At 38.7% G+C, this 57,671-nt stretch carries 57 protein-coding genes and 1 tRNA gene (2 of these 58 cut by a window edge); 17 read left to right on the top strand and 41 right to left on the bottom strand.

All coding sequences use genetic code 11. The features are described from left to right. On the top strand, positions 1–70 hold the 3' end of the coding sequence (locus BM143_RS21690) for a serine hydrolase (protein ID WP_090027250.1). It extends 1,472 nt beyond the left edge of the window; the window shows 70 of its 1,542 coding nt (coding positions 1,473–1,542); the start codon falls outside the window, past its left edge; it ends in the stop codon at positions 68–70. Positions 71–340: 270 nt separating this feature from the next. Here the strand turns inward: BM143_RS21690 and BM143_RS21685 are convergent, their stop codons facing one another. From BM143_RS21685 to BM143_RS21675, 3 genes are all read right to left on the bottom strand, one after another. Beyond that, the gene (locus BM143_RS21685) at positions 341–1,393 is read right to left on the bottom strand and encodes a T9SS type A sorting domain-containing protein (RefSeq protein WP_167375332.1); all 1,053 of its coding nucleotides are present in this window, start codon (positions 1,391–1,393) and stop codon (positions 341–343) included. Between the two features lie 295 nt (positions 1,394–1,688). After that, positions 1,689–2,573, bottom strand: a complete 885-nt coding sequence (locus tag BM143_RS21680; RefSeq protein ID WP_090027247.1) for an archaemetzincin — start codon at positions 2,571–2,573, stop codon at positions 1,689–1,691. After that, the gene (locus BM143_RS21675; RefSeq protein WP_090027328.1) at positions 2,554–3,030 is read right to left on the bottom strand and encodes a SixA phosphatase family protein; all 477 of its coding nucleotides are present in this window, start codon (positions 3,028–3,030) and stop codon (positions 2,554–2,556) included. The genes BM143_RS21680 and BM143_RS21675 overlap by 20 nt, the downstream gene beginning before the upstream one ends. A gap of 115 nt (positions 3,031–3,145) precedes the next feature. Here BM143_RS21675 and ruvX point away from each other — a divergent pair, with 115 nt between their 5' ends. The 6 genes from ruvX (at position 3,146) to BM143_RS21645 (ending at position 7,629) form a co-directional block, all read left to right on the top strand. Next, entirely contained in the window at positions 3,146–3,562 is a 417-nt protein-coding gene (gene ruvX, locus BM143_RS21670) for a Holliday junction resolvase RuvX (protein WP_090027245.1), read from the top strand. Continuing rightward, positions 3,559–4,131, top strand: a complete 573-nt coding sequence (def, locus tag BM143_RS21665; protein WP_034730760.1) for a peptide deformylase — start codon at positions 3,559–3,561, stop codon at positions 4,129–4,131. Before ruvX ends, def begins: the two co-directional genes overlap by 4 nt. 77 nt (positions 4,132–4,208) lie before the next feature. Continuing rightward, positions 4,209–4,766: a DUF5606 family protein gene (locus BM143_RS21660; protein ID WP_090027243.1), complete on the top strand. Its 558-nt coding sequence runs from the start codon at positions 4,209–4,211 to the stop codon at positions 4,764–4,766. Positions 4,767–4,890: 124 nt separating this feature from the next. Then, positions 4,891–5,658 (top strand): nucleoside triphosphate pyrophosphohydrolase, encoded by a 768-nt coding sequence (mazG, locus tag BM143_RS21655; protein ID WP_090027241.1) that lies wholly within the window; start codon positions 4,891–4,893, stop codon positions 5,656–5,658. A 1-nt stretch (position 5,659) separates the two neighbouring features. After that, positions 5,660–6,742 (top strand): FUSC family protein, encoded by a 1,083-nt coding sequence (locus BM143_RS21650; protein ID WP_090027239.1) that lies wholly within the window; start codon positions 5,660–5,662, stop codon positions 6,740–6,742. A gap of 2 nt (positions 6,743–6,744) precedes the next feature. Next, complete coding sequence (locus BM143_RS21645; protein WP_090027237.1) at positions 6,745–7,629, top strand: hypothetical protein; 885 nt, start codon at positions 6,745–6,747, stop codon at positions 7,627–7,629. Positions 7,630–7,657: 28 nt separating this feature from the next. Here BM143_RS21645 and BM143_RS21640 read toward each other — a convergent pair whose 3' ends face one another. Together BM143_RS21640 and BM143_RS21635 are read right to left on the bottom strand one after the other, a co-directional pair. Then, positions 7,658–8,377: a hypothetical protein gene (locus tag BM143_RS21640; RefSeq protein ID WP_090027235.1), complete on the bottom strand. Its 720-nt coding sequence runs from the start codon at positions 8,375–8,377 to the stop codon at positions 7,658–7,660. A 283-nt stretch (positions 8,378–8,660) separates the two neighbouring features. Continuing rightward, positions 8,661–12,374, bottom strand: coding sequence for a metallophosphoesterase (locus tag BM143_RS21635; RefSeq protein ID WP_090027233.1), 3,714 nt, complete (start codon positions 12,372–12,374; stop codon positions 8,661–8,663). 26 nt (positions 12,375–12,400) lie between these two features. Between BM143_RS21635 and BM143_RS21630 the strand changes: the two genes are divergently transcribed. Together BM143_RS21630 and BM143_RS21625 are read left to right on the top strand one after the other, a co-directional pair. Next, positions 12,401–13,588 (top strand): Pycsar system effector family protein, encoded by a 1,188-nt coding sequence (locus tag BM143_RS21630; protein ID WP_090027231.1) that lies wholly within the window; start codon positions 12,401–12,403, stop codon positions 13,586–13,588. Positions 13,589–13,605: 17 nt separating this feature from the next. Next, complete coding sequence (locus BM143_RS21625) at positions 13,606–14,529, top strand: bestrophin family protein (RefSeq protein ID WP_090027229.1); 924 nt, start codon at positions 13,606–13,608, stop codon at positions 14,527–14,529. 72 nt (positions 14,530–14,601) lie between these two features. Here the strand turns inward: BM143_RS21625 and BM143_RS21620 are convergent, their stop codons facing one another. The 19 genes from BM143_RS21620 to BM143_RS21535 form a co-directional block, all read right to left on the bottom strand. Next, positions 14,602–16,857 (bottom strand): GAF domain-containing protein, encoded by a 2,256-nt coding sequence (locus tag BM143_RS21620; protein ID WP_228430925.1) that lies wholly within the window; start codon positions 16,855–16,857, stop codon positions 14,602–14,604. Positions 16,858–17,050: 193 nt separating this feature from the next. Next, complete coding sequence (locus BM143_RS21615; protein ID WP_090027225.1) at positions 17,051–17,302, bottom strand: hypothetical protein; 252 nt, start codon at positions 17,300–17,302, stop codon at positions 17,051–17,053. Positions 17,303–17,474: 172 nt separating this feature from the next. Then, positions 17,475–18,860, bottom strand: a complete 1,386-nt coding sequence (locus BM143_RS21610) for an NADH-quinone oxidoreductase subunit N (protein ID WP_090027223.1) — start codon at positions 18,858–18,860, stop codon at positions 17,475–17,477. A 99-nt stretch (positions 18,861–18,959) separates the two neighbouring features. Continuing rightward, positions 18,960–20,453 carry a complex I subunit 4 family protein gene (locus BM143_RS21605; RefSeq protein ID WP_090027218.1) on the bottom strand — a complete coding sequence of 498 codons (1,494 nt, stop codon included), beginning with the start codon at positions 20,451–20,453 and terminating at the stop codon, positions 18,960–18,962. Further along, a complete protein-coding gene (nuoL, locus tag BM143_RS21600) occupies positions 20,453–22,366 on the bottom strand; it encodes an NADH-quinone oxidoreductase subunit L (RefSeq protein WP_072925163.1) in 1,914 nt (637 codons plus the stop codon). The genes BM143_RS21605 and nuoL overlap by 1 nt, the downstream gene beginning before the upstream one ends. 3 nt (positions 22,367–22,369) lie before the next feature. Further along, the gene (gene nuoK, locus BM143_RS21595; RefSeq protein WP_034730724.1) at positions 22,370–22,699 is read right to left on the bottom strand and encodes an NADH-quinone oxidoreductase subunit NuoK; all 330 of its coding nucleotides are present in this window, start codon (positions 22,697–22,699) and stop codon (positions 22,370–22,372) included. 4 nt (positions 22,700–22,703) lie between these two features. Next, positions 22,704–23,201 carry an NADH-quinone oxidoreductase subunit J family protein gene (locus tag BM143_RS21590; protein WP_034703568.1) on the bottom strand — a complete coding sequence of 166 codons (498 nt, stop codon included), beginning with the start codon at positions 23,199–23,201 and terminating at the stop codon, positions 22,704–22,706. Continuing rightward, positions 23,201–23,758 (bottom strand): NuoI/complex I 23 kDa subunit family protein, encoded by a 558-nt coding sequence (locus BM143_RS21585; protein WP_034703566.1) that lies wholly within the window; start codon positions 23,756–23,758, stop codon positions 23,201–23,203. Before BM143_RS21585 ends, BM143_RS21590 begins: the two co-directional genes overlap by 1 nt. Positions 23,759–23,870: 112 nt before the next feature. Next, positions 23,871–24,935 (bottom strand): NADH-quinone oxidoreductase subunit NuoH, encoded by a 1,065-nt coding sequence (nuoH, locus tag BM143_RS21580; protein WP_034730721.1) that lies wholly within the window; start codon positions 24,933–24,935, stop codon positions 23,871–23,873. 95 nt (positions 24,936–25,030) lie between these two features. Beyond that, positions 25,031–26,029 carry an NADH-quinone oxidoreductase subunit G gene (locus BM143_RS21575; RefSeq protein WP_034730719.1) on the bottom strand — a complete coding sequence of 333 codons (999 nt, stop codon included), beginning with the start codon at positions 26,027–26,029 and terminating at the stop codon, positions 25,031–25,033. A gap of 43 nt (positions 26,030–26,072) precedes the next feature. After that, on the bottom strand, positions 26,073–26,954 hold the full coding sequence (locus BM143_RS21570) for a hypothetical protein (RefSeq protein ID WP_090027216.1): 882 nt from the start codon (positions 26,952–26,954) through the stop codon (positions 26,073–26,075). Positions 26,955–26,959: 5 nt separating this feature from the next. After that, positions 26,960–28,318 carry an NADH-quinone oxidoreductase subunit NuoF gene (gene nuoF / locus BM143_RS21565; protein WP_034730706.1) on the bottom strand — a complete coding sequence of 453 codons (1,359 nt, stop codon included), beginning with the start codon at positions 28,316–28,318 and terminating at the stop codon, positions 26,960–26,962. 73 nt (positions 28,319–28,391) lie between these two features. Next, positions 28,392–28,901: an NADH-quinone oxidoreductase subunit NuoE family protein gene (locus BM143_RS21560; protein ID WP_034703555.1), complete on the bottom strand. Its 510-nt coding sequence runs from the start codon at positions 28,899–28,901 to the stop codon at positions 28,392–28,394. Between the two features lie 104 nt (positions 28,902–29,005). Next, positions 29,006–30,229: an NADH dehydrogenase (quinone) subunit D gene (nuoD, locus tag BM143_RS21555; RefSeq protein ID WP_090027215.1), complete on the bottom strand. Its 1,224-nt coding sequence runs from the start codon at positions 30,227–30,229 to the stop codon at positions 29,006–29,008. A 75-nt stretch (positions 30,230–30,304) separates the two neighbouring features. Then, on the bottom strand, positions 30,305–30,799 hold the full coding sequence (locus tag BM143_RS21550; RefSeq protein WP_034730701.1) for an NADH-quinone oxidoreductase subunit C: 495 nt from the start codon (positions 30,797–30,799) through the stop codon (positions 30,305–30,307). Between the two features lie 5 nt (positions 30,800–30,804). Next, on the bottom strand, positions 30,805–31,365 hold the full coding sequence (locus BM143_RS21545) for an NADH-quinone oxidoreductase subunit B (RefSeq protein WP_034730699.1): 561 nt from the start codon (positions 31,363–31,365) through the stop codon (positions 30,805–30,807). Between the two features lie 95 nt (positions 31,366–31,460). Further along, positions 31,461–31,832 carry an NADH-quinone oxidoreductase subunit A gene (locus BM143_RS21540; RefSeq protein WP_034730696.1) on the bottom strand — a complete coding sequence of 124 codons (372 nt, stop codon included), beginning with the start codon at positions 31,830–31,832 and terminating at the stop codon, positions 31,461–31,463. Between the two features lie 121 nt (positions 31,833–31,953). After that, positions 31,954–32,130: a hypothetical protein gene (locus BM143_RS24080; protein ID WP_165571917.1), complete on the bottom strand. Its 177-nt coding sequence runs from the start codon at positions 32,128–32,130 to the stop codon at positions 31,954–31,956. A 118-nt stretch (positions 32,131–32,248) separates the two neighbouring features. Next, positions 32,249–33,382 (bottom strand): GNAT family protein, encoded by a 1,134-nt coding sequence (locus BM143_RS21535; RefSeq protein ID WP_090027213.1) that lies wholly within the window; start codon positions 33,380–33,382, stop codon positions 32,249–32,251. A gap of 104 nt (positions 33,383–33,486) precedes the next feature. On the opposite strand from BM143_RS21535, the gene BM143_RS21530 reads away from it, so the two are divergent. Further along, complete coding sequence (locus BM143_RS21530) at positions 33,487–34,197, top strand: zinc metallopeptidase (protein WP_090027211.1); 711 nt, start codon at positions 33,487–33,489, stop codon at positions 34,195–34,197. On the opposite strand, the gene BM143_RS21525 is transcribed toward BM143_RS21530, so the two are convergent. From BM143_RS21525 to rbfA, 9 genes are all read right to left on the bottom strand, one after another. Further along, positions 34,194–34,799 (bottom strand): IMPACT family protein, encoded by a 606-nt coding sequence (locus tag BM143_RS21525; RefSeq protein WP_090027209.1) that lies wholly within the window; start codon positions 34,797–34,799, stop codon positions 34,194–34,196. The two genes, BM143_RS21530 and BM143_RS21525, sit on opposite strands and share 4 nt — an antisense overlap. A gap of 126 nt (positions 34,800–34,925) precedes the next feature. Further along, positions 34,926–35,108, bottom strand: coding sequence for a bacteriocin-like protein (locus BM143_RS24370; protein WP_449384781.1), 183 nt, complete (start codon positions 35,106–35,108; stop codon positions 34,926–34,928). 26 nt (positions 35,109–35,134) lie between these two features. Beyond that, positions 35,135–35,293 carry a bacteriocin-like protein gene (locus BM143_RS24075; protein ID WP_167375331.1) on the bottom strand — a complete coding sequence of 53 codons (159 nt, stop codon included), beginning with the start codon at positions 35,291–35,293 and terminating at the stop codon, positions 35,135–35,137. Positions 35,294–35,460: 167 nt separating this feature from the next. Then, entirely contained in the window at positions 35,461–36,495 is a 1,035-nt protein-coding gene (ribD, locus tag BM143_RS21520) for a bifunctional diaminohydroxyphosphoribosylaminopyrimidine deaminase/5-amino-6-(5-phosphoribosylamino)uracil reductase RibD (protein WP_090027207.1), read from the bottom strand. Between the two features lie 63 nt (positions 36,496–36,558). Then, positions 36,559–38,364 carry a DUF349 domain-containing protein gene (locus BM143_RS21515; RefSeq protein ID WP_090027205.1) on the bottom strand — a complete coding sequence of 602 codons (1,806 nt, stop codon included), beginning with the start codon at positions 38,362–38,364 and terminating at the stop codon, positions 36,559–36,561. A gap of 76 nt (positions 38,365–38,440) precedes the next feature. Then, the gene (locus tag BM143_RS21510; protein WP_090027203.1) at positions 38,441–39,178 is read right to left on the bottom strand and encodes a shikimate dehydrogenase family protein; all 738 of its coding nucleotides are present in this window, start codon (positions 39,176–39,178) and stop codon (positions 38,441–38,443) included. Positions 39,179–39,238: 60 nt separating this feature from the next. Further along, complete coding sequence (locus tag BM143_RS21505) at positions 39,239–41,041, bottom strand: endonuclease (RefSeq protein WP_090027199.1); 1,803 nt, start codon at positions 41,039–41,041, stop codon at positions 39,239–39,241. Positions 41,042–41,111: 70 nt separating this feature from the next. Continuing rightward, positions 41,112–42,317 (bottom strand): ABC transporter permease, encoded by a 1,206-nt coding sequence (locus BM143_RS21500; RefSeq protein ID WP_090027197.1) that lies wholly within the window; start codon positions 42,315–42,317, stop codon positions 41,112–41,114. 4 nt (positions 42,318–42,321) lie between these two features. Beyond that, positions 42,322–42,681 carry a 30S ribosome-binding factor RbfA gene (rbfA, locus tag BM143_RS21495; protein WP_034730673.1) on the bottom strand — a complete coding sequence of 120 codons (360 nt, stop codon included), beginning with the start codon at positions 42,679–42,681 and terminating at the stop codon, positions 42,322–42,324. Positions 42,682–42,776: 95 nt separating this feature from the next. Here rbfA and mce point away from each other — a divergent pair, with 95 nt between their 5' ends. Both mce and BM143_RS21485 read left to right on the top strand, forming a co-directional pair. After that, positions 42,777–43,175, top strand: coding sequence for a methylmalonyl-CoA epimerase (gene mce / locus BM143_RS21490; protein WP_090027195.1), 399 nt, complete (start codon positions 42,777–42,779; stop codon positions 43,173–43,175). Positions 43,176–43,237: 62 nt separating this feature from the next. Beyond that, positions 43,238–43,311: transfer RNA gene (locus BM143_RS21485), tRNA-Ile, on the top strand. A gap of 125 nt (positions 43,312–43,436) precedes the next feature. Here the strand turns inward: BM143_RS21485 and BM143_RS21480 are convergent. Then, positions 43,437–43,835 (bottom strand): hypothetical protein, encoded by a 399-nt coding sequence (locus BM143_RS21480; protein ID WP_090027193.1) that lies wholly within the window; start codon positions 43,833–43,835, stop codon positions 43,437–43,439. Between the two features lie 164 nt (positions 43,836–43,999). Here BM143_RS21480 and BM143_RS21475 point away from each other — a divergent pair, with 164 nt between their 5' ends. Further along, positions 44,000–44,587 (top strand): hypothetical protein, encoded by a 588-nt coding sequence (locus BM143_RS21475; RefSeq protein WP_090027191.1) that lies wholly within the window; start codon positions 44,000–44,002, stop codon positions 44,585–44,587. A gap of 113 nt (positions 44,588–44,700) precedes the next feature. Here the strand turns inward: BM143_RS21475 and BM143_RS21470 are convergent, their stop codons facing one another. The 6 genes from BM143_RS21470 to BM143_RS21450 all read right to left on the bottom strand — a co-directional run bounded on the left by BM143_RS21470 (position 44,701) and on the right by BM143_RS21450 (position 53,107). After that, on the bottom strand, positions 44,701–44,895 hold the full coding sequence (locus BM143_RS21470; protein ID WP_090027190.1) for a hypothetical protein: 195 nt from the start codon (positions 44,893–44,895) through the stop codon (positions 44,701–44,703). A 162-nt stretch (positions 44,896–45,057) separates the two neighbouring features. Continuing rightward, complete coding sequence (locus BM143_RS21465; RefSeq protein ID WP_090027188.1) at positions 45,058–46,524, bottom strand: T9SS type A sorting domain-containing protein; 1,467 nt, start codon at positions 46,522–46,524, stop codon at positions 45,058–45,060. Between the two features lie 128 nt (positions 46,525–46,652). Beyond that, entirely contained in the window at positions 46,653–46,799 is a 147-nt protein-coding gene (locus BM143_RS24365) for a bacteriocin-like protein (RefSeq protein ID WP_449384780.1), read from the bottom strand. Positions 46,800–46,880: 81 nt separating this feature from the next. Further along, on the bottom strand, positions 46,881–49,148 hold the full coding sequence (gene ccoN, locus BM143_RS21460; protein WP_090027186.1) for a cytochrome-c oxidase, cbb3-type subunit I: 2,268 nt from the start codon (positions 49,146–49,148) through the stop codon (positions 46,881–46,883). A gap of 76 nt (positions 49,149–49,224) precedes the next feature. Then, the gene (locus BM143_RS21455) at positions 49,225–50,718 is read right to left on the bottom strand and encodes a catalase (RefSeq protein ID WP_090027184.1); all 1,494 of its coding nucleotides are present in this window, start codon (positions 50,716–50,718) and stop codon (positions 49,225–49,227) included. A gap of 247 nt (positions 50,719–50,965) precedes the next feature. After that, a complete protein-coding gene (locus BM143_RS21450) occupies positions 50,966–53,107 on the bottom strand; it encodes a TonB-dependent receptor domain-containing protein (protein WP_090027182.1) in 2,142 nt (713 codons plus the stop codon). Between the two features lie 310 nt (positions 53,108–53,417). On the opposite strand from BM143_RS21450, the gene BM143_RS21445 reads away from it, so the two are divergent. Next, positions 53,418–54,464, top strand: a complete 1,047-nt coding sequence (locus BM143_RS21445) for an MBL fold metallo-hydrolase (RefSeq protein WP_090027326.1) — start codon at positions 53,418–53,420, stop codon at positions 54,462–54,464. 124 nt (positions 54,465–54,588) lie between these two features. Here the strand turns inward: BM143_RS21445 and BM143_RS24200 are convergent, their stop codons facing one another. After that, the gene (locus tag BM143_RS24200; RefSeq protein WP_228430923.1) at positions 54,589–55,440 is read right to left on the bottom strand and encodes a DUF4822 domain-containing protein; all 852 of its coding nucleotides are present in this window, start codon (positions 55,438–55,440) and stop codon (positions 54,589–54,591) included. A 178-nt stretch (positions 55,441–55,618) separates the two neighbouring features. Between BM143_RS24200 and BM143_RS21435 the strand changes: the two genes are divergently transcribed. The 3 genes from BM143_RS21435 to BM143_RS21425 all read left to right on the top strand — a co-directional run. Continuing rightward, complete coding sequence (locus BM143_RS21435; RefSeq protein ID WP_090027180.1) at positions 55,619–56,332, top strand: DUF434 domain-containing protein; 714 nt, start codon at positions 55,619–55,621, stop codon at positions 56,330–56,332. A gap of 3 nt (positions 56,333–56,335) precedes the next feature. Beyond that, the gene (locus BM143_RS21430; RefSeq protein WP_090027178.1) at positions 56,336–56,986 is read left to right on the top strand and encodes a hypothetical protein; all 651 of its coding nucleotides are present in this window, start codon (positions 56,336–56,338) and stop codon (positions 56,984–56,986) included. A gap of 69 nt (positions 56,987–57,055) precedes the next feature. Next, a protein-coding gene (locus BM143_RS21425; protein WP_090027176.1) for an SDR family NAD(P)-dependent oxidoreductase crosses the window boundary here: on the top strand, positions 57,056–57,671 show its 5' end (the start). The gene runs 749 nt beyond the window's last position; 616 of the gene's 1,365 nt are visible here — the first part of the coding sequence; it begins with the start codon at positions 57,056–57,058; the stop codon falls past the right edge of the window.

Raw genomic sequence — 57,671 nt, 5'->3', positions numbered from 1 at the left:
CAAATTAAAACCGATTTCAGATGTCACCGACTTCAGCTTCGATTTTGATGATCTGGATTTGAGAAGATAAATAAAATATACAGTTATTATAGTAATTATAAAACTTAAAATATTCAATAGAAACGGGCTTTAGCCCGTTTTTTTATTTATCATAGGCAAATGGGCTTTAACCAAATCCTAAAAAAAGAGCTCCAATATTCGTTAGAGCTCTTCTGGTGTAATAGATGATATGTGAGTAAAAAGTGGGAGAAAGAAGTCATTTCGATTCTAGAAAGAATGACTGTATGAACTATTAAGTCTAATAGTAACTTCAAACCTCCCTCTTCCAGCTTCCAGCCTTTTAATTCTTAATAAACTTCTTAATAACATCCCCGATCTGAATAATATAAGCACCTTTTGTCAACGGGCTTACATCAATAGAATCACGTTCCAGTTTTCCTGAAAGTACAAGGTTTCCAATCATCCCGAAAATCTTATAATCCTGTGACGGAGCATTCATAACTTTCAATGTTTCCTTAGCCGGATTGGGATAAATTGATGTTTTTCGGTCACGGTTTTTTTGATCTGAAACGGATAAAGCAGCCAAATCTGCTTTTAACACAGAACCTGCAAAAAAGTCAGTGACATAGATGATATTCTCTTTCACAGCTAATCCGGAAGGATAATCAAATCCGGTGGAAACAAGACCAATGGAAACAGTTGAATTGGGTTGAGTGATATTAATTTTAGATACCTTAGAAGCACCCGCTTCACAGATAAACAGATCTTTTCCATGGAAAGCAAGACCTGACGGATAGCTTAATCCTTGTGCTATTGTGGTAGGACCGGTTGATGTAGTCATATCAAATTTTGAAAGTCTACCTTCAAAACGTTCTGTAAAATAAATGACATTATTAATAATCTCGATTTCAAACGGAGATTGTGCCGAAACCACATCAATCAGTTGGGGATTAGGCTGGCTCACATCTATTTTGGAAATTTTGTTATCTCCTTCAAGAGCCATATACAGCTCATTTCCTACGAATTCCAGACCAAGCGGACTGCTTATTCCACCCAGTATAACTTGCGGACTTGGATGAGCAGCAGCAAGATCAACTTTAGAAAGTCTGCCCGCTCCAAATTCTGAAACGTATAGAATATTATCCTTTAAGGCAAGACCATAAGGACGGTTGACTCCTGTCACGACATCAACAGGTGCAGCACCCGGATCATCAATATTTACTTTAACGACCTTGTCCAGATAATAAATACCGATATACATCGTATTACCGTCAATAACCATCGGATTGGGAGTGCCCAGATTGTCGATAAGTACATTGGCTGAAGCTTGTGAATACAATTTGTGTCCCGCTAAAAGCAAAACTAAAACTAATAAATAAAGTTGTTTTTTCATTTTATTTTTATTTAGAATAATTAAATTTAAACAAAAGTACTTTATTAAAAATAAAATCCCCAAGGGTCTGACAAATATCATGAATAAAGGAAAACAGTGCTTACTGTAAGACCATGTAGAATGATAACTGGAATTCATTCCAATGATCCGGTATATAAAATATGTAATTCGTAAATGATTTTTTACTGAAATACCGTGTTATTCAATAGAAACGGGCTTTAGCCCGTTTACAAATATAGATTGGTAGAATCCGGCTTTAGCCAAAACCTATAGACGATATTGTATAAAGAAAAGATTATTTCAAAAGTTGAAGATCCAGCTCAGCCCGGGAAAGCTCAGAATTTAAATGCTGTTTTTCAAAGAAATGTTTCAGATCCAAAAGCCGTTTCTTAGGATCATACTGAATGCTTGAATTTAATTTTTGCTGACAGAGAGAACATGCTCTTGCAAAGTGGAAATCAGTTTCGGGAAGTGTATTGGTTCCGTTCATCACACAGTTCGCATTCAGACAATGGTTGAGCCCGAACATATGTCCGATCTCGTGCGAACTTACTTTGATTAATCTCTCGAGACTTTCATTAAAATTAGAATCCGACAGGCCTCCGTTGGCAAACCTGTACATAGAAGTTACGCCCACACCGTCCTGATACGATGCAATGCCGAAAACATAATTCCATTCAGGTCTTGGGTAAAGATCTTTTTCCGTGATTCCCATGAAGACTACGGCGTCTTTAGGTTTGCGTTTGACGAGGATACTGTCCAGAACATAGCCTGCCAAAATCTGTTCCTGACCGTCTTTGAAAATTCTTCTCGCAGTCTTTGGAAAGATGGTATTGGATAAAACGGGGAGAACCTTGGTTTGTAGTTGAAAATATTTGCTTAAATACTCACGGGTAAGTTCTATTTCCTTTTTCTGCAATTCATTGAATTCTCCAATCGGTTGAAGATAAATTGTATTTTTCCCCGGCTCCGGTTTTATTTTCTTCAGCTTCTGAAAATCGTCGAAAGTCTGAAACTTTTCGTCCCGCGAATATCTCCAGTCGCCGGGTTTGGCTTTAGGGAGCTGAACATCGTTTAAAGCAATGGTTTCAATATAAGTCTTCTCCTTTTTATGACAAGAAAAAAAGAGTAGGAGTGTTATCAGATAAAAAAAGATAAAATTATATTTTCCCAGGCTCATAAAAGAAAAGGAGTTTCTTTTTGGCACCGTCAAATTCAGACCACGAATTGCAGTCTATTTCAAAACCGGCTACTCCGCAGGTCGGGAAATGAAAAATATCTTCAGAGATGGAATTCGCAAAATTGGATATTCCGTTGTTGTGGGAAAAAAGAGCCACAGAGCCTACGCTGTCATCCAGGTCGTAGATTACAGATTCAAAATTTCTTTCCGATGGATTATAAAGTTTATCTTCCGTAGCCACTTTAAGCTGGTAGGTTTGATTAAAAATCTTACACGTATTCAGTGCGCGTACCGCCGGGCTTGAAACAAAATGATCAATAGAAATATTATTGCTTTTCATGAATCTGGACATGTTCATCGCATCTTTCAATCCTTTGTCTGCCAAAGGTCTGTCGAAGTCCTCCGTTTCTTCCGGCCAGTCGCTTTTCGCATGTCTTACGAGGATGAGTTTCTTCATATTTTCGTTTTTTGGAAGATTAAAATTATAAAAAAAATAATGGAATAAAACATGATTTTCATAAAAAAACTGCGTTATGAATAAAATCATTAAATTTTACTAAATTTGCACACTTATGGGACAGATCCTTGCGATAGACTACGGAAAGGCACGCTGCGGCATCGCTGCAACAGATGATATGCAGATTATTGCCAGCGGCCTGGATACCGTTGAGACACGGTTTTTGATGGAATTTTTGAAAAAGTATTTCACGGAAAACAAAGTGGATGAGGTGGTAGTAGGCCTTCCTACAGACTTGAAAGGAAATGTTTCCGAAGTGGAGACGGATATTTTAAAATTCATTGAAGCATTTCAGAAAGAATTTCCAGATATCACCGTCCACCGTTTAGATGAAAGATTTACCTCTAAAATGGCTTCTTTTTTTATTTCCCAAAGTGGAAAAAGCAAGAAAAAGAGACAGGAAAAGGGGTTAATAGATAAAGTAAGTGCAACTATCATACTGCAGAATTTTTTAGAACAAAGAATAAGATGATTTTACCGATAAGAGCTTTTGGGGATCCTGTTTTGAGAAAAGTAGGGAAAGATATAGACAAAGATTATCCCGGTTTACAGGAACTTATAGATAATATGTTTGAAACGATGTACAGTGCCAACGGCATAGGCCTTGCCGCACCGCAGATCGGGCTGGACTTACGCCTGTTCGTGATCGACGTGACGCCTCTTGCGGATGACGAAGATTATGAGGATATCAAAGACGAACTGGCTGATTTTAAGAAGGTTTTCATTAATGCTACGATTCTTGAAGAATCCGGCGAAGAATGGAAATTCAACGAAGGATGTCTTTCTATTCCGGATGTAAGAGAAGATGTGAAGAGAAAAGGAACAATCGTTATTGAATATTATGACGAAAATTTTGTGAAACATACAGAAACTTTTTCCGATATTAGAGCCCGCGTAATTCAGCATGAATATGATCATATTGAAGGCGTACTGTTTACCGATCATTTGAGCGTATTGAAGAAGAAACTCGTAAAAGGTAAACTGACGAAAATCTCACAGGGTGAAGTAAGCATCAGCTACAAAATGAGATTTCCAAAGTAATTTAGACAAGGATTAAAAACAAAATAATAAAAGCAAAAAGCCTCGTGCCTATTGCAAAATTTACAAAAAATAATAATATGCTGTTAGAAAAAATAATTTCAATTTCTGGAAAGCCAGGACTTTTCAAATTAGTTTCTCAATTAAGAAACGGTTTTATCATTGAAGATGTTACTACCAAGAAAAAAGTAAGCATTGGAAACTCAAGCCAAGTGAGTTTATTGGATAATATTGCCATGTTTACATTTGATAAAGAAGTTCCTTTGTTCGAAGTTTTTGAAAATATTGCTAAAAATTACGAGTATAAAGAAACTATTTCTCACAAATCTTCTGACGAAGAACTTAAAGACTTTATGACGGCTTCTCTTCCTAACTATGATACAGAAAGAGTATATGCTTCAGATATCAAGAAACTGGCTCAGTGGTACAACCTTCTTCAGAAAGCAGGATACATTACTCCTGAAAGCTTCGTAAAAGCAGAACCTGAAACATTAGACGGTGTACAGGAAGAAGTAACTCTTGACAAAGATGCTCCTAAAAAAGCAGCGCCAAAAACTGAAAAGCCTGCCGCTCCAAAAGTAAAAGCTACTTCTGCCGCTAAAGCAGCTCCAAAAAGTACGCACACTAAAAAAGGATAATCTATCCTGGATTTAAAATATAAATCTCTGTCAGAAATTTCTGACAGAGATTTTTTTATCCCCAATTTAAAACAGCTTAATTAAAGATTTACCCTAAATTTGCATCACTTTGAATTCTCGATTTATGAATACCAGACAAGAAAAACTAGAAGCTTTCGGAAGATTGTTAGACATCATGGATGATTTGCGTGAAAAATGTCCGTGGGATCAGAAGCAGACATTGCAGTCTCTTCGTCATTTGACGCTGGAAGAAACCTATGAACTTTCGGATGCTATTTTGCAGGAAGATTTACAGGAAATCAAAAAAGAGTTGGGCGATGTTTTGCTGCATCTTGTTTTTTATTCTAAAATAGGATCGGAGAAAGAAAGTTTCGATATTGCAGATGTCATCAATTCTTTAAATGAAAAACTGATCTTCCGCCATCCCCATATTTACGGTGATACAGAAGTGAAAGACGAAGAAGAAGTGAAGCAGAACTGGGAAAAACTGAAACTTAAGGAAGGAAATAAATCTATTTTAGGCGGTGTTCCCAAGAGCCTTCCAAGTTTGGTAAAAGCCTACAGAATTCAGGATAAAGTAAAAGGAATCGGGTTTGAATTTCACGATGCGGAAGATGCCTGGAAAAAAGTAGATGAAGAGATTCAGGAATTCCACGAAGAAACAGATTTGGATAAAAAAGAACTGGAATTAGGAGATGTATTCTTCTCTCTCATCAATTATGCCAGAATGTCTGGACTGAACCCGGATTCCGCACTGGAAAGAACCAATTTAAAATTCATCTCAAGATTCCAGAAAATGGAAGTGCTCGCAGAAGAATCTGATCTGAAGCTTGCAGACCTCTCTCTGGAGGAAATGGATGTGCTGTGGGAGAAAGCGAAACTGATGCCATAATATGAAGGTACAACGTCCCGTACACCATAGGTTTCAGTATTTGCTGGAATTCAAAAAAACAGAAAGAAAATGGCATTTTCCGTTCCTTGCAGCGCTTTGTATTGGAAGTTGCCTGTTCATTGGATATTTTTTAGGAAAACCCAATTATGGAAGTTTGTCCAGTTTGGGAGCTCTGACGATTTTATATTTCACTTCGGCGCCTATCACTCAGCGAATGGTGCATCTGGCGGTCTGTGCATTCGGGATGGTTTTCTCCTTTACCATCAGTCTGTTTTTTAGCTTTAATGCTTATGCGGCAGGTCTGTCATTAGGAATTGTATCTTTTCTTGCCCATTTTATTACGTCATATTTTAAAGTTCCTCCACCCGGAAATTTTTTCTTTATTATGCTGGCGGCCATGGCAAGCACCTACCAGTTTGATCTTGAAATGATTCCTACACGGGTTGGGCTTGTAGCTATGGGAGCGATTTTATCCTGTACGTTGGCATTCCTGTACTCTGTTTTTATCGAAAAAGGAGATATCTTATCGATACCGAGAAGACGAAAATTTAATAAAAGAAGATATACTAAATTTGTAGAAAGCAGCATTATCGGCTTCTTTATGATGGTAACGCTGATTGTGGGACATCTTCTGAAATTTGAAAACACGTATTGGATCTCTATCGCTGCAGTAGCCATTATTCAGGGCAGGAATTTTGAACATGTCCGTCAAAGGAATATGCACAGGATCCTGGGAACCTTTATTGGAATAGGTTTTGCATGGCTCATTCTGCTGTTTGATCCTGCAAAAATAGAAATGATTATCATTATTACGATCCTGCAGTTTATTATCGAATTGCTTATTGTAAGAAACTACGGTTTTGCCGTGATATTTATAACCCCATTAACGATCCTTCTGACGGAAACAGGTAGCCTTGTTCATCATCATGTAGAAAATCTGATGCATGCGAGACTTCTGGATACCATTATCGGAAGTTTAATCGGGCTGGCTGCTGGTTTTTTTCTTCACCATCAGCAGATTATTAATAACTTAGAGAAAAATATACGGTACTCGTATTTTCAGTTTAAAAAATTAAAAAAATAGCTATGTTGCGTATTCTTACCCTATCCGCTTTTTTACTGTGGAGCTGTAATCCAAAAGCTCAGGATACCCCTAAAACTGATGAATTAACAGTGGAATTTACTTTGCCTAAAAAACTGAAAGAAGTGTCTGGGATGGTTCTGTCCCAGGATAAAAATACCATTTGGGCTATAGAAGACCAAGGAAATAAAAATGTAGTCTATGGTTTGGACAAACAGGGCAAACTGGTAACAGATGTTCTGGTAGAAAATGCTGAAAACAACGACTGGGAAGATATTACAAAAGACGCTCAGGGAAATATCTACCTCGGCGATTTTGGAAATAATGAGAACGACAGACAGAATCTGGCTATTTTAAAACTGGATCTAAAAGATTCGACCCAAAAAGTATCGAATACCGTTCAGACCACAAAATTTCATTACGAAGGACAGACTGAATTTCCTCCCAAGAAATCAAACCTGATGTATGACTGCGAGGCTTTCGTGGAAATGAACGGAAACTTCTATCTTTTTACCAAGAACAGAAGCAAAGGTTTTGACGGGACTTTCCTGGTCTTCCAGGTTCCTAATAAAGAAGGGGATTTTGAAGCTAAATTAATAGGAAAATTAAAGCTTGACGGGAAGTACAGTGATGCTGCCATTACTTCAGCGGCTTTGAACAGTACGCAGGATAAAATCATTCTGCTTACCCATAAAAATATCCATGTCCTTTCAGGATTTACAGCAGACAATTTCAATACTTCCAAGATTGAAAAAATATCTTTAAATCACAATTCACAGAAAGAAGCAGTTCTTTTCCTTGATGATAAAACTCTTCTGATTGCGGATGAAAAGGATAAAGATACCGGTGGAAATGTGTATAGATTTGAATTTAACCCTCAAGCCAAATAACGGCAAAAGGGTTAAGCCCAAAAATATCTTATGGAGTAAGATAAGAAATGTGAATATTCCCGGCAGATAATCTGAAACTTTGGGTATATACACAACGTACTCTGAAGGTATCATCCTTATTAAAATACGTAATAGACGACAGGTTGTGATTCACAGCCAGGGTGCGCTCGCCGTGTCCTGTAGAGATGGACGCCAGCGTTTCCGTTGCCGGAGAAACTTTCTGGATAGAAGATTTTGCGGTTCCTGCGGTGTATCCGTTGCCGTTTAAACTCAGGTCGTATGTAATATACGGAACGATGTTGTAAAATCCAGGCTTTACCACTGTAAATACCCCTGTTGTAGAGTTGTACTTCAGGTAGGTGTTATCTACTTTATTGCTCACATTATAAACATAGCTTTTGGCATAGCTGTCATGTGTGCTGATAGGGTTACTGCCCGTTCCCGTATAACTTCCGGTACTTGGATTGGTATCAGTCTTATTCCCGACGAATACTACTTTTAAAAAGTTTTGAGATTCAATAGTGCTCCAGGTGGGTGCAGTTCCGGCTCCGTTTGACATTAAAACTTCACCGCGGTTTCCCGAGTTTCCTCTCGTTTTTGCATTTCCTCCTACATTAAAGTCTTTGACCACCTGAAGGCTTCCGTTGACGTGTAAGGTACTTTGTGGTGTTGGGGTTTCTATACCCACTTGTGCATGTGCGTTTAAGGACATGACAAGTAATGCCATGTATAATAGCGTTTTTTTCATCCAATAGTTTGTTTTTGTTGAAATAATTTAAAACAAATATAGATTCTTTTTAAAACATTGAATTTTTAAAAGATGTACAAACATATTGGGCTATGGATGTGGTTGTTTAAAGCCGTAGAATATATGAATTGGCTTTCATGATCGTATTTGCTTTATTTGTAATGATTTACAAATGAAAATGGGGGAATTTTAAATTTAAATTAAATTAGAGTTAATGCATAAAATAAACCGTTCTGGGTTCTGAAACGCAGAATTTGGAATAAAAAATGGAAAGCAGATCAGTTTAAAAGGTCATCCCTACACCTGCAGAAATTCTGCCTCCATCCGAACCGTGAAAATAATTCAGTCTCGCGGAAAACATGTCTACAACGCTCATCCAGAAACCGGCTCCTACAGACTGATGCCACTTCGTAGAATCTTCATTGTCATTCCATACACGGCCGATATCATATCCGATAAGAACGCCCATATTGGCAGGAATAATATTGTTTCTTACCCTTCCGAAATCCCAACGGATCTCAGAGTTGTTGGTGAAATAGGATTTTCCTGAGAATCTGTCATTTCTGAAAGCTCTCATTCCATTGTTTCCACCGATGCTTGCGGCCTGATAGAATTCAAAATTGTTATTGCTGATCCACATTGCATTACTGGAGTTGGCAAAAACAAAATTTCCTCTTTTGTCAAGTCTGTGATCAAGCGTCAATGTTCCGTTCAGAGTGAAGAAATTCTTTTCCGTATGGGCAAGATTTGTTCTCCAGTCTGCATTTATTAAGAATTCCAATCCTAAAGTAGGGAAGGCCGTATTATCTAAATTTTTGAAACTGAATGTATAATTGGCTCCTGCAAACTGCTGGCTTTTGAAAACCTCAGGTCTTACGTCCGGAGACTGGTCTACAAAACGGTTTCCTTTCTGCTGAACCTTATTATCCTCAAACGTTAGTTGGAACTGATGCTGAAGGTTCATCCAGCTCTTTTTTGAGATAGACGGAGCAAAATTGAACTTGGAAATTCTCGCTCTATTATACTCTCTTTCTGTATTTTCTTTGTCGTATTTACTTTCGTTAGACAGCCCGAAGAAGTTTTCGGAAAATCTAGGTGTCGTATAAGCTGCATCCAGATTGAAATCCCAGCCCGATATGGCTTTTTTGAAGATTCCTTTATAGGCAACGTTGAATCCTCCGGTTGCCGTATAAAAATTAGCTCTCAGACTATGTTTTTGAGTATAAGGAGCGCGGATGAAATTATTCACGGTATAATTAGCCAGAACCCCTATGATTACTCCATCATCCGGGTTGTAATCTAAATTCGGGTAACCGGCAAAGAAATTATATTTCGGATGCTTGTAGTTGTAGGTATTGATATCGTAATCGTCAGAAATATTTTTCGTCCCGGAACCGTTGTACGTATTTTTCTGGGATTTAAAATCATAAATTTTTACACTTTTTCCGTCAGCGATATTGTATACATCATGGTTATAGCCACCAACAAGTCTGATATTCATCTTGGGTCTTCCATCTCCTGAAACATCATAAATGTCATCATCTTCAAGACCGTAGATCCAAAGTTCCTTCGTTTTAGAATCATCGTAAGTTTTCTCAAAAACCAATTCAGGATTTTCTTTGTTCTTGTCTAATTTATATTGCTTTACCGTAACGGAATGACCGTTTTTTGTAATAACAAACTGATCAGGATTTACTGTTCCTGCCAGAGAAACTTTTTTCTGCAACACGTCATAATACTGAGCTGCATAATCCTGAAGCTTTGTTTTTCTTACTTTTAATTTTCTTTGAATATCAGCAATGGTTTCATCCTTTACTTCTTTCGGAAGATTGGTGAAGGCATCGTCGATATCAGCATCCGTAAGATGTTCCTGAATATATTTCGCCTGTGCGGTCCATTCCTCCTGGGTGGCTCCTTTTAAGAAGAGAATATCCATGGGATACGGTTCCATATTCATCCACTTCACATTTTTGATTTCTTCTTTAAAAGTCTTCATGTGGCGGATCGCCGGAACATTCATAATAATTTTAAAAGCAGCACCATCATATTTACTGAAAGCCTGATCTCTGTCTTTAGGAATAGGTTTGTAAATCACTTTGTCTCCGTCCTGGTATTCCGCCCATTTCCACTGGTCTGAATGTCTGTCCCAGTCACCGATCAGCATATCAAAAATCCTTGCTCTGATATACGATTCACGGTCTACAGAATATTTATAATTTTTAGTGAAATTTTTCAGAACATCATCTGTAGAAACAATGTCCTTGGCATTATCCAGTGAAGCGAGTGTTTTAGGATCAGAAGAAAAACGTTCTTCGATCATATACATTTCATCCCCGTAATTTTCATTGTATTCTCCTAAAGCATATTGCTTCGGAATATAATATAATTTGGGATTGCTGTGGAAAATATTCAGTTTATCCGCCATATTTCCCACTGAAAAAGGCGTAAACGGATGATTGGTCGTATAAAAATCAAGCAGGAACTTTTCAGGAAATGTATTATTCAGTTCATTTCCGAACGTACTCTTTTTGAAAGCCATATTGTTCAGGAAACGGACAGCGCTCTTTTTTACGCCGCGCATTACAAATTCCTGTCCGTCTGCAGCTTTTAGTCTTAAGCTGTTCGACTGGTTTCCGCCACCTTCTCTGAAAGGGGTAAATCCTCCGTTCAATGAAGCGAGATCTCCGGTAGGAGCATCCACAGGGATTCCGTAATATTTTCTGTAATGTTCTCCCCAGAGCCAACGGTAAATGCCTCCTTTTTGGGTAAGTTTTACAGGATAAACGCTGGATTTAACTGTTCCCGGAAATGATTTCGGATAATTGTTGACAAATGCATCCGGTTTTGAGATCACCGAAATATGCGTAAGCTTTTTCAGATGGTTGTCTTTTGTAGAGAAATATTCTACATCTGTGCTTTGGTCTTTTCTGATATTAAGAACGGCAAAACCGCTGCCTCCGTAAGAAAAATCAGTTTTTTCAGCGATCGTGGAAGGATCTGTTTTAGAACCGGCGCCACTTACGATCTGTCTGATGTTTCTTTCTTCATGATACTGCAGGTTGTGATCATGCCCGGAAACGAAAATAATGTTTTCTTTATCCTGAACGATACTTTTCAACCGGTTGGCCAGATCTGCATAATGCTGATTGTTGATATCCTCAAGACTTGCTCCTGAAGAACTTCTCAAAACATTGATCACACTTGCAACCACCGGAACCGGAATCTTGCTTTTCAAAGGATAAAGATGTGATTTTGCAGAATTGAATCCTGCATGTGTACCACTGCTGATCACCGGGTGATGAAGGGCTACAATGATTTTTTTATCCTGGTTTTTAGTCACAAGATCTTTAAATTCTGTGAAGAAATCTTCGCGGGTTTTGATCGTACAGTTTTTATTGACACCCGGATACTGATCCCAGTTGACCAATGCCCATTCGGTGTCTATAACGATAAGTTTAATGTCTTTTGATAAGTTGATATCATCGATACCACAAGAGTTTTTTGGAAGGAACGCTTTTTTATCATTGAAATAGGCCTTCACCAGATCTTCCTGAGCTTTTAAACCGTCCAGACCACTGTTCCAGTCATGATTTCCGGGAATCACGAGTGTTTTCCCCTTGAAATTTTTGGTGATGGCAAGCTGGTTTTCCAGTTTCTGTTTGGCCAGTGCATAGTCTTTATCAGATTCCTTCGGCAGTCCGTTGGGATAAATATTGTCACCAAGAAAGATCAGCATAGAGTTGCTGTCTGCCGAATCCAGTTTATTTTTAAGTAAATTTAAAGTGTTCTGTGCCTGAGTTTCATCTGAGTTTCCGGCATCTCCGATCAGGAAAACCTTAAAATCATTTTCGGATTTTATATCAGAATTTTTAACTTCAAATAAGTTTTTACCCTTTTTTACGTTATATGTTGCGCAGGAATAGAGAACTCCTGCAGACAATACTGCTCTAAAGGCAATAGAAGTATTTTTTAAATGAGTTTTAAAGGATAAATTCATAAATTTACATTAACAAAAATTCAGGAATGAGCATTTTACACAAAGCTAAAGATTATGTCGAAATCTTATTCAAAGATAAGTTATCTTCTGTATACTTTTACCATAATTTTATTCACACGACTTATACCGTCAATAAGGCTGAGGAGATCATGCGAAATACGCCTGTATCCAAAGAAGACCAGGAAAAGGTTCTGCTGGCACTGTGGTTCCACGATACCGGCTATGTAGACTGCGCCCAGAACCATGAGGAAAATGGGGTGACTATTCTTACCGATTTTCTGAAGCAGGAAAACTATCCTGAAACCTATATTGAAGATGTTTCTAAGCTGATTCTGGCGACAAAGATCACTTACGAGCCACAGAATTTGTTGGAAAAGATCGTTAAAGATGCAGACTGCAGCCACTTTGCAAGTCATGATTACAATGATATCTCCGATGCACTGAGAAAAGAATGGGAACTTACCAACGTAAGATGTTTCTCCAATGAAGAATGGAATGCCGGAAATCTTGATATGCTGAAAAACAGGCATCATTATTACACAGACTATGCAAAGGAAAACTGGGACCCTCTGAAAAAGAAGAATATCAAAAAGATAGAAAAGAAGCTGGAAAAAGAAGAGGATAAAAAAGAGGACAAAGACAAAAAAGAAATCTCAGACAATAAAAAAGAACCTAAGGAAGCGAAATCTGACCGTAGTGTAGACACGCTGTTCAGAGTAACTTTAAATAACCATACAAGACTGAGTGATATTGCAGACAGCAAAGCGAATATTCTTCTTTCCGTTAATGCCATCATTATTTCAGTCTGTCTTTCTGTACTGGTTCCAAAACTGGATACCCCGAAGAATGCACACCTGATCATTCCAAGTTTTGTGCTGTTGCTTTCAAGTGTTTTGACGATCATATTTGCGATCTTATCTACAAAACCGAATGTAACGAAAACCAATTTTACAGCTCAGGACATCACAGACCGGAAAGTGAATCTTCTCTTCTTCGGAAACTTTCACCAAATGGTATTCAACGACTATCACAACGCGATGAAAGACCTGATCAAGGATAGAGATTATATTTATGATTCTATGGTAAAGGACCTTTATTTCCTTGGAAAAGTTCTTGACAGAAAATACAAGCTTTTATCGGTTACGTATAAGATATTTATGGCCGGAATTATTATTTCCGTGCTTTCTTTCGCTTATGCGTTTCTTAGCCTTTAACTAAAAAAAGAATACAGATGATTGTCAGACAGCGTACCAATTGGCTGAAAATGTTGTTTATATGGAGAGGTTCCGTGTTGAAGAAAATAATTGTTCAGCTCAGTATTATTTTGCTGTTTTCGCTTTCTGTGTATTATTTGAAAGGAAAAGTTTTTGACTATAAAGTTCATCTTAATCCTACCATTTTTACCCTGCTTGGCCTTGCTTTGGCCATTTTCATGGGTTTCTGTAATTCTGCAAGCTACGACCGTTTCTGGGAAGGGCGCAAACTCTGGGGTTCATTGGTAATAGAAACCAGATCATTTACACGACAGATTCTTTCACTGGTGAATGATCCTTCGGTTGGTGCCAAAGAGGAAAAAGAAAAGATCATCAAATTAATATCCGCATTCTGCTGGTCTCTGAATTATCAGTTAAGGGAAAAATCAGGGACGGAACATCTGACAAGACTTCTTTCTCCCGAACAGGTAGAACAGCTGAAAGACAAAAAGTTTATTCCAAGCATTATTCTCGGGTTTATTGCAGACTGGCTGAATGCGCAGCAAAGGAAAGGAAATATAGACACAATCGTCATGACTTCCATGGATCATCAGCTGAATCAGTTTTCCAATATTTCCGGAGGTTGTGAGAGAATTTTCAATACGCCGCTGCCTTTTGCTTACAGCGTGTTGCTTCACCGTACGGTGTATCTGTACTGTTTCTGGCTGCCTTTCGGGTTGGTAGATTCATTGGGTTGGATGATGCCGCTGATCGTTCTGCTGATCAGTTATACCTTTATTGCTTTGGATGCCATTATCCAGGAGATTGGGGAACCGTTTGGAGAAGAAGAAAATGATCTTGCCCTGAACAGTATGTGCAGAACGATTGAATATTCTATTTTCGAACAAGCTGGAATACCGCAGGGTGAGCTTAAAAAGCCGGATTCTTATTTTATAGACTGATGATTTAAGTAGGGAAGATGGAGGTTTGAAGAGGGAAGTTCTGGAGGTTGAAAAACAAATTTAAGCCGATTTTTATTCAATGCTTACTGATGAATTATTCAGAGAAATCCTTAACGCTAATAATCCTGTAATTCCCTGAAGATCTTCTACTTTCAGAAACTCTACGTCATTCTGAAGAATTCCTTTTTTCTGAAGTTTGTTGATGTATTCCAGATATTCTTTCTGGTTCTCCATCCCGAAATACACGATGGTAATTTTTCCCGGGCAGGTAATTCTTTCCGATGAATCTTTTACATGAGCTTTGTCCAGACGTTTTTTTACAATTTCGTAATAAGAGTTGTAAGCACCGTCTACATCAAAACGCTTTTCATCCATTCTGAAACGGATGTCTATTTTTTCATTATAAACAAAAATAAGTGACGCGATATCCAGCTGGATCGGAAGATCTCTCTTAAAGTTGTGGAATTCACGTTCCATATTACAGATGGTCTTCAGCTGCCAGTATCTTAATTTATGGACTTCTTTTGAGGTATAAGCGAGATCCGGTGCAATATTATGTCCGATGTAAAGATTATGCTCCACACCGTCAGATTTAAACCTTTCAAAATAATGAGGAAAAATCAGCTGAGCCTTGACCTGACCTTCATCCAGCATGTCGGCAAGCTTTCTGTTGACCAATGTAATCGAGTCATCCAGGCTTTTTCTATTGGCGTAAAACAGATCGGTTTGGGTGAAAATCTGCAGAAAATAATCTTTGATCTTATTCTTAATTTCGGCAGCTGTTTTCAGTTCCAGTTTTGCCTGAAGATAAGGATGAACCTCTTCTCTCAGGAACCTTTGAAAACGCTGTTCCGTATCAGCTTTGATCTCATTGTTCAGTTCATTCTCAAAAATGTCCAGTGCCAGAAGATATTTCTCCGAATCAGAATTGATCATCGTGAAAATATCATGAAGGCTTTCCAGTTGCTGGTTGAGGTCTTCCAGCATCAGATTGAAACGCTTTTCGGAAGAAGAACGGATGTCAGAAAACCCAAATAAAGGTGTCAGGTTTTTAAAAGAAATCTGCTTCAGCGTATACATTTTCTTCCCAAGCGAAGCATTGAAATATTTCTCCGCCTCATTCCTGAATTTCCATACCACACTGTCGTGGATGGATGTATATTCTCGCTGGATAATCGCTTCTATCTGGTAGTTTTTCTCAAAGCTGAACCTGTTCAGGGAGAACAGAATCATATCGGTAAAAAACTCCATTTTCTTCAGCTTTAATCCGTTAAAACTATTGGCTTGAGGAGAAGTGAATTCCATGATGGCCAACAATTCATTGTCCTTCATGATCGGAATCACCATAAAGCTGTTGATATTGTTATCCCTTAAAATACTGAAAGAGGGAAGTGATTTGATTTCGTCATCCAGATTACTGACATTCGAAATGACAATCGGTTTGGAGTTGTGGTTTAAATTCGTGAATGTACTCTTTCGGGTTTCTTCGTCAAATGCATTGATCCAGAAATCCAGCACATGATGAGTAAATACATTTTCGTAGATCGGGAGTCTGCCCAGTTTCTGGTCTTTTTTGTCGAACAGCATTAATCCGAAATTAAGTTCCGGAACATCAAAATAAGACTTGAAAATTTCAACCAGATTTTCATCCGGGCTCAGATCTTCGGGATCAATTTCTATCATGCTCGATTTAAGATCAGACAACGCGACTTCCGAAGTACAGTCTACCAGGGAAATAATAGTGAACCCCTTTAAAACCCATGATTTTGAAGGGAAATATTTTTTCCACAGCTTGAAATCATCCAGGTTTTCCAAAAGCATATCCAGTACATCATCCGTTGGAATCTTTGCTTCCTCGGTAGGATAAACCACAGTAAAATCTGAATTGACCGTGATCTTATAATGCTTCATGATTCCCAATCTGTTCGGAATATCATAATAAAGCGGCATCGTGCTTTTTATATCTCTTTTAAAATAGCTCTGAAGGATAAGACAACAACAGAACACATAAAATTCATCGTCACCAATATTCCTAAGCTCTATTTCAAAATCCTTTCCGGCATCTCTCAGAATATCTTTGAATCTTTCGGTGTAATTGAACGTCGTTTTGGAAAGCGGAATACTGGCTGCCTTGATTTCATTATGGGTAAGACCGGTAGGAAACAGGTCTGCAAGCAGCAGTGTGATGAGGTCTTCATGTTTTTCGAGAAGGGCTTCATCCAGAAATCCATCTCTCAGCTCAGGAAATTTTCTTGTCCTTTCAATTAAGGATTCTGCATAGCTGACCCGGTACTCCAAACGGTCGTTGTAGCGTATATGTTCAAGCACATCCAAATATTTTTCGAATGATATAAGAACCTGAAATGGAGCGTCTTTTTTGTAAAGATTGGCCAAGAGCTGAAATTTAAAGTAAAGTTATGAAAAAAACGCAACTTCCAAATGGGCTTCGGATTGGCGAAAATGATCTTTTGGAACTGCTTTGCTTATTTTTCTTAAACAATATGCAGAAATAAATAAAGCATTATCTGTTACCGCTTTTCTTTTTGAAAAATTCTGCAGTTTTACGATAAAGATTAGGATAGAATTCTGCAGTTCCAATCTTTAATTCCCGGGTTACCGGAAAGAGAAATTTCATTAAAGGAACAGAAAATATGAGCGCAAATGGGAGAACGAACATTCTGTAATTCGCAGTGTCATTTTGGTCTTTATTGATGAAAAATACAAGGGCTGCGATGAGCAAAGCAGTAAGTAGAGTGATAAAGATTTTTTTCATGGTGATTAATAGGTACTCAAATTTAAGTGTTTTCAGGGAGATTTAAAATAAAAATTCGGCATTTCATAATCATGTTATGTTGATGAAAGTTTATTTCTAGATTCTCTCCATGATCTTTCAGAAAAAAAGCACAACTGAAAAGTTGTGCTTTGTATATTTTTATAGGGGAATTTTATAATCCGAACTGTCTTGCGAACAGGTCAGGGAAAACACCCAACATAATAATAGATGCAATTATAAATACCGCTACGATATTGTAAGTAAGGGTTACTTTCTCTGAAGATTTGAATGTAGAATCTTTGAAGAAGAACATTGAAATGATCAGTCTTAAATAATAAGCAATAGATACTGCAGAACCCAGTACAGCTACCAGCACCAAGAAAAGACCATGCTTAGAATTCATCGCCTGGGAGAATAAAGCAAATTTTCCCATAAATCCGGCTGTAAGTGGAACTCCTGCCATTGAAAGCATAGAAATAGCCGCTACTGTAGCCAATAGAGGTTCTGATTTTGCCAATCCTTTGAAGGCTCCAAAAGATGTTTCTCTTTTTAATTTTTCCACATAAATCAGACACATGAAAACGCCTACGGTTGATAATGAGTAAGCGAATAAATAGAATGCCAGGTTGTAGGTAGAAAGGCTTGTCATTCCGAAGAATACCAATCCGATATATCCTGCATGCGATACGGAAGAGTAGGCCAGCATTCTTTTGGCGTTGGTTTGGGCAAGACCCATAACGTTCGCTAACAGTAATGTAATGATCAGGAATACTCCAAAGATATTAATCCAATGTTCCGTAACTCCTCCAAATCCAATAGTCATTAATCTGAATAAAGCAAAGAATCCTGAGATCTTTACCACACTCGCCATAAATGCCGTGATCAGTGAAGGCGAACCTGCATATACGTCCGGGCTCCACATGTGGAAAGGAGCTAATGCTACCTTGAATGCCAAAGCACAAAGAATAAGCAGAACACCTAAGATAAACATAACGTCCTGCGGATTTTTAACTCCGAAATCCTGTATTTTATACAAGTCAAAGCTTCCGGTACTTCCGTAGATAAATGCAATCCCGAACAGTAAGAAACCTGTTGCGAACGCACCCATTAAGAAATATTTGATCGAAGCTTCGTTTGATCTTAAATCAGTTTTGTTGGCACCGGCCATTACATATAACGGGATGGAAAGAATTTCTACTCCCAGGAAAAGAGTAACCAAATTCTGGAATCCGAAAAGGACGATCCCTCCGCATAATGCAAAAAGCATCAGTGCATATAGTTCTGACTGGTGGCTTCTGTGATTGCTGAACGCAAAACCTCCCAGGAAGAATAACAATAAGGTTGTTACAATAGAAATTTTGGTGAATAACGCAGTATTTGCAGTGTACTCATACATATGCCTGTACTTTTCGAAGAAAGCACATTCAGGTAAGAAGCTTACATATAATGCGATGATCAATCCTAAAATCCCAATGTATCTTGCGAATTTTCCTTGTTCAAAAACTCCCGAAAATAACGCAATAACTGCCGTTAGGAAAACAATAATTAAAACACTCATAATATAGATTTGAGATGTGAGACATGAGAGCTGAGACACAATTTCTGATTCCTCATTTCCTAATCTCTTAATTTTTTAATTTTTAAATCTTTTAATCTTCTAATTAGCCATTGCTGTGTAGATAAACTTCAGCGAACTGCTCACCATATCGATCACCGGCTGTGGGAAAATCCCCAACAGGATCACAAAAACCGCTAAACTTGCCAATACAGAAAATTCAACAGCGGATAAATCTTTAGCTGTGCTTAGAACGGCTTCGTCTCCTTCACCGAACATTGCTTTTCCGTAGAATCTCAACAGGTACACCGCACAAAGAATTACAGTAAGACCTGCAATCACTGCTGCCAGTCCGTTGAAATCATATACTGATTTCAGCAAAATAAATTCTCCGACGAATCCATTGGTTAATGGAACTCCCATTGAACCTAATATAATGATCAGGAACAACACGGCAAACTTAGGAGCCACTTTGGCTAAACCTCCCATTTGTCTGATGTCTCTTGATTTAAATCTCTTGTATAAAATATCACAGCAGTAGAATAATCCCACTACGTTGATACCGTGAGCAAAAGTCTGTACCAGTGCCCCTTCAGCTCCTTCGATATTGAATGTTCCTCTTAACGTGATCACTGCAGAAGAGAAAATCCCTGCCACCATTAATCCTACGTGAGAGAAAGAAGAATAGGCAATGATTCTCTTCATATCGGTCTGGATGATCGCGATGAGAGCACCGTGAACAATTCCTACGATAGCTAAGATAATTACGATCTGTCCTGAAATTCCTGCAATCGGAATTGGAGTGATCGGAAGCAAATAACGGATAACACCATACACCGCCATCTTCAGCATGATCCCTGATAAAAGCATGGATCCCTGAGTAGGAGAGTAGGTATATGTATCCGGCTGCCACGTATGGAAAGGGAATACCGGTAATTTCACTGCAAATGCAAAGAAGATGAACCAGAATACCACCGTCTGTTGTACTTCATTAAGCTGAGCATTGTATAAATCTGTTAAAGCGAATGATGCAGAGTGGTTGTACACATAGATCAATCCGGCTAACATAAATAGTGACCCAACGAATGTATAAACGAAGAATTTCGTTGTGAATTCAAATCTTTTATTTTCCTGACCCCAAAGTCCGGCGATGAACCAGATCGGAATCAAGGTTACTTCCCAGAAAATGTAGAACAACAATCCGTCTAAAGAAGTGAACACACCCACAAGACCGAACTGCATCAGCAGAATCAGACCGTAGAATGTATTTCTGTAGTTTACATTTTCGTTAAACGAAGATAAAATAATGATGGGCGTTAAGATGTTGGTCAACAGTAAAAGCAGCAGACTCATTCCGTCAATGCCGAAATGAAGTGAGCTTTTAATAAATTGTGACCAAGGGTAGTTGATTTCGTGCTGAAGTACACTGTCCACCGTTGGATTAAAATCAAAATCCGCTGCGATGTAGAATGTAATAAGCATTTGGATCAAAGCTATTCCTAGCGCCAAATATTTGCTGGATTTATTTTTCCATGCAAAAACTAATCCCGAACCTACTAGAGGTAATAGTAATAATGTTAATAATAAACCAGACATTATTGTAATATAAAGTTAACAATCAGTATAATTCCCACTGCTAAAGACATGATAAGAATATAAGTCTCTACATTTCCGTTTTGGATACGCTTCATCGCTTTTCCGCTGTCTTCAGCGCCTTCGCCTACAAAGTCTACAAAACGGTCTAAGATCCCTTTATCAAACATCTTTCCTCCGCGTCCTAATCCTTCAACAGTTTTTACAATCAATGCATTGTAAAGTTCGTCTACATATAATTTCTTAGCAGAAAGTTTCTCCCATCCGGTATAGCTTTCTTCTGCCAGAGCCATTTTTTTCTTTTTCACGTAGGTATTTTTTACAATAAACCATACGGTGAAGAACATCAGCACTGTAGCGCCTAATAAGATCATTTCAGTCCCAAACGGAACTCCCGAAAGAGTAGCTTCCATCTGGTTGTAGCTTTGCTCTGTAAGAACAGGCTTCAGCCATTCCATTAATTTAGCATAATGACCGTGTCCAATGAAGTGAGGAAGGTTAATGAAACCTCCAAGCACAGAAAGGATAGCCAGAACGATTAACGGAAGCGTCATATTAGACGGGCTTTCGTGTAAGTGATGTTTCTGATCTTCCGTACCTCTGAATTCTCCATGGAATGTCAGGTAGTACAGTCTGAACATATACGTTGCAGTCATTGCCGCTAAAACAAATAAGATCACCCAGTAAACAGGGTTTTTAGCGAATGCTGCTACTAAAATTTCGTCTTTTGAGATCATCCCTGATAATAGAGGGAAACCTGAGATCGCCAGTGTTCCGATAAGGAAAGTAGCGTGGGTAATAGGAATGTATTTTTTCAGACCTCCCATGAAACGCATATCCTGCTCGTTGCTCATCGCGTGGATCACAGAACCTGCTCCCAGGAATAATAGTGCTTTGAAGAATGCGTGCGTCATTACGTGGAACATCGCTGTCGTATAAGCTCCCAATCCTAAAGCTATGAACATAAATCCAAGCTGTGAAACGGTAGAGTAGGCCAATACTTTTTTGATGTCGTTCTGACGAAGTGCATAGAATCCAGCCAAAGCAGCTGTTAAGAATCCGATGAATAAAATTCCTCCCTGAACCGTAGGTGCCAAAGTAAATAAGAAGTTTGATCTTACCACTAAATAGATACCTGCTGTTACCATCGTTGCCGCGTGGATCAACGCTGATACCGGAGTAGGACCGGCCATCGCATCCGGTAACCATGTATATAAAGGAACCTGAGCCGATTTACCGGTAGCTCCGATAAATAAACTGGCCGTAATAAAGATAATTACTGTTCCGTCTAATTCAAATTTTGAAGAGTTTTGTGCTACGGTAAGGAAATCCACTGCATTGGTCTGAGCCGCGATCATGAAGATCCCGATCAGTAACGCAAGGTCACCAATTCTGTTCATGATGAACGCTTTTCTTGCTGCTTTACCATATTCTTCATTGGTATACCAGAATCCGATCAACAGGTAAGAACAAAGACCTACACCTTCCCATCCGATAAACAGGATCAGGTAGTTGCTTCCCATTACTAAAAGCAGCATGGAGAAGATGAAAAGATTCAGATAAGTAAAGAACTTATAGAAACCTTTGTCGTGGCTCATATATCCGATAGAATATAAATGGATCAGGGATCCGATACCTGTGATGATCATCACCATCATTAATGAAAGCTGATCAATCTGGAATCCGAAATTGATCTGAACCCCGTTTACCGTAAACCACTCAAAAGCTTTTACGATGACAGGCTGACTTTCAGAATCAAATTTCAAGAAAAGACTTACTGCGATACAGAATGATCCGAAAACCATAGCTGTAGCCAGAGAGCCTACAAATATTTTTGGAAGATTTTTCCCGAATAAACCGTTAATAAGAAACCCTAATAGTGGTAAAAGTACTATTGCATACACTAAATTTTCCATTCCTTATCCTCTTAATTTATTAAATATACTTACATCCACAGAACGGGTATTTCTATATAGCATAGCAATAATTGCCAGACCTACCGCAACTTCAGCGGCGGCTACCACCATAATGAAGAAAACTAAAAGCTGTCCGTCTCCGTTTCCTTTATATGCTGAAAAAGCAGCCAATAAAAGGTTTACAGAATTCAGCATAAGCTCTACACAGCCCAAAATAACAATAGCGTTTTTTCTCAGCAGTACTCCCAATACTCCCAGACAGAACAATACTGAAGAAAGCATGATGAAATAGTTAAGAGGGACGCTTTGTATAAATGTATTTACTTCTCCCATAATTTTATAAATCTTTTTTACCGATTAATACCGCACCTACAATACCTGCCAAAATAAGGATGGATGCAAGTTCAAACGGTAAAACATATTGATTAAACAAAAGTCTGCCCAGATTTTTCGTAAGACCCACACCCTTGTCTACATTTTCAACAACAATGTGATTGTCCTGAACGCCTCTGAATACGCCTAAAACTCCAATTAATAAAAGACCGGCCGTAAAAACTCCAACAAATTTTAAAGTATTGTTCTTCTTACTTTCGTCTTGTTTATTAAGGTTAAGCATCATCAGGATATAAAGGAATAATACCATGATGGCTCCTGCGTACACTATGATCTGAATGATTGCAAGGAACTGGGCATTCAGAAGAATGTACATTCCCGCAATTGAAAACATCGTAACAATTAATGACAAAATAGCATAGAGCGGATTTCTTGCAAACACAAAATACACTGCACTAGCCACTGCTAAAAACGCCACCAAGAAAAATAAAAACTGATCCATTATTTTACCGCATTTTTTTGTTTCTCGGATTGTCTTGTCGTAATGTCAATCCTTTCATTTATTTTTTCAACCAATTTGTCTTTTCCATAGATGAAAGATCCTCTGTTGGTTTCTACATCCACCAATCTGTCTGTAAGATAGATCGCAGATTTAGGACAGGCTTCTTCACACATCCCGCAGAAAATACATCTCAGCATATTGATTTCGTATACTGATGCATATTTTTCTTCTCTGTAAAGACCTTTTTCCTCCTTCGTTCTCTCTGAAGCCGTCATGGTGATGGCTTCTGCAGGACAGGCTACGGCACAAAGTCCACAGGCTGTACATCTTTCTCTGCCTTCTTCGTCTCTTTTCAGAACGTGCTGACCTCTCCAGATAGTGGTTCTGGGTTTCTGTACTTCCGGATATGAATATACTGCCGGAGCACCTTTTATCACGGTTCTTACAGCATGCTTAAATGTAATCCCCATCCCGGTAAAAATAGCAGGAAGGTAGATTTTTTCAGCAAGGGTCATTTCTTTGTTGGAAACAACTTTTGATCTGTTTGTAAGTTTCATTTAATTATAGATGTTAGATGTTAGACGTTAGATGTTAGAAGATGGAAGTGGGTTTTTATTTCCCGCATCACCATATTATCACATCATCACATCATCTCATTTTCAAATTATTCTAGTTGGCAAATGCTAAAATTACAGCACCTGTAATCAATAGGTTTACTAATGCCATTGGGATAAGTGTTTTCCATCCTAAGTGCATCAGTTGGTCATATCTAAATCTTGGAAGCGTCCATCTGATCCACATAAAGATCAGAATTCCGATTACCGTTTTCGTTAAAAATGCTACGATACTCAAGATTCCTGCAGCGTTTTCGCCCCAGTTCTGAGTAACCCATTCAATTCCAGGGTAGTTGTAACCCCCGAAGAAAAGAACGACCATGAAAGCATTGGAGATAAACATGTTCACATATTCACCGAACATATACAATCCTAACTTCATGGAAGAATATTCAGTAGAATATCCTGTTACCAATTCAGATTCACATTCAGGTAAATCAAACGGGTGTCTGTTGGTTTCTGCCAAAGCAGCTACGAAGAATACAAGGAAGGCAATCGGCTGGTAGAAAATATTCCAGTTCATACCGGAAATCCAGGGAATAACTCCCCATAATTTTCCAGTCGTCTGACTTTCCGTAATTTCTTTTAAATCTAAACTTCCTGACATCATGATGATAGAAAGCAATGCTAATCCCATCGCCAATTCGTAAGAAATCATCTGTGAAGAAGCACGGATAGCACCTAATAATGAATATTTGTTATTCGAAGCCCAACCTCCGATCATGATTCCGTATACACCGATTGAAGCCATTCCGATGATGAAAAGTACCCCAACGTCAATGTTGGCAACCTGTAAATCAAAAGAAGTACCTGCAATATTTAAACTTTTACCCCAGGGAATAACCGCTCCTGTGATCAATGAAATAAACATAACCAATGCCGGTCCCAATACGAAAAGAAACTTTTCAGCATTGGCAGGAGTAAAGTCTTCTTTAAAGAAAAACTTTCCACCGTCGGCCAGTGGCTGCAGCAGTCCGAAAGGTCCTGCTCTGTTGGGACCAATTCTATCCTGCATGATAGAGGCAACTTTTCTTTCTGCCCATGTAGAGTAGGCGGCTATCGTAAGAGACAGCAGGAAAAGTGCTAGTACAAGTATAAGTTTAAATGTTAGTAAATCCATTTTTTATTTATTTAGATACTAGATGTCAGATGCCAGATATCAGATTGAAAATCTATGGTCTGACGTCTGTTGTCTGAGATCTGATGTCTTATTAATTATTTTTCGTCTTTTTCACTGATTTCTTTGGCCATAGGATTGTCTAATACTCTTAGCTCATCCTTAGGTTTTTCGTAGTGGTTCAATGAAATTACCGAGTGTCTGTCGATATGTCTAGGACCTTCAATATTCCAGTCAGACAGTTCTTTTCTTTCGAAACGACAAGTATCACAGATGAATTCTTCTACTTCACCCCACTGATCTTTTCTGGCAGTAACTCTTACAATTTCGTCACCTTTCATCCAAACTACGGCTTTTCCTGAACATTTATCACATTTGCAGGTTGCATTCATTGGCTTTGTAAACCAAACTCTGCTTGCAAAACGGGAAGTTCTGTCTGTTAATGCACCTACCGGGCAAACATCGATGACATTTCCGATAAAGTCATTATCTAAAGCTTTATTTAAATAAGTAGAAATTTCAGCGTGATCTCCTCTGAAAAGAATACCATGCTCTCTTTCACCTGTTAACTGATTGGCTGCCAATACACATCTTGCACAAAGAATACAACGGTTCATATTCAACTTGATATTCGGACCAAGATCGTCTGCTTCGTAAGTATTTCTTTCAAATTCAGTTCTGGTTTCAAGGTTTCCGTGCTCGTACCCAAGATCCTGAAGGTGGCATTCACCGGCCTGGTCGCACACAGGGCAGTCCAGAGGGTGGTTCACCAATAAGAACTCGGTAACGGCTTTTCTACCTTCCTGAGCTTTTTCAGAAGAAAGATTTTTCACTTCCATACCGTCCATTACGTTAGTTCTGCAACTAGCAACTAATTTAGGCATAGGGCGCGGATCTGCTTCAGATCCTTTCGAAACTTCGACTAAGCAAGTTCTACATCTTCCTCCACTGGTTTCCAATTTGCTGTAATAGCACATTGCAGGAGGTACAGATTTTCCACCAATTTGTCTGGCAGCTTCCAAAATAGAAGTCCCAGGCAAAACTTCAGTAGTCTGTCCGTCTATAGTTATTTTGAATTTTTTAACCTCTTCGCTCATATTCTATGCTTTCGCTTATGCTTTTAAGGCGTTAAGCTATATTTTAATTATACTTCTTCGTGTTAAATGTATACCCAACCCCTGCAAGGACCTGCCCGAAAACAAAATCCTGACGTGCTTTATCCGGCTTGTTATTCAATGTAGTCTTGATGTCCCACATATTGATATATCCGGCTTTAGCCTCTGCTCTGATCATCCAGTTTTTCCAGAAAACCATGTTAAGGCTGGTTCTAAGGTCGGTTCCCATACCTGCAACGTGAAAACGGTCGCTTCTTTCATTTCCGAAAAGCTTGATATTACTTTTTGGAAACATCACCCCGATTCCTGCTCCGTAAGACCATACTAAATCTATATTTTTCTTATGAATAAGATTTTTGTATTTCTCAAGACCTAAATTTTCATAATTCAGCCCGTCTGTATGCTCGAAAGTAAGGAACTGGCTGTCGGCTAAATTAACCTGCCCGTTCTGTACCATTGCTGCATATTTCGGATCTGAAATTGTTCCTGAAAAATCAGCCGTCTGGTCCTGTTTCATCACATATTTCATATGATCTATCCCTAAAACAAGCGCCAGATTATCCTTTATAAAATATCCGATTCTGAAGTTATACTGCGTTACAGTAAACCAGCTTGGATCGATATAAACGATTCCGAACTTGGTAGGTTTATCCCTTGCCTGTACATTATTCAACTGAAAATCGTAGCCGTTTCCCGTGAAATGGATATCAGAATTGCTGAAAGCGCCTCTGTTCCATCCGTAGAAAACAAACACCTGACCTTTTTTACTTAAGGGTAAGGGTTTTTCTTTCTTTTCAGCTTTGTATGGAGTTACCTCCAATTTATATTCTTTGTCTAATGTATCTTTTTTAACTTGCCCGAAAGCAACCCCCGACATCATTATGCCAACAACCAATAAGTTTTTCATTTCAGCTACGCATTTTTTTCAACAGCAGGAATAGGATCTGCATAATGTGCCAATCCATAATTTTGTGTCTGAGATAATTCAGGGTTTTTCACGTGCCATTCGAACTCGTCTCTGAAGTGACGGATCGCTGCTGCAACAGGCCAGGCCGCTGCATCTCCTAATGGGCAGATGGTATTTCCTTCAATTTTTCTCTGTATATCCCAAAGAAGGTCGATGTCTTCCATTTTTCCTTCTCCTTTTTCTATCTTCTTCAGGATTTTGTGCATCCATCCCGTTCCTTCACGGCAAGGCGTACACTGTCCACAGCTCTCGTGATGATAAAATCTCGCTAAAGTCATGGTATGTTCTACGATACACTGGTCTTCATCCAAAACAATGAAACCACCTGAACCCATCATGGTTCCGGTAGCAAAACCACCGTCTGCCAATGATTCATAGTTCATATATCTCGGTTCTCCGTTTACCGTTCTCAATAATAAATTAGCAGGAACAATCGGAACAGAGCTTCCTCCAGGGATACAAGCTTTTAATTTTTTTCCGTCTTTAATTCCACCGCAGTATTCATCAGAATAAATGAATTCCTCAACAGTAATGGTCATATCGATTTCGTAAACTCCAGGTTTGTTGATGTTTCCACAAGCCGAAATCAATTTCGTTCCTGTAGATCTTCCAACCCCGATTTTAGCATATTCAGCTCCTCCCATATCAATGATCGGAACGATAGCTGCGATAGATTCCACGTTATTTACTACCGTTGGTCTTTCCCAAAGTCCTTTTACAGCCGGGAATGGTGGTTTTAATCTTGGATTTCCTCTTTTTCCTTCAAGGGATTCAAGCAATGCCGTTTCTTCACCACAGATATAAGCTCCACCACCTCTTTGAACATAAATTTCCAGATCGTAACCTGTTCCTAAGATGTTTTTACCTAAAAATCCTGCTGCCTTAGCTTCTTCAATGGCTTCTTCTAAAATATCCGGAATCCATGAATATTCTCCACGGATGTAGATATAAGAAACATTGGAACCTAAAACAAAAGATGAGATCAACATTCCCTCGATCAATAGATGAGGAAGGAATTCCATCAGATATCTGTCCTTGAAAGTTCCAGGCTCAGATTCATCGGCATTCACAACCAGGTGTCTTGGTACGCCTTCCGGTTTTGCCAGAAAGCTCCACTTCATCCCTGTCGGGAATCCAGCTCCACCACGTCCACGAAGTCCTGAAGTTTTAACTTCTTCAAGAATTTCGTCAGGTGTCATTTTCAAGGCTTTTTCAGCTGCGGTGTAACCTCCCTGTTTACGGTAAGTTTCAAAGTAGCGAATGCCTTCTATATGTGCGTCTTTAAGTAAAAGTTTTTTACTCATTGTTTATTATGCTTTTAGCTGTAGACTATTGGCTTGTGGCTTCTAGCTTCGGCTATTTTAAGTTAAAATTTATTTAGTCCAAAGCAACCTGTCCCTGTCTGCAAAGATCAAGGATTTCGTCTACTTTTTCTATCGTTAAATTTTCATGAAAGAATTTCCCCAGCTGAAGCATTGGTGCGTATCCGCAAGCTCCAAGACATTCGGCAGGTTTTAGGGTAAACATACCGTCTTCGGTAGTTTCTCCGTCCTTAATGTTCAGTTTGGTTCTGATATGATCAAGGATTTTTTCGCTTCCGCAAACCATACAAGGTCCGGTTCTGCATACTTCCAAAACATATTTACCAACCGGCTTCATATTGAACATGGTATAAAAAGTAGCTACCTCATATACTTCAATTGGCTTAATACTTAATAATTCAGCAACATAATCCATCACAGGAACGTCTAACCATCCTCCGAATTCTTTCTGTGCTAAGTGAAGTACAGGAAGAAGAGCAGACTTTTGTCTTCCCTCAGGATATCTTGCGATAATTTTGTGTACCTGTTCTAAACTTTCCGGTTTAAAAGCTATTGTTTCGCTCATTTTTTATCTAAGATTTCAGATGCCAGATTTCAGACATCAGATTTTAAATTTATATACAAAGCAAAGAGTCTAACATCTGAAATCTGATGTCTGACGTCTTCTTTTTATGCGTCTAATTCTCCCGCAATAATATTCATACTACACATGGTAACGATCGCGTCTGAAATTACAGAACCAGTGATCATTTCAGGATAAGCCTGATAGTAGATGAAACATGGTCTTCTGAAGTGAAGTCTGTAAGGGCTTCTTCCTCCGTCACTCACGAGATAGAATCCTAATTCTCCGTTTCCACCTTCTACAGCATGATAAACTTCTCCTTTAGGTACGTCTGTTTCTCCCATAACGATTTTGAAATGGTAGATTAAAGCTTCCATTTTCTTGTAAACATCTGCCTTTTCAGGAAGATAGAAATCAGGAACATCCGCGTGGAATGGTCCTTCAGGAAGATTTTCGTATGCTTGTTTGATGATTTTCAGTGATTCCCATATTTCCTGCTGACGAACCATGAAACGGTCGTACGTATCACCTGCAGTTCCTACAGGAATGATAAAGTCGAAATCCTCGTAAGAAGAATAAGGCTGTGCAACTCTTACGTCATAATCTACTCCAGCTGCACGTAGGTTCGGACCTGTAAAACCATAGCTTAATGCTCTTTCTGCAGAAATTGCTCCTGCACCAATGGTTCTGTCCATAAAGATTCTGTTTCTTTCCAGTAAAGTTCCGAATTCTTTGAATCTCGCCGGGAAAGTTTTTAAGAAATCCTGTAATAGCTCATGGAATTTCGGGGTGAAATCTCTTTCAAATCCTCCGATTCTTCCCATATTCGTCGTCATTCTCGCTCCGCAGATCTGCTCATACATATCGTAAATACGTTCTCTTTCGATGAACATATAAGTAAGACCTGTAATCGCTCCTGCATCCATTCCGGTTACCCCGTTACAGATCAGGTGATCACCGATTCTGGCTAGTTCCATTAAAATAACACGCATATAATCTACACGCTTTGGAACTTCTATGCCGATCAGCTTCTCTACTGTCATGTGCCAACCCAGGTTATTGATAGGCGCTGAACAGTAATTCATACGGTCTGTAAGGGTAGTGATCTGAGAATAGTTTCTTCTTTCGGAAATTTTCTCAAATGCTCTGTGGATGTATCCTACCGTTTGCTCTGCGTGAAGGATTCTTTCTCCGTCCATCGTTAAGATATTCTGGAAGATCCCGTGGGTAGCAGGGTGGGTAGGTCCTAAATTGAGGGTATACAGCTGCCCGTCAATCTGCTCCTTACTTTCGTACTGGTTAAGTATATTAGATAATGAGTTATCTTTCATAATTTAAATGCTTTAGGCTCTAGGCTTTAGGCTTTAAGCTTACTGCTTATTGCTTACTGCTTATTGCATTATATTTTATCTTCCGAACATATTATCGTCCTTATCTGTTCTTGTTCCATCTTCCAGACGGTATTCCTTCAACATCGGATGGTATCCAAGGTCTTCCATGTTAAGGATTGCTCTAAGATCAGGATGTCCTTTGAATTTAATTCCGTAGAAATCAAAAGTTTCTCTTTCCATCCAGTTCGCTCCGGCAAATAATTCTACAAGAGAATCTACTTCTACATTTTCTCTGGACATAAAGATCTTCAGACGTAATCTGAAATTAGCCATCATATTGTGCAGGTGATAGATAACACCGATCTCCTTTTCAGGAAACTCAGGGTAATGAATACCGCAGATATCAGTAAGGAAATTAAATTCCAGTGATGAGTCTCTTAAATAATGAATGATCTTTTTGATATCTTCCTTCTTCACTTCAATCGTCAGCATTCCATAAGGCTCTGAACTCGAAATCACAGAATCCGGAAATTCTCTAGTAATAGCTTCTAGTACAAATTCGTTTGTCATTTCCCTTAGTTGCTTATGTTGTAAGAATCTAGTAATTTCTGGTATTCAGGCATATCTCTTCTTCTGATGCTTTCGCTTTCGGAAAGAGCCTGAACCTGCATTACACCTTCAATGATCTGCTCCGGTCTTGGAGGACATCCCGGAACGTATACGTCTACCGGAATAATTTTATCGATTCCCTGTAATACAGAGTACGTGTCAAAAATACCACCGCTGGATGCACATGCACCAACAGCCACCACCCATTTCGGCTCAGCCATCTGAGTGTAAACTTCTTTTAGGACTGGTCCTAATTTTTTAGATATCGTTCCGCAAACCATCAGCATATCTGCCTGTCTTGGAGAGAAAGAGTTTCTTTCCATACCAAATCTTGAAGCATCATACGTAGGGTTCAGGGTAGCCATAAACTCGATACCACAACAAGAGGTTGCAAATGGTAAAGGCCAAAGAGAAAACTTCCTGGCCATCCCGATCACACTGCTCAGTTTCGTTGCGAAAAACCCTTCTCCTTCAAATCCTTCGGGAGCAGGTGCATCTGTTCTTATTACTGGTTTTTTATCTGACATTTTTATTAAATATTTAAAGATTCAGACATTTAAAAATTTAAAAACTTATCCATCTTTAAATTCGTTAAATACATTAAATCTTTTAATGTTAAAATTTATTTATCCCAATCTAATGCACCGCGTTTCCAAACATAGAAAAACGCCATGAAGAAGATCGCGACGAAGGTAAGTACGGCCAGGAATCCTTCTACTCCGAATTCTCTGAAGTTAACCGCATACGGGTAAAAAAATACGATTTCAATATCGAATAGTACGAACAATACCGCAGTCAGGAAGTATTTAATGGAAAACGGTGTTCTCGCATTTCCTTCTACAGGAACTCCACATTCCCAGCTTTGGTTTTTCACAGAATTTCCTTTCTTCTGTTTCGGTCCCAGAAAATGGGCTCCAAGCAAAGAAACGGCTACAAATGCCACTGCTACACCTGCTTGAAGAAGGATTGGAATATAACTTTCAGGTAAATTCATTTTTGCATTATTATCTCAATTTGCAAATTTAGCGAATAAACAAGAAAGCATGAAATTAATAAGCCTAAAAGTGGGTTGAAAATAGGGAAAACCGGTAATTTAGAATCAATAAAAATAGTGCTTATTTCTTCATTTTTCTGAGCAGAGAATAGGCCATAAATGATATGTATCCGAAAAGAATACTGGCTAAGATTATGTTAACTATCGTATTCAATCTATCATCCTCGATCCGGAAAAAGAAGTTGTAGGCAATAAATGCTGCGATCAGAACGGCGAAAACAATGAGATGTGGTTTCATGGGGTAGGGATACGTGTTACGGGTTGCGAGGTAAGGGGTTCGTGTTACGAAGCGAAAAATATGAGTTATTAGCTTTAGATTTGAAATAAGTCACTAATAACTCATCAACGATTATTCATTACTCATTACTTATCATTAATGAGTAGGTTCTTCTTCTCTTATGGTTCACGGGATTGTAATCCTGCCACAGAACCTGAACGCTTTTGTTTTCTTCCAGTTCCGGGTTGGTTTCGGCAAAATCAATTCCCATACTGGTAAAACGAACGAAAATCTCTTTGAATATAATGGCTGTAACGCCACGTCTCTGGTATTCAGGGTGAATTCCGATCAGATAGAAATTGGCGCGGTCGTTTTTCTTTCCGGCCTGTAAAAAGTGCCACCATCCGAAAGGAAACAGTTTTCCTTTAGATTTCTGTAAAGCCTTTGAATAAGAAGGCATGGTGATGGCAAATGAAACCAGTTCATTATTTTCATCTACGACGCAGATGACGTAGTTTTTGTCTATAAACGGGAAATATTTTTCTCTGTACGTTTGAATCTGCTCGTCTGAAATAGGTGTGTAAGTAGAAAGATGTTTATAGGTTTCATCCAGAAGCTTAAACATCGGTTCTACAAACGGTAAAATTTCCTGCTTTGATTTGAAATCAAGAACCTTAAGTTTGTATTTCTGTGCGATCAGACCACTGAATTTTTCTACTTTTTCAGGGAGAACTTTCGGGAAATTCATTTCATATTCTACCCATTCTTTTTCTTTGGTCAGTCCAAGATCTTCCAAATGTTTAGGATAGTAGGCGTGATTATAGATTCCGATCATGGTAGCCAGTTTTTCAAATCCCATGGTCAGCATTCCTGCCTTATCAAGATTCGTGAAACCCATTGGTCCTTCTATCTTATCTATATGATGTTCTTTAGCGTAATCTATCGCTTTTTGAATCAGTGCTTTAGAAACTTTTTTATCGTCAATAAAATCGATCCATCCGAAACGTACCTTTTTAATGCCGAGTTCTTTTTCCTCCTTATGATTGATGATCACAGCGATTCTTCCAACTACTTTATTGTCTTTTAACGCCAGATACTGTTTGGATTTTGAATAATGTAAAGCCGGATTTTCTTTGGCGTCCCAGATTTTAAATTCGTCTTTGATAAAAGAAGGAACATAATACGGGTTGTTTTTATAAAGATCCATCGGAAACCTTACGAATTGTTTTAATTCGCTTTGATTTTTTACTTCAATAACTGAAACTTCTGACATAATTAGAGGGTAATTAGAGGACAAATATAAATAATAAAATGTAATACTTTGGCACAGTTTTTACATCATTATGGTTAAAATTTAAACACAAAAATCTATATAAAATGACGGGTTATTATATCATTATCGGTATTTCAATGCTGGTGAGCTGGTGGGTTTCATCAAGATTGAAATCGAAATTTGAATATTACTCCAATGTACATCTCAGAAATGGTTTATCGGGGAAAGAAGTGGCAGAAAAGATGCTTAGAGATAACGGGATCAATGATGTACAGGTAATTTCAGTTCCCGGTCAGCTGACGGACCACTACAATCCGGCAGATAAAACAGTTAATCTTTCTGAAGGAGTCTATATGCAGAGAAATGCGGCTGCGGCTGCGGTAGCGGCTCACGAATGCGGTCATGCGGTACAGCATGCTGTAGGATATTCAATGCTGAATCTGCGTTCAAAGCTGGTTCCTGTTGTCAATATAACGTCTAATCTGATGCAGTTTGTTCTGCTTGCAGGTATTGGAATTATGGTTGCCACAAGATCTATTGAAGATCCGAATGGAAATACTGCTGTTTTGGCGATTGGAGTAGCGATGTTTGCTATGACGACACTTTTCGCTTTTGTAACGCTTCCCGTTGAATACGATGCGAGTAACAGAGCGATGAAATGGCTTAAAGATACAGGCACGGTGACTCAGGAAGAATTTGTAGGGGTACAGGACAGTCTGAAATGGGCGGCAAGAACCTATGTGGTGGCTGCCATCGGATCACTGGCACAGCTCCTATACTGGGGGTCTTTACTGCTTGGCGGAAGAAGAAATTAATCTTTAAATTCAAATGAAACATACTGCATCTCGGATAATTTATCTGAGATGCTTTCTTTTTGGGCCAATTTTAAAGAGGCCGTCAATATGCAGTTTTCATTTGCATCAAAATTCAAAACTTTCGCATCGAATTTTGAAAGCAGGGTAAATATGGTGTTCTGCTGATTGAAGTTGAACTGGATTTCGATTTCTGCTTCAAGTTCCCTCGTGATGATATTCGCTTCCTCAAGGGTTATCTTTGCACATTCTTTATAGGCTTTTACCAACCCTGAAACGCCGAGTTTTGTTCCACCATAATAACGCACGGAAATAACGAGAACATTCGTGATTTCATGGGCTAAAAGCTGGTTGTAAATAGGAAGTCCCGCACTTCCTGACGGTTCTCCATCATCGTTTGCCCGGTAGTTTTCGCCTTCCAGACCCATTCTGAAAGCATAACAATGATGAGTAGCTTTTGGGTGTTCTTCCCTTACTTTTTCCAGCGCGTTTTTTAGTTCTTTTTCATTGTTAACAGGAAATGCAAATCCGATGAACTTGCTTCCTTTTTCTTTCAATAAAGTATTTTCTATGGGTTTTTCTATCGTTTTGTATTCGAACGTCATTGCAGCCGGCTTTATACATGCAAAAGTATAAAATGTAGGATAAGTTACACAATGATCATGAAAGAAGCCGCCAAATTATTTGACAGCTCCTTATATTTTTATGATTTTTATAGTAATTTCTTTGTTCTATGATCCACAATAATCTAATGGAAGTAAGCACATATAGTTTGTTGGTCCGCAAAAATCCACAGGACATTTATCTCTGCATCTGGTGGCTTCTCCGGTAGGTAACGTACAATTTACAAATACAATTGCACCACCGCTAATACTTTTTAGGTTGATTCTTGAAATTTTCTTTAGATTTTTCATGTTGATTTTTTAGAATGATTTTAGAATTAAGAACATACGACATCTCCGCCTCCGCCGGCACTTTTCCAATAACATGTTTTCGTGTTAGCAGGACAACCATAAAGCACAACGCAATTCTCCAGTTTAACTAATCCTCCTTTTACCTGTTTTAGGTTTTCTCTTGAAATTTTCTTTAAATTTTTCATGTAATAATAATTTGATTGATATTATTTAATTCACCATTAAGTTACTTAATTAATTTCAACTGAAAATATGATTTTTAGAGAATTTTATTATGTTAAATTGAATTTATAATGATGTTGATAATGAGTGCCGATGGATGTGGTTTAAAATCATTTTAATTCATATGGCATTAATCTTGAAAATCAGGTACATAAAATGAAACGGTATTGTCTCTGAAAGCTTTGATATCATGAGGTTTTACATCCAGCGTAGGAGCTTTTGTTCCATGTTCCAGTTTTAATTCTTCGTTTTTGATGACGATGGCTTCATCCCAAAGTCCTGCATGAATAAACTGTAGTAGAGTATAGCTTCCGCCTTCTATAATGACAGATTGTATCTGTTCCTTATAAAGTACAGTCATCAGATCCGGCAGGAAATTCTCTTTTCCTACTTTAATAAATTTGATATTATTTTCCGTTCCTTCTTGTATAGAATTGATGACCAGTGTTTGTGCTTCAGCATTATATATTTTAAAGTCTTGTGGAACTTTTAAGTCAAAATCTATAAGAATTCTTACAGGATTTACGCCTTCAGCATTTCTTACCGTCAAACTGGGATTGTCATTTAAAGCGGTCTGTGTTCCGACCAAAATCGCATGTTCGTCAGCTCTCAACTGGTGTACAAACTGATTGACCAAAGAATTTGAAATGGCAGTCGGTTTAAAGTCTTTATCTAAAAATCCGTCTCCTGATTCTGCCCATTTCAGAATGATGTAGGGTCTCTTCTTTTCGTGATAGGTGAAAAATCTCTTATTTAATTCAATACATTCTTTTTCCAGTACTCCGGAAACGGCTTCTATTCCTGCATCCTGAATGATTTTCTTTCCTTTTCCGTTTACTTTATCATGAGAATCCATAGCACCGATAACTACTTTTTTGAATCCAAGTTCTTTAATTTTTAGGGCACATGGAGGTGTTTTCCCATAATGTGCACAAGGTTCAAGGGAAACATAGATGGTAGATTCCGGAATCAGGCTTTTATCTTCTACAGAATTGATGGCATTGATCTCAGCGTGATTTTCACCGGCTTTATGGTGATATCCTTCTCCGATGATCTTTCCGTCATGGACGATTACGCTGCCAACAAGAGGGTTGGGGTAGGTTTTGCCCAGTGCTTTTTGGGCGAGCTCGATGCATCTTTTGATATATAATTCGTCGTTGTTCATAGGGTGAAAAGAAAAAGCGAAGACAAATTTCTTTGCTCCGCCTTATTGATATTGTTTAATAGATTATTCTCCTGCAATAATATTGTGAAGATTTTGTCTTAAAGTTTCAAGATGTACTTTCTTCTCGTCGATGGTATTGAAGGTATCTCTTAGAAGTGGATTTTCTTTTGACGGGTTTTTGAAGAATGCCAGGTTGTTTTCCAGTTTTACAATTTCGCCTTCAAGGTCAGAGATCTGGCTCTTGATCTTTCTTGCTTTATCCGTAAGCTGATTTTCTGTTAATCCTTCTTCCTTCAGTTCAAGCTCATTGATTTTATTCAGTTTCAGCTTTTCTCTCAACGTTCTGTTGAATTCGGTATTGATCGCGATTTTGTCTCTCGGTACTTTCCCGATATTGTTCCAGGCCGTTTTTATGGCTTCAATTTTTTCAATGCTGCCTTCGTCATTGGAAACTGTTTTCAGATCTTCAAGAATTTCTTTTTTCTGTTTGTAATTCTCTTTCCAGTTATCGTTAGACGCATTGTTTTTCTCTCTGTAATTGTTGAAGAACGTATTACAGGCATCACGGAATTCATCCCAGATCTTATTGGTCATGCTCTTTGGAACGTGCCCGATCTTTTTCCAGTCTTCCTGAAGCTTTTTGAATAACGGAACGGCAATGTCCCATTCTTCGTTGTTCATATTGTCCTGAGCAGTCTGGATCAGTTTTAATTTGTCTTCCAGATTGGCTTGCTGAGAACCTTTGAGAGATTTATAGTAATTGTTCTTTGTCGTGTTGAAACCTCTAAGTGTTGTTTTAAAATCATTCCAGTTCTGATTGGACAATTTTCTTGGAACACTTCCTGTCTTTAGGAATTCGGTACGAAGATCTTCTACTCTTTTGATGGAGTTCTGCCAATAACCGTGGTTAGGTGTTTCAGCAGGCTCAGATAATTTTTTGATTTCTGCAATGATCTGGTTTTTCTTTTCCAGATTGTCATTCTGCTCTCCTTCAATAGCGGCAGAAAGCTCAGATTTTCTTTCGTGAATCTTGTTGGAAATTTCTTTGAACTCTTCCCATGTTTTTTCACGGAATTCTTCGGCTACCGGTTCAGCTTCTTCTTTCCAAAGTTTATGAAGGTACTGAAGTTCGTTCAATGCCTTTTGAATCACAGGCTCGCTTTCCAGTTCTTTGGCGCGGGCAATGATGTGCTGTCTTTTCTCAAGGTTGTGGCTGAATTCCTGCTCTAAGAATTCTTTATTCAGATCCAGCATCTGATAAAACTGATTCAGGTGGTGGAAATAATTATTGTTAAGGATCTTAAATTCAGATTTTGCTACCTGTCCGGCTTTTGACCATTCTTCTTTGATCTCACGGATGGATTTGAAAAGGTTGGTTCCCGCCTCAGAATTCGTGTACAGATTTTTAAGTCTTTCTATGATGTTCTGACGGTGATCAAGGTTTTTCTTTTGCTCTTCATCCTGAGATTTCTGGTAAGTGTCATGCTTTTCTCTGAAAATATTGATCAGGGCAGACAGCTTAGACTGTAAAGGATGCTCGTAGCTGAAATTTTCAGGTGCATTTCCGCCTTCTGCATATTCATGCTTTTTGTCTTCCACTTCATCATGGATGTAATGACTTGCTTTTTCTTTTAACTGATTGAATCTTTTGAAATTCTCACCAGCATTGGCCGTGTTGATGATTTTTTCCATTTCTTTCAAAGCATCAGCCAGAGAAATATCATCAGTGTGATCCTCTTCAAGGTGTTCAGCCTCATCATCATGAGCAGTTTCACCATGAGGTACGGGCGTTTCCGACGTTTCCTCCTGAGATACTTCGTTAGGAATTTTATTTTCTTCGTTTTCAGAAAGATTGTTTTCTGTAGTCATAGCAAATCTTTTATGTGAGTGGCGTTAATATCCTTTTGATATATAGCTGTAAAGCCAATTAAGGTACTAATTTAGGTTATTTTTTTTGAAAATTCCAAATTTCCCAAGCTTTTTCTGCTTGCTGTTCAAGCATGTAATATCCGTTCACAGTTTTGGCTCCTTTTTCGGATGCTTTAATGATGAATTGAGTATAGTTCGGGTTGTAGATCAGGTCGATGATCAGGTGTTCGGATGTGATCCCGTCAAAAGGAAATTCCAGGCAGTCTTCCACATTCGGGAATGTTCCGACAGGTGTACATTGGATGATGATCTTATGGTCGGAAACCGTCTGGCTGTCGAGGTTTTCAAAATTGATCTCAGAATTTCTTGACACCGTGATGGATGGAATTCCATGTTTATCCATTACATATTTTACAGCTTTTGCAGCGCCTCCGTTTCCAAGGATCAAAGCTTTGTCCTGATAGGTTTTCTTATGGAGCAGAAGTGTTTTTTCGAAACCGAAAGCATCCGTATTGTAACCAGTTTTTTTACCTTCTCTGATCAAAACACAGTTCACAGCACCAATTTTTTCAGCCTCATCGCTTAGCCCGTCGAGATAATCAACAATCTTTTCCTTGTATGGGATGGTGACATTGAATCCTAAAAGTTCCGGATCGGTAAGGAGATTCTCTACTTCATCAATTTCATTCAGGTCAAAAATATCGTAGGTAAAGTCTTTCAGCATCAGCTTCTGAAACTTGTCTTCAAAGAATTTTTTGGAAAAGGAATAGGAAATATTTCTTCCTATCAGTCCTAGTTTTTTATTGGATTCCATACATCAAAAATAAAAAAAAGACCGAATAAATCGGTCTTTGTTATCAAATATTTTTCAAGTTTATTCTACAATGAATTTTGTAGAGAAACTGTCTGTTTTCAGGATGTAATTTCCTTTGGTAAGGCCTTTAAGGTTTATTTTATTAGAGTTTTTGAAAGGGTTTTCAATCACTTCAATAAGTTTTCCGGAAAGATCATAGATCTGAGCTTTTGAAATTTTGCTTAAGTTTTCACCTTTTACAAATAATTCATTGTTTTTTACCGGGTTAGGATAAACTGAGAATTCGGATTGATCTTTTTTCACATCTGAAGTCCCAAGGGCACCGAAACATGTCCAGGTAAGGTCATCAATTGCCACTCTGTTTGTTGTTATCGGGTTTACAATTTTAATGACAATATTACCGCTTACGTTAATATTATTAATTGTAATTGGAACTGTTGGAGCTGTTCCTGTGTAAGCTATCGTTCCTGCTGTTACGCCATTGATCTGAACGTTAAGATTACCAGCATCTCCGCCAAATTTCAGCTGAGCTTTTAAAGATATGCTTCCAATACCTCCTGAAATAGTGCTGCTTGTAAGACTTCCGTTTCTGATGGTAATTGCCTTTCCTGAAATGGTTTGGTCGGTTCTTGCATCTGTTGCGGTCCAGGTAATATTATTATTGGTCCATATTGTTGTAGCATACGTGTTCGGAGCACCTGTAATGGTTTCAAAGTTTTCTGTTCCACAACTTGTATTTCCTCCAGGCTGTCCTGCCAGGGTTGTTCCATCTGCAGAATTGCTCTGAGGTGAAGAATTTCCTGCTGCATCTCTGGCAATTACATAGAAAGTGTAAGTCGTAGAAGGTGTCAGTCCCTGAACTGTTACTGTAGTTCCTGAAGCCGTTGTTTTTAATATTCCGTTAGCATATACATCATAACCTGCAACACCAATATTATCCGTAGCAGCTGTCCAGCTTAGAGATATCGTACTGGCAGTAGGATTTTGAGTAGTAAGGTTGGTGGCGGCTGTAGGAGCTTGAGAATCCGGAACCTGTGATCCCCAGATCAGTTCAACAAATTCAGGATGATCAATGAAAGGATTCTTATTGCTCTGATATTCGTAAGTGGCATTATTTCTTGAGATTTCTGCAGGTGATACCGGATCCGCTGCATGCCAGGCTCTTAACTGCTCAAGTTCCCAGGTTTGCAGTCCCGGAAATGCTGTTGTTCCAAGCATACCTCCTGTTCCGTTTGCCGAAGTAAAACCTGCAAGCTGAGACTGATATCTTGTTACAAAATAAAAAATCATTCTTGCCACATCCCCTTTGAATGCATCAATAGGTTCAAATACAATTCCGGAATAACCTGCAGATGCAGATGTGCCTAATTTTGATCCGTTTTGAGAGGTGAATGATGGGTTTGTACCTACTTTCCCAAAAGGATAATTAGATCTCATACCATTTACTTTTCCATCTGTTGCTCTGATGAAGTTGACGTCAGCTACCATTGGTGAAGCTTCATCAAAAAGACTTTGCGGAACAATATGTTCTCTGTTATAACAGTTGCCTTCAACGGAATACTGCCCGCACTGGTTAGTGCCGATGGTAAAATTGTATGGATCTGTGCCGGTTGGGTTTTCAGAATAGATATCTAAAACACTTCCGTCATTTTCATAAAAGTAGTCGCGATCGGTAGTCTGGTAAGCAGTCCATAATCCAGCATAGCTTTTAGCCTGATGACCGTTCGTAATAATTTGGTTTAGCTTATTTTTTAAAGCTACACCGGTCAAGCCTGCAGTTCCGTCATAATAGGTGGCAGGTGCTTGTGCTGATGCAAAAATAATTGCGAAGCTCAGCAGAAAAAAGGATAAAATTCGTTTCATTTAAAAAAAATTGGGCCGTAAAGGTACAAAAAATTGAAAATGAAGTATATTTTATTTCAAATCTACTGTATTAACTTTTAGTAATATAGTCTTTGCTGATTTTAGAAAAGAACCATGAAATAATGATTCCGAAAAGAGAAGCCGTGAGGGCTACGATAAGATAATTTTTCCCAACAATTTTTACAGGGAAAGGAAGTAATTCATTAGCTCTGAAGAATTCCGTATAAAGCTGGAAATAGCAAAGTAGAGTTCCCATGATTAATCCTGAAATCACACCTGAGATCACAATGAGAAGTCCGGTATAGAAATAGGTCATTCTTAAATGGCTTATCGGGAAACCTAATGAAATAAGAGATCTTGACTGTTCTTTTTTGTCAAGCTGGAGAATAATAATGGCTCCGGCCAGATTAAAGGTTGTAATGAAGATCACCAGCGCAAAAATCAGATAGATGAACATTTTTTCTGTATTGATCATCTTCCAGAAAGCCGCGTTTTCTTCTTCCTTGGTTTTTATCTCTATGTTTTTACCCAGTGAATTAAGAAGACTTTGCTTTACTGCATCGGCATTTTCCGGATTCTTTAATTTAATAACGATCTGGTATGCTGATTTCTTTGGTAAGCTAAGCAGTTCCTCAGTCAGTTCAATAGGGGCAATGATATAACTGTCCAGCTGATCTTTCCCCGGAAAAACGCCCGTAACAAGAAAATCTCTCTTATTATAGATGTCCTCTTCTTTATTAATGATACCGGTTCCAGGCTTAGGCATGAATATCGTGGCATAATTGCTGGTGGAATCAATGGGAATGGATAATCTGTTGTGCAGATTGGTTTCCATCAATACTTCATTAGAGTATTTGAAACTTGGATACGTTCCGTAGAATACATCTTTATCGATAGGGTTGACCCTTGTATAAGCGGAATCTACTCCTCTTAAATAAGCGATATCCCCTTTACCTTTATAATTGACATAAACTTTTTCCTCAATGACACGGGAAAAACTGCTGATGGCTTTGTTGTTGTTTAAAACAGAAGTGACCTTATCCAGATCTTTCACCGTTTTGCCTGAAGCACTTTTCAGGGTAAGGTCTGCGTGGAGATTGGAGATCAGGTCTTTGTTCAGGGTTTCAAGTCCTGAGAATACTGAAATGATCACGAACATTGCAGTCACAGCAACCGTCATGGCACCTACCGAAAGCCACGTAATGAACGTCACGGCGGTACTGCCTTTTTTTGCCAAAAGGTATCTGGATGCTATGTAAAATGCAATATTCTTCAAGATCTTATAAAACAGGGTTGTCGCCTTCGCCTCTTAACTCTCTTTCCAATTTTTCAACGTCATCAAGAGCCGTATCTAAATAAAAATTAAGTTGTGGAATGATACGTACCTGTTTTGCCATTTTCTGGCCGATAAAATTTCTGTATTGAGCTTTGTTTTCCTCAATTTCCTTCATCACCGCGGAACGGAATTCCTGCGGGAAAATGCTTAAATAAATTTTAGCAATACCCAGATCTGCCGATACTTTTACGTCTGAAACGGATACCAATATACTTTGCTTGCTTTCTGAAGCCTGTTTGCGGAAAAGCTCTGCGAAGTCTTCCTGGATAATCTGTGCTACTTTTCTTTGTCTGTTACTTTCCATAAGTTATGCAAATTTAGTACTTTTGTTTGAATTGATACCTTTGAAATTCAGCTCCGGTATCAAATTTACGATTTAATTATATTTATTAGTATTTTATGAAGCTAGAACATATCGGTATTGCGGTAAAATCTTTAGGAGTCTCTGATGAGCTTTTCGCCAAATTATTAGGAAAAGAATCCTACAAAAAAGAAAGTGTGGAAAGAGAAGGAGTGGTTACTTCTTTTTACGGAACGGGAGAAAGCAAAATTGAGCTGCTGGAAGCCAGTAATCATGAAAGTCCGATCTCCAAATTTATCGATAAAAAGGGCGAGGGCATCCATCATCTGGCCTTTGGTGTAGAAAATATCCTGGAAGAGGTTGAAAGATTAAAAAAAGAAGGATTTCAGTTTATCTCCGAAGAACCGAAAGAAGGTGCTGATAACAAATTAGTTGTCTTCCTGCACCCAAAATCCACCAATGGAGTGCTGGTAGAACTTTGTCAAGAAAAGCAATAAAAAGTTTTGTAGTGAAAGAAATTTTGCTATTTTTGCAATCACAAAATTTAACCAAGTTTTGAGGTCCTATAGCTCAGTTGGTTAGAGCACCTGACTCATAATCAGGTGGTCCCTGGTTCGAGCCCAGGTGGGACCACAATGTAAAACCGTAATTCTTTATTTAATAAAGTTTTACGGTTTTTTTATTTAGCAATATTGAAAAAATGTTTTGTTGCTAACTGGAATCAAAGAACCACTATTGCTATTTTAAGTATAGAGTAGTTAATTGTTTTCAGAGCAAATATATTCGTAAACCCCATAAGCTACTGAATCGGGTATAAATTTATATGTATCCTCAGTAGAACCGCCTTCAGATAAAATTTTGCCATTACTATTATATTCTACAAATGTTATGTTCTGATATTCCTTGGTGTCACACGAAACAATCCAATTGTTTATAGAGTATTTACTTTTGTAAGTGTATTTTCCATTTTTTCCTTTGATTTTAATGGGTGGATCAATCTTCTTTACCCATACATCATAGAATTGATTATCTTTTTTTTCGAGATTTCTAATTTGATATTCTCTTCCTGAAACTGATGTGGTTATTGACATCCATTCAGATTGTGCGAATACTTTCTGAGCGAATAAAAGAATTAAGAAAATAAGAAAATTTTTCATGCAATAATTTTTTCCAAAGATACCACTTGTGAAAATGTTTTCATGGGGTGATACATCAGATATGGATACAGATTACATTTTTTATTATAAAACCTTTGTTTTCCCTTACCTACTAGAGATATTATCCACTCAACTATTTTATCTTTGCCCGCTCAATATAAGCTATGTCAAAAGAAAACATAAAAAATATCTTCCTCAGCCTCTTCACTATTTTACTAGGAGCATTTATCGGGTTTAATGTTTGGTGGACGGGTAGCGGGGCAAGATTTTTAGGACTAGTAGCCTTTTTTCTCATTCCTATTGGCTCGCTTTTTTTAAGTATTGCTCTGACCAAAATGATGATTCCGACCCAAGCGGATATTAGTTTTTCAACCCTTTCAGACAAGCATAAATATCAGATTCTAAAAAACGCCATAGGTCCGAAGAAAGTTCGAATGGTAAATATCTGTTATCTCTCCCTATTTTTTATTTTTTGTGGAGCCACCGTTTTTGGATTAGCCATTTCCGCCAATAATCACGAAAAATACCAACTGATGAATTACGGGGTGACTCAGAAAGTGAAAATAAAAGCTGTAGAGTACAAAGGAAAGGGATCTCCCTATGCGTTTTTCGATTTCTATCTGGATGGTGAAAAATATTCTGCAGATTTATCTCAAAAAGAGTATAAAGCAGGGGATAGTGCTGTCATTATTTTTTCTACTCATAATACAGATATTGTAGAGTGGGCGGAAGACTTTGATCCCAATGAATAAGTCTGCATCTTTCTGAAAACAAAAAAATCCAGGAACTGATTCCTGGATTGATTTATATCTACATAGCTTCGGGCAAATGCCGGGCTGCTAGGAAAGATCGTATGTGTTGTATACTATCTCGGTCTGTCTGGTTTTGTAGGATCGATGGTGTCGTCCGGTGGAGTAGTGGTACCAATTGGTCCTTTTCCTTTTGGTCCATCATTATGGGTAGTGGTGTTGTTTTTGTTTTGATTGATTTCTTTCGCAAAAGAAACTGCGCTCATTAATAGTAAAGAAGCCAGAGCTAATTTTAATGTTTTGTTTTTCATGTGTTTAAAAATTTAGTGATGGTAAAGTTACATAAAATTGTTATTTCTCAATACCGTGAATGATATAATAAATGTTAATGTTATACTCTAAAATCTCATATCTGTCTCAAAATTCACCATTCACATCTGTCAATCATAAAGTCTTGTACCTGAAATGATGCCTTATTCCTTAATAAATTTAGCCGTAATTATCTCTTTCGAAGTTTCCAGCTTAAGAATATAATTTCCGGAAGTCAGGGCATTCACATTGATGAAATTATTTTTTAAAGGAGTGGCAGAATACATGATTCTTTTCCCGTTCATATCATAGATTTCAAATCCGTTGACAGGATCATTGGATGTGAATTGCAGATTGTTTCCGACTGGGTTGGGATAAATTTTCACCTTGTTGCTGCTTTTTTCCGGATCTGTGGTTGCCAAATTGTTTGAAGAGAAGAAATATTTCCGTGCAGTCCCCACATATTTCGTTTGGGCTCCGTACCAAATAGAATAGATGCCGACCAGTACAATAGAATTTCCATATAATTCAAAACCCTTGTTAATGACATAAGAGCTCCCCGTGCCAATAATAGGGGTAATGATCTTACCGTCCACCCCGAAAGATGTGTCCAGTTCTCCATTAGCCTTCATCCTTAGGGCATACATGGTGTGATTACCGGTTCCTCCGATCATAAACGAGTTATCCGGCATGCGTCTTACTTCTACAGGATCAGAATTTGACTGTATCGGCAATACAAATGCCCCTCCGTTTTTATAGGAAGGATCTAAAGTCCCGTTGGGAAGAAGACGGTAGGCGATCAGCCCAAAGCAGTTATTTCCAAAGCAGAAACTTCCTGAAGTGAAGCCCTGTATTTTTCCGTCTTCCAGAAGCTCGAGGCGGGTATAATCACCGACATACTCTCCTGCAGGGCGTGTGAAATGCCCGTTTGTTCCAAAGGCGGTATCCAGATTTCCGGCGGCATCAAATTTTGAAACCAGCATATAACGGTTGTTTTGTGCGATCTGGTATTTTCCTCCGATAAAGATTTCGTTGTTGGCGTTTACTTTAACTTGTCTGTACTGGTAAGTTGAACCTAAAGCGATCTCACCGTTATTCGCAAACGTGGTATCCACAAGACCATTGGGAAGCAGTCGAACTAAGAAATGATTATTACTGACCCTCCTTATAACATAAATTTTCCCATTAGGATCAATATGCATATCTACGTAGTCCCCGGATGCGTTATAAGTGGTAAAGCCGTTTACAGAATTTCCGTTTTCATCTATCTTTAAGATCTGTCCGCCTGTACTGGCATCCAGAATAATATAATTACCGTCTCCGGCAGGTTCTATCATATTATAGTTATGGGAAGGAGAGATCAGTTTGTACCCCAGTCCATTATTGAAAGTGGGATCTAAAAGTCCATTTGCCGTAAAACGTGCATAAAAGCTAACTCCCACTGCGAGAATCTTTCCGTCCGGGAGTTGAGTCGTGTCATGGATTTGAAGACCACCGCTGGCCTGTCCATTGGTGTAAAATGCAAAAATAGAAGTGCCGGTGTTTTGCCCGTAGTTCGGGTCTAGCAAATTTTCCTGAGCGGAAAACGTAGATAAACAGGATAATCCTAGAAATAAGAGAATTTTTTTCATGGTTTTCGTTAAAGGGCCAAATATATGACTTTACGGGTTTTTCAACAAAAAAAGCCTCTGATTGTTCAGAAGCTTTGTATATCACGATAATGATCGGATTTAAAACCATGCATTAGATTGTTTTCTGCTTATTGGCAGTAAGCGGAATCTATGTGTCTGCAGACTCCGTCAGCACAGCAAAATTTTATATTGCAATACCGTTGTTCATTACAATAAGAGAGACCTCCCTTGATTGTTTTTAAATTGTCTCTTGAGATTTTCTTTAAATTTTTCATAATATTTTAGTTTGTAATTAATCACTAATGTATGAATAATTTAAATATGATGTATATTTTTATGAAAGTGTTCTATTGCTCTTAGTTTCCTGCAGTCTTCACATCCGTCGTCTTAATATCAGTCCCTAATCTCTGCAGATAAGCAATCATCGCGACAATTTCACGTTTTTCCAGAGGAACAAATTGATTTCCTTTTGCTACTTTTTCTTTTTCTATCTGCTCTTTGATATCCGTAGCTTCCGCATAGATTCTCTTTACAATTCCTGATGCCTGACCATCTGCCCAAGCATTGGCGGAGTCAATCTGAGCTTTGTTGTAAGGAACATCAAATGATTTTTTCATCAGTTCCATTTTGCTCAGCATCTGAGAACGGTCCAGTTTATTCGTAATCAACCATGGAAAGCGTGGCATGATAGATCCCGGAGAGGTTGATCTTGGATTATACATATGCTTCAGGTGCCATGAATCCGGGTTTCTGGCTCCTTCTCTGTGCAGATCAGGTCCTGTTCTTTTGGAGCCCCAAAGAAAAGGATGGTCATAGACAAATTCTCCGGCTTTCGAATACTGTCCGTTCTTACCTTCAAATCTCACAATTTCGTCCCGGAAAGGTCTGATCATCTGGGAATGACAGGCATTACAGCCTTCACGGATATACAGATCACGGCCTTCGAGTTCTAAGGGAGAATACGGTTTAACCGCCGAAATGGTAGGAACATTTTTCTTAATGGTCATTGTAGGAATGATTTCCGCAGCACCTCCGATCGATAAAGTAAAAAACGCACCTATTGAAAGGATAACCGGTTTTCTTTCGATCCATAAGTGAATACCTTCTCCGGCTTTTCTCCCGTGTATTCTTGCCAATGCAGGAGCTTCCGCAGCAACTTCTCTCTGGAACGAGCCTTGTCTTATGGTTTTAAAAATATTAACAACCATCAGCAATCCGCCTGTAAGATAGAATGTCCCTCCAAGGAACCTCATCTTGTAATAAGGGATGACAGCGGTTACCGTATCCAGCCAGTTTTTATACATCAGAGTACCATCAGGATTAAACTGTTTCCACATCAATCCCTGGGTGAAACCTGAAATATACATTGGGACAACATAAAACAGAACCCCCAGTGTTCCCAGCCAGAAATGCCAGTTGGCCAGCTTTACAGACCATAAATTGGTTCTCCACATGATCGGGACAAGATAGTACACGATACCAAACGCCATAAAGCCATTCCATCCGAGAGCCCCTAAATGTACGTGACCAATGACCCAGTCGGTGTAATGCCCGATTTTATTTAACGTTTTAGTTGCTAAAAGTGGCCCTTCGAAAGTAGCCATCCCATAACAGGTGACGGCAACGACAAAGAATTTCAGGACCGGATTATCCCGTACTTTTTCCCAGGCACCTCTTAAAGTAAGCAATCCGTTAAGCATTCCTCCCCACGACGGTGCAATCAGCATAATGGAGAACCCTGTGGCTAAAGCCTGTGTCCATCCAGGAATAGCGGTATAATGCAAATGGTGAGGTCCCGCCCAGAGATACACGAAAATAAGTGACCAGAAGTGAATAATAGACAGCTTATACGAAAATACAGGCCTGTTTGCCGCTTTCGGAAGGAAATAATACATCATTCCCAAAATAGGAGTGGTCAGGATAAAGGCAACGGCATTATGCCCATACCACCATTGGATCAAAGCATCTTTAACCCCTGAATATAAGGAATAAGATTTCCAGAAATCAAGCGGAACTTCAAGATTATTGACGATGTACAATAAAGCTACCCCAATCCATGTAGCGATATAAAACCAAATAGCAACGTACAAATGCCTTACCCTTCTTTTCGCAATCGTTCCGAACATATTGATTCCGAAAACAATCCAGGAAAAGGTGAGCAGGATATCCAGCGGCCATTCATGTTCTGCATATTCTTTTGAAGTATTGAAGCCCATAGCAAACGTGATCCAGCTGGCCACAATCATGATCTGCCACGACCAGAAATGAATCCACGAAAGGGTAGCATTGTACATGGGAGCTTTTAGCAGCCTTGGAAGACTGTAATAGGTGGCACAGAAAAAAGAATTACATACAAAAGCAAAGATTACCGTATTGGTATGCATCATCCTGATTCTTCCAAAACCCAATATCCCCTGCGAATTCACAAGCCCCTGAATATTCCCTTCCCTTAAACTTTGAATCGTCATATCATCCGTACCGAACAGAAACTCCGGCAGTTCAGGATAGAAAAGCATCAGGGCGGTGGTGAGCCCCAATATAAATCCTGCAATACCAAACACGACGGTGGCATACAGGAAAGCACGCACGATATTATTATCATAACTAAATTTTTGTATCTCCATTGTATAATATCAGTATTTGATGGACAGTTAATAAATTGAAAGCCGATAAGTCAGGGGAAGAAACAGGGATTTCTCCCTATTTCATATCCGTCTGTTTTTTCATGTCATATCCCTCGTAATCACAAACGGTTTCCCACGATAGATTAAGCGCTTTTGCAACTCCTTTTCCATAGTTAGGATCGGCTTTATAGCAGTTTCTGATGTGACGGATCTGGATAAATTGCTGGGCGCCTCCCGCAGCATCCGCAGTATTGTTAAATAAAAGTTCTTTCTGCTCATCAGACATCAGTCTGAAAAGATTTCCTGGTTGGGAAAAATAATCATCATCTTCACGGTGATCCCAATGTCCGGCATATCCTGACAAAGCTAAAAGTGGTTCCTCATAAGCCGGCTGCTCTTGCCACTGGCTGAAACTGTTGGGTTCGTAAGCGATCTTGCTTCCGTAGTTTCCGTCAGTTCGCATTGCTCCGTCACGGTGGTAAGCCATATATGGGCATTTCGGAGCATTCACAGGAATCTGGTGATGATTGACACCTAAACGGTAACGTTGCGTATCACCATACGAAAACAAACGGCCCTGCAGCATTTTATCAGGAGAAAAACCAATTCCGGGAACGATGGTCGCCGGATTGAATGCCGCCTGTTCCACCTCCGCAAAATAATTGGAAGGATTTCGGTTAAGAGTAAATTCTCCTACCGGGATCATCGGGTAATCTCCGTGTGGCCATACTTTCGTTAAATCAAAAGGATTGATGTGATAGGTGTCTGCATCCGCTTCTTCCATGATCTGAATGTACATTTTCCAGGTAGGGAAGTTTCCGTTTTCTATATTTTCATATAAATCTTTCTGATGGCTTTCGCGGTCTTCAGCAATGATTTGTTTCGCTTCAGCATTGGTGAGATTCTCTATTCCCTGCTGGGTTTTGAAATGAAATTTAACCCAAAAACGTTTATTTTCATGATTAATAAAACTGTACGTATGACTTCCGAAACCATCCATGTGCCGATAAGATTTGGGAAGTCCACGGTCGCTCATGGTAATGGTCACCTGATGAAGAGATTCGGGAAGAAGCGTCCAGAAATCCCAGTTATTATCAGCACTTCTCATATTGGTACGCGGATCTCTTTTCACGGCATGATTTAAATCCGGAAACTTTAAAGGATCACGCAGGAAGAAAACAGGTGTATTGTTTCCTACCAGATCCCAGTTTCCTTCTTCGGTATAGAATTTCAGGGCAAAACCTCTGATATCCCTTTCTGCATCAGCTGCGCCTCTTTCTCCTGCTACCGTTGAAAAACGGATGAATAGTGGGGTTTCTTTGCCTATTTCACCAAATAAACTGGCCTTTGTATATGGGGTAATGTCATGGGTAACTTTAAAAACTCCGTAAGCACCGGAGCCTTTAGCATGCATTCTACGCTCCGGAATCACTTCCCGGTCAAAGTGAGCCATCTTTTCCAGAAACCATATATCCTGAAGTAGGGCAGGACCGCGTTTTCCGGCTGTTAAAATATTCTGATTATCTGATACTGGAGCACCCGTTCTGTTTGTTAGATTGTTTTTTTCCATCTGAAAAGCTTTTTAATTGGGTGTAAAGCTACCCACTTCCGTTTTTTTTACTCTCATCCAGAATGATTAAAAAAATGTGGTCCAATGGATCAGATCATGGTTTTTTGCTCAAATAGTATGGAGAAATTTTGTGGAATGCCCCAAAATAAAAACAGCAAAAACCCTGAGATTTCTGCTGTTTGAATTATTTTTTTGTCTGATGAATTCTGAAGCTTTTTTCAGGATTTACCAAGATTAAATCGTTATTTTATTTTCCGCCGCCGCTGTTTTTCTCTACATCCGTCTTCGTGTTTCCTTTTACCTTCTGGTTTCCGAAACGTTTCACGAACGAAAGTGAAAATCCGTACCAGTCTGACCTCATCGAAGATCTGAAGGTACCATCCTGACTGTAAGTGGTATTATCGAAAATAGGTCTGCTGAAAATATTCATCAGCTGAAGACTCACTTCCATCTGTGTTTTAGGGAATATTTTGGTAGCTGAGATGTTATGGAAAATATTCGTTTTATTCGCGTATGAATTTCCGTTATTCTGGTTAGAAAGTTCTGCCCAGAGACTCAGGTTGATGTTTTTATTAAACAGATTCGTGTAGGATAAATTGGCCGAAGCTCCCATATAACTGATATAATCTTTACCTTTCAGATCATTTACCTGGTTGAAATCATGGTTATCGATATAATACCATCCAACGCCGACATTCACATTCAGTTTATTTTTCAGGAAGGTCTGGTTCGTATTCGCAAAAAGGTAATACTTCTGAACTTTTCCGTTGAAATTATCCGGAAGGGTTACTGTTCTTCCATCTTCTTCAGCAAATGAGGTCCAGTAATCCTTATCGGTATACATATACCTTGCAGAAATAAAGTACTTTTTAAGAATTCCCAGCTTCATATAAACTCTGTGACTCGGGTTCGGTTCCAGCTCCATATTTCCGCGGGAGAATGTTCCATCGTTCGTAGGAACAAGAAAAGGATTGAACTCCGAATACCACGGACGCCAGAGATTACGGTTGTACGTCAGCGTCAGATCATATTTATCCGAAAAAGAGTATTTCAACAATAGATTGGGAAGCAAGGTACTGTAGGAATCCTTTCGGTTTTTCCCGGATACATCCTCTCTCATTTTATAGTCGATATGCTCATAACGGACACCGACTCTTGTTTCCAGCTTTTCGAAGAAGGTTTTGCTGTAGTTCGCATACAGTGAATTGATATTGTCTTCGTAATGAAAAACATCATTGGTACGGAGATTATCCGCATTATTTCCTGAAAGCGTATTCGGGATCACATTATTATTGAAATCCATTTTTCCGCCTACTTCAAAGCTGCCGCCTTTCCCCAGAGGCTGGGTATAATCTACTTTGATGTAATAGTTTCGGGTCTGTTCATGAGAATTGATTCCCAGCTGATTGACTTTCGATATGTTGTTATATGTTTTTAAAAATTCATTGAGATTCTCCTGAGAATTATAATTGGAACCCAAGTTGACATCCAGAATCCTGTTTTTCTCCTTGTCATAGTATTTATAAAAAACATTCGTCCCCAGTGTGCGGTATCGCCCTGTTACATCCTGATCCTGATGATAAGATTCAAATGGCTGATCATTCTTGGTTCTGGAAAGGTCTGCATCAGAAGCGGAAGAATTTTTGCTCTGATAATATTCCAGAATAAGGCCTATATTGTTTTTATCATTCAATTCATATTCAGATGTAGAAGACATGGATGGGCTTCTGCCTTTCCCCAAGGTTTCATTACTAATACGGGTCACATCATTATCTTTATATAAACTGTTCACACTGGTGTTTCTCTGGAAGTAAGTATTGTCACTATAGCTTCCAATTAGGGTTTGCGTGAAATTTTTCTTGTGATAATTCAGATTAAGGTTCGTATACTGAGAATTTTTGGCGTTTTGTCTGTTATTAAAAGTCACACTGCCTTTCATTCCTTCATCATCCCTCCTTTTAAGAACGATATTAATGACTGATCCTGCCGTTTCGTAGCGTGATGACGGACTGGTGATCACTTCAATTTTCATCAGGTTATCCGCAGGAATGGTTTTCAGATATTCCTTTAATTCCTTACCGGTAAATACAGATTTTCTGTCGTTGATATAAACCGTAACGGATTCTCCTTCTGCTTTCACTGCATCATTATTGTCAATGCTTACCAAAGGGGTCATTCTCAAAACATCCCAGGTGGTGTTTCCTGCCAGGATAGAGCTGTTGGATACATTAAAAACCGTTCTGTCTGCTTTAGATTCCACAGTAGGTTTTCTTGCTGTTAATGTAACGCCTTCAATTTGATTTTCCTTCTGCTTGATGGTATCATTTTTAGCCTGTGAAAAGACCAAAGAACCCATCAGTAAGGCGATCGAACATATAATTATTTTCATTCAAAGTGATATTTCACTAATAAGACACTTATTGTAGGATATTTGTTACATCAAATTGAAAAAATAAATAAAAAGTTAATAAAGAAGATGATAAGTTAACATTTTTATTTTAAATGTAATGAAGAATCAGGACTGGAGATTTTTTTATCATTAAAAAAAGCATGTTGATAAAATCTGGTTTTATCGAAAGAAATAAAGTAAACGATCCCCTTTATTCGTTGATCTGTTTAAGTAAAGAATCTAATCCCTATATTTATTATTCTGATTTAATCCTTACATGATGAAGGTTCAGAACAAAAACAACAACGGAATGAATTTGAAGAAACAAATGGGGCAGTTTCCCAACGAAAAGAGAAAAACCTATTTCAGTACACTGCCGAATTATACCAACGGAAAATTTCAGAATATCCTTCCTACACCGGCTTTGCTGGAAGGGGAAAGCATGACCAAATTACTCCTACAGACCCTATGTAAAATAGAAAATGTAACCCCAAAATCCCCGATTCCGTTTGTAACCACAGACCTGAAGAACCTGAAACCCGAAGACAATGTGCTCGTATGGTTCGGGCACAGCTCTTATTTTATTCAAATTGATGGCAAAAAGTTTCTGGTAGATCCTGTGTTCAGTGGGAATGCTTCTCCAATGCCCGGCTCTATCAAAGCATTTCCGGGATCAGACCATTACAAACCGGAAGATATGCCGGAGATTGATGTACTCCTGATTTCCCATGATCATTGGGATCATCTGGATTACCCAACCGTTCAGGCACTGAAAGATAAGGTAGGTCTCGTTATTTGCGGATTAGGAACCGGACAGCATTTTGAATACTGGGGATGGGAAACAGAAAAAATAGTTGAAAGAAACTGGTGGGAAAACGTTGATCTGGCAGATGGTTTCAGTATTACACTCACTCCGGCAAGACATTTCTCGGGAAGACTTCTAAACAGGAATATTTCCCTGTGGACTTCCTTTGTGTTGCAGACTCCATTCAAAAAACTATTTTTAGGTGGCGACAGCGGTTACGGAAATCATTTTACAGAGATCGGAGAGAAATTCGGACCTTTTGATCTTGCGATAATGGAATGCGGGCAATACAATGAAAAATGGCCCTACATCCACAGCCTTCCCGAACAGATTATTCAGGAGGTACAGGAACTGAAAGCCAAAAACTTTATTCCCGTTCATAATTCAAAATTCAAACTGGCCCAGCATCCCTGGTTTGAACCGTTGGAACTTGTTTCAAAATATGCGGAAGAAAACAGTATTCCGGTTACTCATCCAATGATTGGTGAAAAAGTAAATCTGGATCAGCTGGGAGAAGTGACCTGGAAGAAATGGTGGCAAGAATTGATGTAAGAAAAGCAATGCTGTTTCAATGATTTTATTGAACATGATACGATCATAAGCTTATTAAAAAAAAGACTTCGGCGGCCCTTTGGGCCGCCGAAGTCCATCCATGATCAACTAACTTAAAAAATATCTATGGTTCCTTATGATCTACTTTGGTATGGATGATATCGTAGTAGACAGAAGGATTTCCTGCATCAGGAGTGATTCTGTAGGTAAATTCAGAACTGTTCAGCGTAAGAATATCAACGGTTCTGGTGAAAAGTACATTACCGTTCGCGTCCAGAGCGGTGATTGTCCTCTTCTTTCCGTCCGGAGAAATGGACCATGTTCCCTGGGATCTCAGTACATTATTCAGCCCGTAAATAGTAAAAGTACCGTTCGCTTTAAAATAAGAATATCCAACAAAACCGGAAACACTAGGATCTGTTAAGGCTACAGGATTTCCGCTGCTGTTTTTAGCGCCTGTAGTTTCCCACGGGGTAGAAGCTAAAGTAAGCTGACCATTCGCTGGTTCAGCGTGAGCCGTTTTGGTATGGATAATATCGTAATAAACAGAAGGGTCACTTGGATTGGTGTGAATTCTGTACGTGAATTCATTGTTGTTCAGTACCAGAATGTCCACAGAACGGGTAAAGATGGTCGTCCCGTCTGGGTTCAATGCGGTGATGATTCTGGTTTTCCCCAGTGGATCTACAGACCATGTTCCTCTGGATCTTAAAACGTCATTTAATCCGTAAATCACAAAATTTCCATCGGCTTTAAAGTAGGCAAAACCCACAAAACCGTTTACACTGGCATCGTTGAGGTTCACAGGCTGACCATTCTTGTCTCTTGCAGCCGTAGTTTCCCAGGGAGTGGAAGAAAGTTTCTGTGAGGGAGTGATCTGTTCCATGACCATATCGTCGTTATCAGAACATGATACAAAGGCAGCAGATAAAAGCATTGCTGTCAACAGGTAACATAATTTTTTTAAGGTATTCATAATCGATATTTTTATTCTCTGCAAACATATTCCTTATGAAAATCAAAACGTTGTACGAAATATCTCTTTTGTTGTAAAATGTATAACTCCACCTTTTATATGTTGATTAATTAACATAAAACAGAGCGTAGGAAATAGATAAGTGCAATTTTATCCGCTTAAAAAACTATTTTTGAGTATGAATAACAGAAACCGGGGAAAAAATACAGGGGATGATGTGATTTTCGGTTCACAAAAACAGGTTGATAAGCTGAAAATGGCTGTTCAGGACATGATGTATTTATTGAGCAGAGGCTACGCAGAGAAAGCTTCTTCTGAACTCGTGGGAAACAGATACAAGCTGAAAACACGTCAGATTCAGGCATTGCGCGGAGCTTCCGCATCTGAACAGCAAATAAAACACAGAAAAGATAAACAGCTGGAAGTTTCGGATCTGAAAAACAAAATCCTTTATCTGGATGGTTTCAATGTATTGATTTTAATGGAAAGTTTACTGTCCGGTGCTTATGTTTTTGAAGGAGTAGACGGATGTTTTCGCGATCTTTCAGGCGTTCACGGAACGTATAAAAGAGTCAATCAAACTCAAAAAGCGGTGGAATTGGTGGCTGCATTTTTTCAAAAAGCTGAGGTACAGAAGATCGTCTGGATTTTTGACAAACCGGTTTCCAACAGCGGATGGATTAAACAAATCGTCCTTGATTTTGCAGAAGAAAACAAACTGAACTGGGAAGCAGAACTGGAGTTCAATCCGGATAAATTTTTAGCAGAAAATTCAGAAATTGCAGTGTCTTCAGATGCATGGATTCTGGATCACTGTCAACAATGGTTCAATCTCATTGCACATCTCATCACAGAAGAAAAACTGGAAGTTAATCTTATCAAAACGGTTTAAAAAATGAATGTATTTACTTCTTATATTCCATTAATTTCAGACTCCTGGATAGAAAAATATCAGGCCATTCTCGCTGAAGAACATCTGCAGGCGATGCAAAACAATATCAGAAAATTTCAGGATAATACGCTGGAATGGGAACTTCCCTATTTTAATGAAGAAATAAAGCCGAACCGAACGAAAAGTTTTGAACAGTTCATCGATATATTCCAAAGCAACGACTCCGATGAGGTGAAAGCATCACGACTTGAAAATATTCCGTTTGAGCACTGGCTGAATATTCTGGGGCAGCGCCTGACATCCGCCAGCATCCGCGATGAAAATGCTGTTCCGCCTTTAAAAGAAATGTTAATCGAAGCCTGCATGAAACCTTTTAACAGTGAAATTACCATTGCACAGAGAGCCTGTGAAAAACATATCGGAAGAATGGATGATCAGTTCTGGGGTGAGATCAAAGGAAATAACCTACAGAAACAGGAAAAAGTGATGGAAAAGATCAACTATATTCTGGACAACAGAACCTGGTGGAATGTTTTCTATCATTACAAACATGAGCTTGTTTTTGAAGTCAGGGAAAAAGAAGGCCACGGAATCCGGTGGAGCCACGGCGGGAAACAGCTGATCGGTTTTCTTGAAAAATTTATCAACGAATAACAAATAAAATTTCAGTGCGTAAAAAGATTGCGTACTGCGCAGATAATTTTGCAGATATAAACTGAAGCTATGAATTTTTCAGATCAAAAATTTTCACAAAATGAATGGGAAACATGTCTCAAGGTATTGGATGCTTTGAAAGACGATCCATTCCTCAATCCTGACAATAAAACTTTTTCAGGACTGATCACGAAAATTCATAAGAACGCAAAAAAGCAGAACCGCCAGGAAAATTATTCCAGAATGAAATCTCATGATCTCGCGGTGAGTTCTGATGCTGTCCTGATGCAAAAGGCATTGGCAGGCGCTTCAGCTTTTTATGATGAAGAAAAAGAGGAGACGAAACTCACGCCGCTTCATATCCCAAAAAACTGCTACTGCTGTAACCAGAGCTATCAGTATGCCCATTCTTTTTATACAAGACTCTGTCCGAAATGTGCTACAGAAAACTATGAAAAACGTTTTGAAACGGCAGACCTCAAAGGAAGAAATGTGATCCTGACGGGAGGAAGAGTAAAAGTAGGATGGGCAACCGCATTGAAGCTGTTGAGAAGCGGAGCCAATTTGGTTTTGACAACCCGTTTTCCCGCATTGGCGCTGGAAATGATGCAGCAGGAAGCAGATTATGAAGACTGGAAAGAAAGACTTTGGGTATACGGTTTGGATTTGAGAAATCTAAAGGCGA

Source organism: Chryseobacterium oleae, from assembly GCF_900115055.1.
Classification (GTDB): Bacteria; Bacteroidota; Bacteroidia; order Flavobacteriales; family Weeksellaceae; genus Chryseobacterium; species Chryseobacterium oleae.
This window is presented reverse-complemented; position numbering and strand designations above follow the sequence as displayed.

What these genes read in the sequence shown, in the direction of transcription:
- BM143_RS21685 (WP_167375332.1), bottom strand. Translation starts at nt 1,393, where the DNA reads ATGAAAAAACAACTTTATTTATTAGTTTTAGTTTTGCTTTTAGCGGGA.
- BM143_RS21680 (WP_090027247.1), bottom strand. Translation starts at nt 2,573, where the DNA reads ATGAGCCTGGGAAAATATAATTTTATCTTTTTTTATCTGATAACACTC.
- BM143_RS21675 (WP_090027328.1), bottom strand. Translation starts at nt 3,030, where the DNA reads ATGAAGAAACTCATCCTCGTAAGACATGCGAAAAGCGACTGGCCGGAA.
- ruvX (WP_090027245.1), top strand. Translation starts at nt 3,146, where the DNA reads ATGGGACAGATCCTTGCGATAGACTACGGAAAGGCACGCTGCGGCATC.
- def (WP_034730760.1), top strand. Translation starts at nt 3,559, where the DNA reads ATGATTTTACCGATAAGAGCTTTTGGGGATCCTGTTTTGAGAAAAGTA.
- BM143_RS21660 (WP_090027243.1), top strand. Translation starts at nt 4,209, where the DNA reads ATGCTGTTAGAAAAAATAATTTCAATTTCTGGAAAGCCAGGACTTTTC.
- mazG (WP_090027241.1), top strand. Translation starts at nt 4,891, where the DNA reads ATGAATACCAGACAAGAAAAACTAGAAGCTTTCGGAAGATTGTTAGAC.
- BM143_RS21650 (WP_090027239.1), top strand. Translation starts at nt 5,660, where the DNA reads ATGAAGGTACAACGTCCCGTACACCATAGGTTTCAGTATTTGCTGGAA.
- BM143_RS21645 (WP_090027237.1), top strand. Translation starts at nt 6,745, where the DNA reads ATGTTGCGTATTCTTACCCTATCCGCTTTTTTACTGTGGAGCTGTAAT.
- BM143_RS21640 (WP_090027235.1), bottom strand. Translation starts at nt 8,377, where the DNA reads ATGAAAAAAACGCTATTATACATGGCATTACTTGTCATGTCCTTAAAC.
- BM143_RS21635 (WP_090027233.1), bottom strand. Translation starts at nt 12,374, where the DNA reads ATGAATTTATCCTTTAAAACTCATTTAAAAAATACTTCTATTGCCTTT.
- BM143_RS21630 (WP_090027231.1), top strand. Translation starts at nt 12,401, where the DNA reads ATGAGCATTTTACACAAAGCTAAAGATTATGTCGAAATCTTATTCAAA.
- BM143_RS21625 (WP_090027229.1), top strand. Translation starts at nt 13,606, where the DNA reads ATGATTGTCAGACAGCGTACCAATTGGCTGAAAATGTTGTTTATATGG.
- BM143_RS21615 (WP_090027225.1), bottom strand. Translation starts at nt 17,302, where the DNA reads ATGAAAAAAATCTTTATCACTCTACTTACTGCTTTGCTCATCGCAGCC.
- BM143_RS21610 (WP_090027223.1), bottom strand. Translation starts at nt 18,860, where the DNA reads ATGAGTGTTTTAATTATTGTTTTCCTAACGGCAGTTATTGCGTTATTT.
- BM143_RS21605 (WP_090027218.1), bottom strand. Translation starts at nt 20,453, where the DNA reads ATGTCTGGTTTATTATTAACATTATTACTATTACCTCTAGTAGGTTCG.
- nuoL (WP_072925163.1), bottom strand. Translation starts at nt 22,366, where the DNA reads ATGGAAAATTTAGTGTATGCAATAGTACTTTTACCACTATTAGGGTTT.
- nuoK (WP_034730724.1), bottom strand. Translation starts at nt 22,699, where the DNA reads ATGGGAGAAGTAAATACATTTATACAAAGCGTCCCTCTTAACTATTTC.
- BM143_RS21590 (WP_034703568.1), bottom strand. Translation starts at nt 23,201, where the DNA reads ATGGATCAGTTTTTATTTTTCTTGGTGGCGTTTTTAGCAGTGGCTAGT.
- BM143_RS21585 (WP_034703566.1), bottom strand. Translation starts at nt 23,758, where the DNA reads ATGAAACTTACAAACAGATCAAAAGTTGTTTCCAACAAAGAAATGACC.
- nuoH (WP_034730721.1), bottom strand. Translation starts at nt 24,935, where the DNA reads ATGGATTTACTAACATTTAAACTTATACTTGTACTAGCACTTTTCCTG.
- BM143_RS21575 (WP_034730719.1), bottom strand. Translation starts at nt 26,029, where the DNA reads ATGAGCGAAGAGGTTAAAAAATTCAAAATAACTATAGACGGACAGACT.
- BM143_RS21570 (WP_090027216.1), bottom strand. Translation starts at nt 26,954, where the DNA reads ATGAAAAACTTATTGGTTGTTGGCATAATGATGTCGGGGGTTGCTTTC.
- nuoF (WP_034730706.1), bottom strand. Translation starts at nt 28,318, where the DNA reads ATGAGTAAAAAACTTTTACTTAAAGACGCACATATAGAAGGCATTCGC.
- BM143_RS21560 (WP_034703555.1), bottom strand. Translation starts at nt 28,901, where the DNA reads ATGAGCGAAACAATAGCTTTTAAACCGGAAAGTTTAGAACAGGTACAC.
- nuoD (WP_090027215.1), bottom strand. Translation starts at nt 30,229, where the DNA reads ATGAAAGATAACTCATTATCTAATATACTTAACCAGTACGAAAGTAAG.
- BM143_RS21550 (WP_034730701.1), bottom strand. Translation starts at nt 30,799, where the DNA reads ATGACAAACGAATTTGTACTAGAAGCTATTACTAGAGAATTTCCGGAT.
- BM143_RS21545 (WP_034730699.1), bottom strand. Translation starts at nt 31,365, where the DNA reads ATGTCAGATAAAAAACCAGTAATAAGAACAGATGCACCTGCTCCCGAA.
- BM143_RS21540 (WP_034730696.1), bottom strand. Translation starts at nt 31,832, where the DNA reads ATGAATTTACCTGAAAGTTATATTCCAATCCTTCTTCAAGCAGGTGTA.
- BM143_RS24080 (WP_165571917.1), bottom strand. Translation starts at nt 32,130, where the DNA reads ATGAAACCACATCTCATTGTTTTCGCCGTTCTGATCGCAGCATTTATT.
- BM143_RS21535 (WP_090027213.1), bottom strand. Translation starts at nt 33,382, where the DNA reads ATGTCAGAAGTTTCAGTTATTGAAGTAAAAAATCAAAGCGAATTAAAA.
- BM143_RS21530 (WP_090027211.1), top strand. Translation starts at nt 33,487, where the DNA reads ATGACGGGTTATTATATCATTATCGGTATTTCAATGCTGGTGAGCTGG.
- BM143_RS21525 (WP_090027209.1), bottom strand. Translation starts at nt 34,799, where the DNA reads ATGACGTTCGAATACAAAACGATAGAAAAACCCATAGAAAATACTTTA.
- BM143_RS24370 (WP_449384781.1), bottom strand. Translation starts at nt 35,108, where the DNA reads ATGAAAAATCTAAAGAAAATTTCAAGAATCAACCTAAAAAGTATTAGC.
- BM143_RS24075 (WP_167375331.1), bottom strand. Translation starts at nt 35,293, where the DNA reads ATGAAAAATTTAAAGAAAATTTCAAGAGAAAACCTAAAACAGGTAAAA.
- ribD (WP_090027207.1), bottom strand. Translation starts at nt 36,495, where the DNA reads ATGAACAACGACGAATTATATATCAAAAGATGCATCGAGCTCGCCCAA.
- BM143_RS21515 (WP_090027205.1), bottom strand. Translation starts at nt 38,364, where the DNA reads ATGACTACAGAAAACAATCTTTCTGAAAACGAAGAAAATAAAATTCCT.
- BM143_RS21510 (WP_090027203.1), bottom strand. Translation starts at nt 39,178, where the DNA reads ATGGAATCCAATAAAAAACTAGGACTGATAGGAAGAAATATTTCCTAT.
- BM143_RS21505 (WP_090027199.1), bottom strand. Translation starts at nt 41,041, where the DNA reads ATGAAACGAATTTTATCCTTTTTTCTGCTGAGCTTCGCAATTATTTTT.
- rbfA (WP_034730673.1), bottom strand. Translation starts at nt 42,681, where the DNA reads ATGGAAAGTAACAGACAAAGAAAAGTAGCACAGATTATCCAGGAAGAC.
- mce (WP_090027195.1), top strand. Translation starts at nt 42,777, where the DNA reads ATGAAGCTAGAACATATCGGTATTGCGGTAAAATCTTTAGGAGTCTCT.
- BM143_RS21480 (WP_090027193.1), bottom strand. Translation starts at nt 43,835, where the DNA reads ATGAAAAATTTTCTTATTTTCTTAATTCTTTTATTCGCTCAGAAAGTA.
- BM143_RS21475 (WP_090027191.1), top strand. Translation starts at nt 44,000, where the DNA reads ATGTCAAAAGAAAACATAAAAAATATCTTCCTCAGCCTCTTCACTATT.
- BM143_RS21470 (WP_090027190.1), bottom strand. Translation starts at nt 44,895, where the DNA reads ATGAAAAACAAAACATTAAAATTAGCTCTGGCTTCTTTACTATTAATG.
- BM143_RS21465 (WP_090027188.1), bottom strand. Translation starts at nt 46,524, where the DNA reads ATGAAAAAAATTCTCTTATTTCTAGGATTATCCTGTTTATCTACGTTT.
- BM143_RS24365 (WP_449384780.1), bottom strand. Translation starts at nt 46,799, where the DNA reads ATGAAAAATTTAAAGAAAATCTCAAGAGACAATTTAAAAACAATCAAG.
- ccoN (WP_090027186.1), bottom strand. Translation starts at nt 49,148, where the DNA reads ATGGAGATACAAAAATTTAGTTATGATAATAATATCGTGCGTGCTTTC.
- BM143_RS21455 (WP_090027184.1), bottom strand. Translation starts at nt 50,718, where the DNA reads ATGGAAAAAAACAATCTAACAAACAGAACGGGTGCTCCAGTATCAGAT.
- BM143_RS21450 (WP_090027182.1), bottom strand. Translation starts at nt 53,107, where the DNA reads ATGAAAATAATTATATGTTCGATCGCCTTACTGATGGGTTCTTTGGTC.
- BM143_RS21445 (WP_090027326.1), top strand. Translation starts at nt 53,418, where the DNA reads ATGAATTTGAAGAAACAAATGGGGCAGTTTCCCAACGAAAAGAGAAAA.
- BM143_RS24200 (WP_228430923.1), bottom strand. Translation starts at nt 55,440, where the DNA reads ATGAATACCTTAAAAAAATTATGTTACCTGTTGACAGCAATGCTTTTA.
- BM143_RS21435 (WP_090027180.1), top strand. Translation starts at nt 55,619, where the DNA reads ATGAATAACAGAAACCGGGGAAAAAATACAGGGGATGATGTGATTTTC.
- BM143_RS21430 (WP_090027178.1), top strand. Translation starts at nt 56,336, where the DNA reads ATGAATGTATTTACTTCTTATATTCCATTAATTTCAGACTCCTGGATA.